Origin of the sequence: Prevotella sp. oral taxon 376, assembly GCF_003043945.1 — a bacterium.
GTDB lineage: Bacteria > Bacteroidota > Bacteroidia > Bacteroidales > Bacteroidaceae > Prevotella.
The window spans coordinates 864,022-921,692 of sequence record NZ_PYXG01000001.1; the positions used below are offsets into that span (position 1 = coordinate 864,022).

The 57,671-nt window shown below is 51.3% G+C and carries 53 protein-coding genes and 2 pseudogenes (2 of these 55 only partly in view); 21 read left to right on the forward strand and 34 right to left on the reverse strand.

The annotated features are described in order from the left end of the window. The 10 genes from C7120_RS03775 to C7120_RS03825 form a co-directional block, all read right to left on the reverse strand. Positions 1 to 990, reverse strand: the 5' portion of a protein-coding gene (locus C7120_RS03775) for a site-specific integrase (protein WP_176729573.1). It extends 333 nt beyond the left edge of the window; only the first 990 of its 1,323 coding nucleotides appear in the window; its start codon is at positions 988 to 990; its stop codon lies off the left edge, out of view. Between the two features lie 65 nt (positions 991 to 1,055). Continuing rightward, the gene (locus C7120_RS03780) at positions 1,056 to 2,285 is read right to left on the reverse strand and encodes a site-specific integrase (RefSeq protein ID WP_074452179.1); all 1,230 of its coding nucleotides are present in this window, start codon (positions 2,283 to 2,285) and stop codon (positions 1,056 to 1,058) included. 658 nt (positions 2,286 to 2,943) lie between these two features. After that, a complete protein-coding gene (locus tag C7120_RS03790) occupies positions 2,944 to 4,809 on the reverse strand; it encodes a 4-hydroxy-3-methylbut-2-en-1-yl diphosphate synthase (protein ID WP_107620406.1) in 1,866 nt (621 codons plus the stop codon). 36 nt (positions 4,810 to 4,845) lie between these two features. Next, complete coding sequence (gene purE, locus C7120_RS03795) at positions 4,846 to 5,355, reverse strand: 5-(carboxyamino)imidazole ribonucleotide mutase (RefSeq protein ID WP_107620407.1); 510 nt, start codon at positions 5,353 to 5,355, stop codon at positions 4,846 to 4,848. A gap of 10 nt (positions 5,356 to 5,365) precedes the next feature. Then, on the reverse strand, positions 5,366 to 5,977 hold the full coding sequence (locus C7120_RS03800; protein WP_107620408.1) for a phosphatase PAP2 family protein: 612 nt from the start codon (positions 5,975 to 5,977) through the stop codon (positions 5,366 to 5,368). After that, positions 5,974 to 7,479 carry an RNA polymerase factor sigma-54 gene (gene rpoN, locus C7120_RS03805; RefSeq protein WP_107620409.1) on the reverse strand — a complete coding sequence of 502 codons (1,506 nt, stop codon included), beginning with the start codon at positions 7,477 to 7,479 and terminating at the stop codon, positions 5,974 to 5,976. Before rpoN ends, C7120_RS03800 begins: the two co-directional genes overlap by 4 nt. Then, complete coding sequence (locus tag C7120_RS03810; protein ID WP_107620410.1) at positions 7,480 to 8,130, reverse strand: hypothetical protein; 651 nt, start codon at positions 8,128 to 8,130, stop codon at positions 7,480 to 7,482. Positions 8,131 to 8,266: 136 nt separating this feature from the next. Beyond that, positions 8,267 to 9,613, reverse strand: a complete 1,347-nt coding sequence (locus C7120_RS03815; protein WP_107620411.1) for an outer membrane beta-barrel protein — start codon at positions 9,611 to 9,613, stop codon at positions 8,267 to 8,269. Beyond that, complete coding sequence (locus tag C7120_RS03820; RefSeq protein WP_107620412.1) at positions 9,610 to 10,176, reverse strand: RNA polymerase sigma factor; 567 nt, start codon at positions 10,174 to 10,176, stop codon at positions 9,610 to 9,612. Before C7120_RS03820 ends, C7120_RS03815 begins: the two co-directional genes overlap by 4 nt. A 193-nt stretch (positions 10,177 to 10,369) precedes the next feature. Then, a complete protein-coding gene (locus C7120_RS03825) occupies positions 10,370 to 10,966 on the reverse strand; it encodes a DUF4840 domain-containing protein (RefSeq protein ID WP_107620413.1) in 597 nt (198 codons plus the stop codon). Positions 10,967 to 11,227: 261 nt separating this feature from the next. Here C7120_RS03825 and C7120_RS03830 point away from each other — a divergent pair, with 261 nt between their 5' ends. Next, positions 11,228 to 12,034, forward strand: coding sequence for a dienelactone hydrolase family protein (locus tag C7120_RS03830; RefSeq protein WP_107620414.1), 807 nt, complete (start codon positions 11,228 to 11,230; stop codon positions 12,032 to 12,034). Between the two features lie 35 nt (positions 12,035 to 12,069). On the opposite strand, the gene C7120_RS03835 is transcribed toward C7120_RS03830, so the two are convergent. After that, positions 12,070 to 12,864: an outer membrane beta-barrel protein gene (locus tag C7120_RS03835; RefSeq protein ID WP_233247013.1), complete on the reverse strand. Its 795-nt coding sequence runs from the start codon at positions 12,862 to 12,864 to the stop codon at positions 12,070 to 12,072. 92 nt (positions 12,865 to 12,956) lie between these two features. Next, positions 12,957 to 13,967: a LacI family DNA-binding transcriptional regulator gene (locus C7120_RS03840; protein ID WP_107620415.1), complete on the reverse strand. Its 1,011-nt coding sequence runs from the start codon at positions 13,965 to 13,967 to the stop codon at positions 12,957 to 12,959. A 148-nt stretch (positions 13,968 to 14,115) separates the two neighbouring features. Here C7120_RS03840 and rbsK point away from each other — a divergent pair, with 148 nt between their 5' ends. The 4 genes from rbsK to C7120_RS03860 all read left to right on the forward strand — a co-directional run bounded on the left by rbsK (position 14,116) and on the right by C7120_RS03860 (position 19,169). Beyond that, complete coding sequence (gene rbsK / locus C7120_RS03845; protein ID WP_107621376.1) at positions 14,116 to 15,033, forward strand: ribokinase; 918 nt, start codon at positions 14,116 to 14,118, stop codon at positions 15,031 to 15,033. Between the two features lie 27 nt (positions 15,034 to 15,060). Next, positions 15,061 to 16,074, forward strand: a complete 1,014-nt coding sequence (locus C7120_RS03850; RefSeq protein WP_107620416.1) for a GRP family sugar transporter — start codon at positions 15,061 to 15,063, stop codon at positions 16,072 to 16,074. 46 nt (positions 16,075 to 16,120) lie between these two features. Then, entirely contained in the window at positions 16,121 to 17,632 is a 1,512-nt protein-coding gene (locus tag C7120_RS03855; protein ID WP_107620417.1) for an ADP-ribosylglycohydrolase family protein, read from the forward strand. Positions 17,633 to 17,714: 82 nt separating this feature from the next. After that, positions 17,715 to 19,169 (forward strand): sialidase family protein, encoded by a 1,455-nt coding sequence (locus C7120_RS03860; protein WP_233247071.1) that lies wholly within the window; start codon positions 17,715 to 17,717, stop codon positions 19,167 to 19,169. A 54-nt stretch (positions 19,170 to 19,223) separates the two neighbouring features. On the opposite strand, the gene C7120_RS03865 is transcribed toward C7120_RS03860, so the two are convergent. Next, a complete protein-coding gene (locus C7120_RS03865) occupies positions 19,224 to 19,760 on the reverse strand; it encodes a nitroreductase family protein (protein WP_107620419.1) in 537 nt (178 codons plus the stop codon). Positions 19,761 to 19,865: 105 nt separating this feature from the next. Further along, positions 19,866 to 20,087: an aldo/keto reductase gene (locus C7120_RS03870; RefSeq protein WP_369916836.1), complete on the reverse strand. Its 222-nt coding sequence runs from the start codon at positions 20,085 to 20,087 to the stop codon at positions 19,866 to 19,868. 22 nt (positions 20,088 to 20,109) lie between these two features. Here C7120_RS03870 and C7120_RS03875 point away from each other — a divergent pair, with 22 nt between their 5' ends. The 10 genes from C7120_RS03875 (at position 20,110) to C7120_RS14330 (ending at position 27,778) form a co-directional block, all read left to right on the forward strand. Further along, on the forward strand, positions 20,110 to 20,385 hold the full coding sequence (locus C7120_RS03875; RefSeq protein ID WP_369916837.1) for a helix-turn-helix domain-containing protein: 276 nt from the start codon (positions 20,110 to 20,112) through the stop codon (positions 20,383 to 20,385). Between the two features lie 69 nt (positions 20,386 to 20,454). Next, positions 20,455 to 20,691 carry a YecH family metal-binding protein gene (locus C7120_RS03880; RefSeq protein WP_107620420.1) on the forward strand — a complete coding sequence of 79 codons (237 nt, stop codon included), beginning with the start codon at positions 20,455 to 20,457 and terminating at the stop codon, positions 20,689 to 20,691. Between the two features lie 13 nt (positions 20,692 to 20,704). Continuing rightward, a complete protein-coding gene (locus C7120_RS03885; protein WP_107620421.1) occupies positions 20,705 to 21,001 on the forward strand; it encodes a glutaredoxin-related protein in 297 nt (98 codons plus the stop codon). 516 nt (positions 21,002 to 21,517) lie between these two features. Next, positions 21,518 to 23,497 (forward strand): Sec-dependent nitrous-oxide reductase, encoded by a 1,980-nt coding sequence (nosZ, locus tag C7120_RS03890; protein ID WP_107620422.1) that lies wholly within the window; start codon positions 21,518 to 21,520, stop codon positions 23,495 to 23,497. A gap of 26 nt (positions 23,498 to 23,523) precedes the next feature. Continuing rightward, positions 23,524 to 24,129 carry a hypothetical protein gene (locus tag C7120_RS03895; protein WP_107620423.1) on the forward strand — a complete coding sequence of 202 codons (606 nt, stop codon included), beginning with the start codon at positions 23,524 to 23,526 and terminating at the stop codon, positions 24,127 to 24,129. A gap of 3 nt (positions 24,130 to 24,132) precedes the next feature. Next, the gene (locus tag C7120_RS03900; RefSeq protein WP_107620424.1) at positions 24,133 to 24,675 is read left to right on the forward strand and encodes a nitrous oxide reductase accessory protein NosL; all 543 of its coding nucleotides are present in this window, start codon (positions 24,133 to 24,135) and stop codon (positions 24,673 to 24,675) included. Between the two features lie 116 nt (positions 24,676 to 24,791). Then, a complete protein-coding gene (nosD, locus tag C7120_RS03905) occupies positions 24,792 to 25,988 on the forward strand; it encodes a nitrous oxide reductase family maturation protein NosD (protein ID WP_199220668.1) in 1,197 nt (398 codons plus the stop codon). Next, positions 25,985 to 26,701, forward strand: a complete 717-nt coding sequence (locus C7120_RS03910) for an ABC transporter ATP-binding protein (protein ID WP_107620426.1) — start codon at positions 25,985 to 25,987, stop codon at positions 26,699 to 26,701. Before nosD ends, C7120_RS03910 begins: the two co-directional genes overlap by 4 nt. Beyond that, the gene (locus C7120_RS03915) at positions 26,685 to 27,452 is read left to right on the forward strand and encodes an ABC transporter permease subunit (protein WP_107620427.1); all 768 of its coding nucleotides are present in this window, start codon (positions 26,685 to 26,687) and stop codon (positions 27,450 to 27,452) included. The genes C7120_RS03910 and C7120_RS03915 overlap by 17 nt, the downstream gene beginning before the upstream one ends. A gap of 212 nt (positions 27,453 to 27,664) precedes the next feature. Continuing rightward, positions 27,665 to 27,778, forward strand: a complete 114-nt coding sequence (locus C7120_RS14330) for a hypothetical protein (RefSeq protein WP_369916860.1) — start codon at positions 27,665 to 27,667, stop codon at positions 27,776 to 27,778. Here the strand turns inward: C7120_RS14330 and C7120_RS03925 are convergent. Genes C7120_RS03925 through C7120_RS03945 form a run of 5 tightly spaced genes read right to left on the reverse strand, consistent with a single transcriptional unit; the run spans position 27,740 to position 33,590 of the window. Then, a complete protein-coding gene (locus tag C7120_RS03925) occupies positions 27,740 to 28,834 on the reverse strand; it encodes an ABC transporter permease (protein WP_107620429.1) in 1,095 nt (364 codons plus the stop codon). The two genes, C7120_RS14330 and C7120_RS03925, sit on opposite strands and share 39 nt — an antisense overlap. A 2-nt stretch (positions 28,835 to 28,836) precedes the next feature. Continuing rightward, positions 28,837 to 29,898 (reverse strand): ABC transporter permease, encoded by a 1,062-nt coding sequence (locus C7120_RS03930; RefSeq protein WP_107620430.1) that lies wholly within the window; start codon positions 29,896 to 29,898, stop codon positions 28,837 to 28,839. Between the two features lie 3 nt (positions 29,899 to 29,901). Further along, entirely contained in the window at positions 29,902 to 31,377 is a 1,476-nt protein-coding gene (locus tag C7120_RS03935) for an ATP-binding cassette domain-containing protein (RefSeq protein WP_107620431.1), read from the reverse strand. Between the two features lie 36 nt (positions 31,378 to 31,413). Beyond that, positions 31,414 to 32,319 (reverse strand): HlyD family secretion protein, encoded by a 906-nt coding sequence (locus C7120_RS03940; protein WP_199220669.1) that lies wholly within the window; start codon positions 32,317 to 32,319, stop codon positions 31,414 to 31,416. Positions 32,320 to 32,351: 32 nt separating this feature from the next. Next, on the reverse strand, positions 32,352 to 33,590 hold the full coding sequence (locus C7120_RS03945) for a TolC family protein (protein WP_107620432.1): 1,239 nt from the start codon (positions 33,588 to 33,590) through the stop codon (positions 32,352 to 32,354). Positions 33,591 to 33,759: 169 nt separating this feature from the next. On the opposite strand from C7120_RS03945, the gene C7120_RS03950 reads away from it, so the two are divergent. Further along, positions 33,760 to 34,665, forward strand: coding sequence for an AraC family transcriptional regulator (locus tag C7120_RS03950; protein ID WP_107620433.1), 906 nt, complete (start codon positions 33,760 to 33,762; stop codon positions 34,663 to 34,665). A gap of 434 nt (positions 34,666 to 35,099) precedes the next feature. Here the strand turns inward: C7120_RS03950 and C7120_RS14335 are convergent. The 10 genes and pseudogenes from C7120_RS14335 to C7120_RS04000 all read right to left on the reverse strand — a co-directional run. Continuing rightward, positions 35,100 to 35,291: pseudogene (locus tag C7120_RS14335) on the reverse strand (long-chain fatty acid--CoA ligase); the annotation flags it as partial. Between the two features lie 222 nt (positions 35,292 to 35,513). Then, positions 35,514 to 36,413: pseudogene (locus C7120_RS03955) on the reverse strand (AMP-binding protein); the annotation flags it as partial. A 2-nt stretch (positions 36,414 to 36,415) separates the two neighbouring features. Next, positions 36,416 to 36,646: an acyl carrier protein gene (locus C7120_RS03960; protein WP_107620435.1), complete on the reverse strand. Its 231-nt coding sequence runs from the start codon at positions 36,644 to 36,646 to the stop codon at positions 36,416 to 36,418. Between the two features lie 226 nt (positions 36,647 to 36,872). Beyond that, positions 36,873 to 37,709, reverse strand: coding sequence for a hypothetical protein (locus C7120_RS03970; protein WP_107620437.1), 837 nt, complete (start codon positions 37,707 to 37,709; stop codon positions 36,873 to 36,875). A gap of 45 nt (positions 37,710 to 37,754) precedes the next feature. Further along, on the reverse strand, positions 37,755 to 38,195 hold the full coding sequence (locus C7120_RS03975) for a DUF6108 family protein (RefSeq protein WP_233247014.1): 441 nt from the start codon (positions 38,193 to 38,195) through the stop codon (positions 37,755 to 37,757). Then, a complete protein-coding gene (locus tag C7120_RS03980) occupies positions 38,185 to 38,643 on the reverse strand; it encodes a hypothetical protein (RefSeq protein WP_107620439.1) in 459 nt (152 codons plus the stop codon). Before C7120_RS03980 ends, C7120_RS03975 begins: the two co-directional genes overlap by 11 nt. After that, on the reverse strand, positions 38,640 to 39,143 hold the full coding sequence (locus C7120_RS03985) for an RNA polymerase sigma factor (protein WP_107620440.1): 504 nt from the start codon (positions 39,141 to 39,143) through the stop codon (positions 38,640 to 38,642). The genes C7120_RS03980 and C7120_RS03985 overlap by 4 nt, the downstream gene beginning before the upstream one ends. Before the next feature lie 94 nt (positions 39,144 to 39,237). Further along, the gene (gene amrS / locus C7120_RS03990; RefSeq protein WP_107620441.1) at positions 39,238 to 40,104 is read right to left on the reverse strand and encodes an AmmeMemoRadiSam system radical SAM enzyme; all 867 of its coding nucleotides are present in this window, start codon (positions 40,102 to 40,104) and stop codon (positions 39,238 to 39,240) included. 2 nt (positions 40,105 to 40,106) lie between these two features. Next, positions 40,107 to 41,501 (reverse strand): AmmeMemoRadiSam system protein B, encoded by a 1,395-nt coding sequence (gene amrB / locus C7120_RS03995; RefSeq protein ID WP_233247015.1) that lies wholly within the window; start codon positions 41,499 to 41,501, stop codon positions 40,107 to 40,109. Between the two features lie 284 nt (positions 41,502 to 41,785). After that, entirely contained in the window at positions 41,786 to 42,880 is a 1,095-nt protein-coding gene (locus tag C7120_RS04000; RefSeq protein ID WP_107620443.1) for an SGNH/GDSL hydrolase family protein, read from the reverse strand. A 236-nt stretch (positions 42,881 to 43,116) separates the two neighbouring features. Between C7120_RS04000 and C7120_RS04005 the strand changes: the two genes are divergently transcribed. After that, entirely contained in the window at positions 43,117 to 43,461 is a 345-nt protein-coding gene (locus tag C7120_RS04005; RefSeq protein WP_107620444.1) for a DUF1893 domain-containing protein, read from the forward strand. Between the two features lie 102 nt (positions 43,462 to 43,563). Here C7120_RS04005 and C7120_RS04010 read toward each other — a convergent pair whose 3' ends face one another. Beyond that, the gene (locus C7120_RS04010) at positions 43,564 to 45,282 is read right to left on the reverse strand and encodes a Na/Pi cotransporter family protein (protein WP_107621379.1); all 1,719 of its coding nucleotides are present in this window, start codon (positions 45,280 to 45,282) and stop codon (positions 43,564 to 43,566) included. Positions 45,283 to 45,547: 265 nt separating this feature from the next. On the opposite strand from C7120_RS04010, the gene C7120_RS04015 reads away from it, so the two are divergent. The 4 genes from C7120_RS04015 to C7120_RS04030 all read left to right on the forward strand — a co-directional run bounded on the left by C7120_RS04015 (position 45,548) and on the right by C7120_RS04030 (position 51,819). Further along, positions 45,548 to 47,206: a nucleoside kinase gene (locus C7120_RS04015; RefSeq protein ID WP_107620445.1), complete on the forward strand. Its 1,659-nt coding sequence runs from the start codon at positions 45,548 to 45,550 to the stop codon at positions 47,204 to 47,206. A gap of 229 nt (positions 47,207 to 47,435) precedes the next feature. Further along, positions 47,436 to 48,608, forward strand: coding sequence for a glycoside hydrolase family 27 protein (locus C7120_RS04020; RefSeq protein ID WP_233247072.1), 1,173 nt, complete (start codon positions 47,436 to 47,438; stop codon positions 48,606 to 48,608). 276 nt (positions 48,609 to 48,884) lie between these two features. Then, a complete protein-coding gene (locus C7120_RS04025) occupies positions 48,885 to 50,786 on the forward strand; it encodes a 2-oxoacid:acceptor oxidoreductase subunit alpha (RefSeq protein WP_107621381.1) in 1,902 nt (633 codons plus the stop codon). A 19-nt stretch (positions 50,787 to 50,805) separates the two neighbouring features. Next, on the forward strand, positions 50,806 to 51,819 hold the full coding sequence (locus C7120_RS04030) for a 2-oxoacid:ferredoxin oxidoreductase subunit beta (RefSeq protein ID WP_107620446.1): 1,014 nt from the start codon (positions 50,806 to 50,808) through the stop codon (positions 51,817 to 51,819). A 155-nt stretch (positions 51,820 to 51,974) separates the two neighbouring features. Here the strand turns inward: C7120_RS04030 and C7120_RS04035 are convergent, their stop codons facing one another. The 4 genes in view from C7120_RS04035 to C7120_RS04050 are tightly spaced (at most 14 nt apart) and all read right to left on the reverse strand, a layout consistent with a single transcriptional unit that may run on beyond the window. Further along, complete coding sequence (locus C7120_RS04035; RefSeq protein WP_107620447.1) at positions 51,975 to 53,204, reverse strand: DUF4876 domain-containing protein; 1,230 nt, start codon at positions 53,202 to 53,204, stop codon at positions 51,975 to 51,977. Between the two features lie 14 nt (positions 53,205 to 53,218). Further along, entirely contained in the window at positions 53,219 to 54,721 is a 1,503-nt protein-coding gene (locus C7120_RS04040) for a DUF6850 family outer membrane beta-barrel protein (RefSeq protein ID WP_107620448.1), read from the reverse strand. Beyond that, the gene (locus C7120_RS04045; protein ID WP_107620449.1) at positions 54,718 to 55,095 is read right to left on the reverse strand and encodes a hypothetical protein; all 378 of its coding nucleotides are present in this window, start codon (positions 55,093 to 55,095) and stop codon (positions 54,718 to 54,720) included. The genes C7120_RS04040 and C7120_RS04045 overlap by 4 nt, the downstream gene beginning before the upstream one ends. Then, a protein-coding gene (locus C7120_RS04050) for a TonB-dependent receptor domain-containing protein (protein WP_107620450.1) crosses the window boundary here: on the reverse strand, positions 55,092 to 57,671 show its 3' portion. It continues 144 nt past the right edge of the window; the window shows 2,580 of its 2,724 coding nt (coding positions 145-2,724); its start codon lies beyond the right edge, outside the window — the gene reads right to left on this strand; it ends in the stop codon at positions 55,092 to 55,094. The genes C7120_RS04045 and C7120_RS04050 overlap by 4 nt, the downstream gene beginning before the upstream one ends.

Below are 57,671 nucleotides of genomic sequence, written 5' to 3' on the forward strand. Positions count from 1 at the left end.
CATGACACTGCGGCTGCAATCACGGTGAAAGACAAGGTGATCCCCTTTTTCTTTCACCAGCAGATATTCTTCACTTCTTTCCTGCTCTTTCTGGCAATGACTGATGATGGCTTCCGCTATGGGATGTAACGGCACGATGAACTCAACCTTGGTCTTCTGACGTTCCTTTCTTATATACATCTGTTCGTCCGCTGTCGTTTGGATATGCTTGTTTTCTAAATTCTCCATGTCTGAGATAGCCAAGCCTGTGAAGCATGAAAAGACAAACATCAGTCTTGCCAGCTCCGCTTCCTTGTCGTTCATCTTCATTGCCATAAGTTTCATCACATCGCTCTTTTGCAGAAAGCGTATCTTCTTTTCCTCTTTCTCATACTTGGTATTCTCAAACGGATTGCAGCGGATAATCCTCTTGCTGACCGCACGGAACATCAGTCGGCTCAGCCAGCAGAGGTTGCTGTTGATGGTGGATGCTTTCAGTCCACGCTTTTTGAGAAAGAAACGGTATTCCTCGAACAAGTCCTCTGTAATTGTTCCGATGGATATGTCTTGTACTCCTTTGTTTTCTACAAATTCACGGAGATTTCTGTCAGAATAAAACAAATTCAGGTAAGTTCCCTCTGCCCTTGATCTGCCAACACTTTCCTTGACTGTTTGGAGTTCCGCCCAGCTCATGGCAAGGAGCGTGGTCGGATTGGTGGCAATACCCTGTAAGCGGTTCTTGATAAGCTCCACACTTACCACTCCATCCTTTACAAGAATGTCCCGATAGGTCTTTTCCACCAAATCCCTGAATTCTTTGATTCTTTGGTTTGTCTTCTTGTTGGTTGTCAAACCCTGCTTGGTGTTCCACTCGACAGGATGGCACTCTTCGCCTGTGGTAATGGCTGTGTTCTTTCCGTCGATGGTGATACGGCAGAGAATGGCGGTATTGCCGTCTGCCTTTGTTTTCTGTCTGTTAATATAGAACAGTATCTTGAATGTACTTCTCATAATGGTCTTGATTGAATTGTTCATGTTTTATTTAACGATAAAACAATGTTGAATGAAAGAAATGGTCAGATAGCCAACTGCATATCTTCAGTGAAAGAAAGGAAACGGTCAAATTCCTCAAAGAGTTTCCGCGGTGTTACCTTTGCATAACGCTCGGTCATGCTCACGTTGGAATGCCCCAGCATCTTGCTTACCGTTTCAATAGGCACACCCTGTTCAAGCGTGATGAGCGTGGCAAATGTGTGCCTTGCCGTATGTGTGGTAAAAGGAAACGAGATGCCAGCACGAAGCCGCAGGGCTTTCAAATAAGATTGGTAAGTGGCATATCCCATGAAAGGGAGCAATGTTTCCCTTTCATCGCTGTGGAGCTTCTCCATCAGCCTTATGGCTTCGGGCAGCAGTTTGACACGACAAGGCACACCTGTCTTCTGACGGTTGAACTTCAGCCAAAGGCAACCCTCATCATCACGCACAAGATGGGACTTGTTCAGTTCCATCAAATCGCAATATGCAGCACCTGTATAACAGGCAAAGAGGAAAATATCCCTTGCCGTTTCCATTTCCTCCTCCAATTCCTCAAAGCGGAGTACTTTTAACTTGTCCAATGCTTCCCTGTCCAATGCTTTGGGCAGTCTCTTATCGCCCTTGCTGATTTTGGCTTTGTCAAATAGAAGAACATCAACCAATCCCTCACGGTAAGCCAATCTGCATACCGTCTTCAAGTGCGTGGCTGCATTATAGAATGTGCTTTCTTGAAAACCGCACTCACCTAAGAAATACTGCCCAAACTCATAGATAAAGTTCTCTGTGAGCTGTGAGAAAGCCAAGTCTGCTACCTTGTACTTCCGTTGAATAAACTTCTGCAAATGAATTCGGGTAGAGTGATAGCCGTGTATGGCTCCTTCCTTGATGTCTATACCAACATGGCTTTCCTTCTCCTTGATAAGCATATCCAGCCTTTCGATGAGCATGCACCGTGTCTGTACGCTCCCTTGGAACAGCTCTTTCACATCGGCTGCATCAAATGGGCAACCTTTGGATAGCAGAGATTGATAAGCTGACTGAACAGACAACAGCAGATTTTCCAATTTACCGTTTATCTCCACCGCCTCACGACTCTTGCCATCCATTCTGCTCTCTCGTGGATTCCACAAGTCGGGGTTGCAGGAGAGTTTACAGCTGAACTGCGCAATGGAACGCCCAATGGTAATGCGTCCCATAATCGGGGCTTTTCCAGACTTGTCAAGACCGCTCTTTTTAAGGTAGAGCAACACCTTCATTTTCTCTGTTTTCATACGCTTCGATGTGTTGTGGCAAAATTACCAATTTCAAAGCGTTTCTCTCTTATGCAGAAAACTGCCGACCGCAGCAACAGCCACACGAGAGAAAATAATTCAGTTACCGAATATTACTCCATTGTTACCTATGGTAAAATCGGGTAACGCTCTGGTAACTGAACTTCTGCCTAAATCTGCATATTATAACTCTTTTTGAAAAGAGCACTTCTATGCAAATTATTTCGTTTCCTGCTCATTATCAGTCAGTTTACACCAACTTCGATATTTCTTCATTTTCGTTGATTAGTTGCCACAGAAAAGGCCGTTGGCAGCTTGACAAAATCGGCGAGATTGTCGGACGAAATCGCCGATTTTGTGCTTCAATTTCGCCGATTTCGTCAGCCTTATGACGGCTGTCGAGCGGACGGCCAGCGGTGGGCGGCCAGCTTCCGGGTGGTCAGTGGAAACACCTGAAGCCAATCATCCCTCTACTCGGAGCGCACGCACGCACTTCAGGTCGTCATCCAGCCGGGCCACGGAGCTTGTCTCCACGAGCGCGCTCGTAATGCCCCGCCGGTTCAATATCCGGGCAAGAGTCGTTTCGACAAGCGCCTTCCCCCGTTCTCCCGCTTTCCCGCATCGTCATGGCGGCACGCCGAAGCCACCTATTTCTCTTTCAGGTCCGTAGGCTTTCTTTCTCTTTCCGAATCAACGCCAATAGATGTTCCACAGCCTCTTCCTCGGGGATGTTGTGCTCTACGCATACCTGTTTGCGGTAGAGCGACACCCTTCCGGGGCCCGCGCCCACATATCCGTAGTCTGCGTCGGCCATCTCTCCCGGGCCGTTTACGATACAGCCCATGATGCCGATCTTGAGTCCCTTCATATCGCTGGTGGCAGCCTTGATCTTTGCGATGGTCTCGCGGAGGTCGTAGAGTGTGCGCCCGCATCCCGGGCAGGAGATGTATTCGGTCTTGGAAGTGCGCAAGCGGGCTGCCTGAAGGATGCCGAAGGCGGTCTCCTCGATGGTCTCGGGGCATAGCTTTCCGTCGTTCATCAGCCATATTCCGTCGGCCAGCCCGTCTGTCAGCAACGCCCCCAAGTCAGCCGCGGCGTCAAGCAGAAAGTCGCTCTTGTTGTCAGTCTGGTACATTTCCGAGAAGATGACGGGGTTTTTCAAGCCGGCGTTCATCATCTCGTGGACCAATGCCCGCTGCTCTCCCGTACGGTTGGCATGATTGCTCATGCAGACCACCACGACTTCGGGATTCGCCTCCAGACATGAGATATACTCCTCTGCGGGGGTACCGAACTGCAGGACGAGAAACTTTCTCTCGGCCTTGACCATGCCTACAAACGGCATGGCGTTTATGGGGAAAATGGGGTAGACGGCCCTGTCCTTCAGTTCCTCTCGGTGCTCGACATAGACATTGAAGTCGAGAATGTACTGTTTGTCGGCATCCCAATGGGACGGGAGTTGTCCTCCCAGATAAAGATAGTCGGACTTGGAGGTTGTCGCGAAGGGTTCCTCAAACGGTTTACGAATGGACGAGATGACGACGGGAACATGCTCGCCGCCTATGTTTCCGACGGCTGCCGTCGGCCTCCTCGTGGGGCAAGTCCAACAGAAAGCCTCGCTCGGCGTCCCGGGAATCAGCACATGGTGCGCCCTGCGGTTGAAGTGATTGACGAGATGACGGGCCACGGGAATCTCCTCCTCGGGTTCCTCCGAGAGCGATACACGCACCGTGTCGCCGATGCCGTCGGCCAGCAAGGCCCCTATCCCCACGGCACTCTTGATGCGGCCGTCCTCGCCCTCGCCGGCTTCCGTAACGCCGAGATGCAGCGGATAGCACATGTTTTCCTTCTCCATCTCTTCGACGAGAAGGCGCACCGAGCGCACCATTACCATGGTGTTCGACGACTTGATGCTGATGACCACATCGTGGAAGTCCTCTTTCTCGCAGATGCGCAGGAACTCCATGCAGCTCTCCACGATGCCCTCGGGCGTGTCGCCGTAGCGGTTGCGTATCCTGTCTGACAGCGAGCCGTGGTTCACGCCGATGCGAATGGCGGTGTGATGGGCCTTGCAGATGTCGAGAAAGGGCACGAACCGCTCCTCTATCTTCCGCAATTCGGCGGCATATTCCTCGTCGGTATAGTCTATCTTGATGAACTTCCGCGCCGGGTCTACATAGTTGCCGGGGTTGACGCGCACCTTTTCTATATGCCGGGCGGCGATGTCCGCCACATTGGGATTGAAGTGTACATCGGCCACGAGCGGCGTTTTATAGCCCTTAAGGCGGAGTCCGTCCCGGATGTTCTTCATGTTCTCGGCCTCGCGGCGGCCTTGCGTGGTGAGCCTCACCAGCTCTCCGCCAGCCTTGATGATGCGTTCTGCCTGATCTATGCAAGCCTGTGTGTCGTTGGTATCCGTTGTTGTCATCGACTGGATGCGGATGGGGTTCTCTCCGCCCATGTCGAGTGCTCCGACATGGACTATCGAGGACTTACGGCGTTGGTAATTAAACAAATCGATCATAGCTTCTCCCCTATCCTCTCCCAAGGAGAGGACGCTTTAGTTACACTTATATTCGTAGTCATGAATAGCGGCCAAGTCTTCATTGGCTTTCTCTATTTTCGCCCCCAGACCCGCCTTCCAGGCTTCCACTTTCCCGGCCACTTCGTCATCGCCAAGCGCTATCATCTCGGCCGCGAGGATGGCCGCGTTCTGTGCGGCGTTCACTCCCACGGTGGCGACAGGTATGCCCGGGGGCATCTGAATGATGCTGAGCATGGCATCGAGGCCATCGAGCATGCCTTTGATGGGTACGCCGATGACGGGCAGGGAAGTGCTTGCGGCGATGACGCCGGGCAATGCGGCGGCCATTCCGGCTGCCGCAATGATGACCTTGATGCCGCGTCCCTTGGCGCCTTTGGCAAACGCTTCTACGGCGTGTGGTGTGCGATGGGCCGACAGGGCGTTGACCTCAAAGGGTATCTGGTTGTCGTTGAGCCACTTGCAGGCTTTCTCCATGACGGGCAAGTCGCTGGTGCTGCCCATGATAATACTAACTAACGGTTTCATATTTGATGGTTTAAATAATCGTGAAAAACCCCAAGACGAGCCCCACGAGAAACCCCGTGAGAACCTGTGCAAGGCTATGCTGGCGGAGGATAATGCGGCTGGAGCCCACCATGCCGGCGATGATGAGTACCACGCAGAGCCACCAGTTGGGGTTGAAGGAGAAAAGAAAAGAGAAAGCCACGATGGCTCCCGCGACTCCTCCGATGGCTGCCGAGTGGGTGGAAATCTTCCACCATACATTGATGACGGCACACAGGATCTGTATCAAGAGTGCCGCAAGCAGTATCCGGGCCATAAAGCTCGGGATGTGGAGCATGGTCATCAGATAGTAACAACCAAAGTAGCAGAGTATGGAAATGACATAGGGTACCATGCGGCGCTCCCTTGTTCCCAGCTCGATCAGGTCCCATCCCTGATAGCGACGGTAAAGGTGGATAAAGATGGAGGGAAGCAGAATGGTGAAGATATATACCAGGCCCAGCACCATGAGCTTGTATTGCCATGGAAGCAGGCTCATATAACTGAAGATGAACAACGCCATGAGCCCCACTAAAGGGAGGTAGAACGGCGTAAACACCATGCTCAACACTCTTGCTGTCAATATGATATTCTTCTCTTTCATACTCTTCTTAACCGGGCTACGGGTATTCCCAGTTGCTGCCGGTATTTGGCAATCGTGCGACGGGCAATGGGGAATCCCTTGTCTTTCATCATCTCAGCCAGGGCATCGTCGCTCAGAGGACGGCCCTTGTCTTCCTTTTCCACGATTTCCTTCAGCGTGAGACGGAGCTTTCGGGTGGACGCTTCCTCGCCGTCGGCGGCTACATAGCCGTCGCTGAAGAAGAACTTGAGGGGGAAGGTGCCCCACTTGGTTTGTGCGTATTTGGCGTTCGCCACACGCGACACGGTTGATATATCGAGGCCCGTCTTATCAGCAATGTCTTTCAGGATCATGGGTTTGAGGTCGGCTTCATCTCCATCGAGAAAGAAGGTGCGCTGGTATTCTATGATGGCCTTCATGGTCAGGTAAAGCGTGTGTCGTCGTTGCTTGATGGCATCGATGAAGCCCTGGGCCTTGTCCACTTTCTCCTTGGCGTAGAGCAGGGCTTCCTTCTCTTGCCGGTTCATGCCCTGCTTGTTATTGCGATAGGTGTGCACCATGTCGGTGAATGATGGAGAAACCGTGAGTTCGGGAATATTGCCGTGGTTGAGAGAAAAGCTGATCGAATTCTCGTCTTCATCTGTTTCGACGATGAAATCGGGTGTTATCTGCTGCAAGTTGCGGCCTTCGGTCTCGCCAAGCGACGCTCCCGGCTTCGGATTTAGTTTGAGAATTTCGTTGCGGAGCGTTTCCTTTTGAAGGTCGGTGAGGTTCATTTCACTCTGAATCTTGTCCCAATGCTTCTTGAGAAACGCGTCGTAGTGGTTGTCGATGACTTCTCGCATGAGTTCCTTCAGGCGCCCTTCCGGCTTCCGGGCTATTTGCAGAAGCAGGCATTCCTGCAGCGACCGGGCACCGATTCCGGCAGGGTCGAAGCCCTGTAATACCTTCAGCAGCCGTTCAATTTCCTGTTCTGGCACATCGATGCTATGGTAGATGGCAAGTTCGTCAGTGATGGCATCGAGTGATTTTCGCAGGATGCCATCGTCGTCGAGAGAACCTATCAGGTATTCCATAATATCTCTCTGTGTCTCCGTAAGGTCCTCCATCCCCATCTGTTCCTTGAGTTTGTCGTAGAAGGAGGTAGTATCGCCATAGACGATTTCTTCATAGTCGGCGTTGTCTTGCATCTGATGCCCACTCGAAACAGGAGGAAGCTCGTCGTCGCTGCCCAGTCCTTCGAGGGCGGAATCCAAGGCCTCCTCGCGCTCTTCGCGTTCGGTCTTTTCCATGAAAGCCTCTTCCGTGTCGGCAGCGGGGTCTCCTTCCGAGGAAGGGGTGTCGTCGATCGGCTCCTTGTCGCCGACCTCAAGGGCCGGATTATCGTCCAGTTCGGTGAGCACGCTTTCCTCCAGTTCGTTGAGGGGCATCTCCACCATCTTCACGAAGAGCATTTGCTGCTGGGTCAGGCGCTGCTGTTGAGCAAGCTTCTGGGTTTGTTCCTGTATGAGTCTTTGTGGCATTTATTTCTTGAAATATTCCTTGAGTTGGGCCGCAAAGGCCGACAGCTTCTCGGGATTGTGGTTGCCATAGCGCTGCCATATCTCCTTGCAGGGAGCGAGCAGCGGGCTTATCATCATGTCGGATCGATTCAGATAAGGGTCGTAAATCTGATAGATTTCCATGATATCGCATATTTTTCGTCCGGGCACTTTGATGAGTTTGGCGAGTTCTTCAATTTCGGGAGTCTCGGGAACCATGGTGATGGGCGTGAGGCGGAAGTACTGGTCGAGAATCAGGATGAGCTTAGCAGGGGTGATATCGGAGCCTTCTTCGACGGGTTTGAAGTCTTTTTCCCACGACTCCTGTATCTCCACGCCGTCGTAGAAGTTGGATGCCAGTCCGAAGCCGTGCATCTGGCGCAGGAGCTTCACGCCGCGGGAAAGTTTCTTGGGGCTCTTGGCATAGGTGTTCCACAGCTTCTCGATGCGTGGCGTATCAAGCCTGCGCAGACGAAATACCTGCTTGTAAAGGAACTCCGGCTGTATGTGAAGTTCGAGCGCGAGGTCAATCAGAGGGCGTGAATAGAGCGCTTTCACACCTACGGGCTTCTTTAAATAAAGTTGCATGAGCAAGAGCCAGTATTCGTCCGACCAGTTTTTGGGTTTTGCCATAACACGATTCTTTTTGCAAAAATAGCATTTTTTGGCGTTATCGCAAAATAAATAAGGTGATAAAAATGTGAAATAGGGTTTATTCTCCAGAAATGGATCCAAGGTCCGATTTTTGCGAGCGGGCAAGTGGGAGGCTTCACTCGTTGATGTTGAGGCGCAGTCCCACATTGAGGTTGAACTTCAGCGGTTTGTCGGTGTAGTAGGTTTCCAGGTCGCTTCCGTTCTTGAAGTAATAGCTTGCACCCGGCTCCGCATAGATACTGAGGTGATTGGTCAGGTTATATTCAATCCCTGCCGCGGCATTGGCCGACATCTGCAGGCGATTCATCTTTACCTTCTCGGTGGTTGTTTCGACAGCCTTGCCCTGCATGGGAGCTTTCACTTCCGCCTTCCCGCTCACCATTTTCTGTGCCTCGACCCCTGCCGTGAGATACATATTGAGCCGCTTGGCGCGGTAAACGGTGTAGCTCGCGCTTATGGGAATTCCGATGAAGTGCATCTGGCGGTGCATGGATTCTTCCCTCGGAGGCGTGTAGCGATAGAAGTCGGAAGAAAGGTAAGTATAGGATACGCCCGTCTGGACGCTCCATCGCTGGCTGATGCCATAATGAATCTGGAAACCTATCTTCACGGGCAGGTGATGGTGGCTCTTCTCCTCACGAAAGTTGGTGGCCATCATCGAGATGTCGCGGAGGGGGGCATCATACTGTACGCCACGGAATGAAGGGGCGCTCGCCGAACTGGTTCCGGCGCCCGTTCCGGCGTAATAGATTCCCAGTCGTATTTCCGCATTACGGCCGCCGGCGGTATGGTATGCCTGCCGCTGGGGCGACAGAGCCTTGCGATTGTCCTGCGGCGAGCTTTGTGCGGGATGGTGAGTCTTAGGCCGCGCTTTCTCTTTTTCTTGCTCCTGATGATCGGCGGTAGGGGTCTCCTTGAGTGTTTTGGAGGTTTCGTCGGGGAGCGCGGTCTCATGGTTTTCAGGCTCGGTCTTGGTCTCTCCGGCCTTGGCAAGCAATAGGGTCTTGGAGTTTTCGTTGCCGTGTCGGAGAACGGCGGCTATCTTGTTGAATAGGGAAGACGGCTTTTCGTCTGACGAATTCGCCGATTTTGTCTGACGAATTCGCCGATTTTGTCTGACGAATTCGCCGATTTTGTCATTCGAAAGGTTATCTCCATTCTCGCTTCCTGCCAGTTCCCGTCCGGCTTCCTGTGGATTCTGTTGTTTCCAGGCGACGCGGGAAGTGTCGGGGGTGTCGGCCAACTTCGTTCCTATGAGCAGGATCACGGCAAGCAAGGCGGCAATACCGGCAGCGCGCCATGCCCATAACGGCACGGTGCGGGCGTTCGGTTTCTTTGCAGGCACAGGATTGAAGCCTCGCCGACGCATCTCCTTTTTGATGTCGTCGAGCAGGCCTTCGGGCGCCTTGCGCTGGTAGTCGCCCATCTGGTTGCGCATTTGTTTCATCCAGTCTTGTTTCATAGCGCGTCTGCTGAGGTTCGTTGTTCTTTGATCATTCGTGCGAGCAAGTTTTTCGCCCGATGGAATTGTGAGGCCGAGGAATCGGGCTTGATGCCAAGCTTGGAGGCTATCTCCTTGTGGCTGAGGCCTTCGATGGCGAAGAGATTGAATATCTCGCGGTAACCTGCCGGCAGTTGGCGGATGAACCGCGCGAGGTCGGTGCTGTCCATGTGGTCGGTATCGGGTTCCTCCTCGGGTATGTCGGGTGGGTCGGCCAGGAGTTTCTCAGGGGCCCGCAGGCGTTTTTTGCGGAGGAAGAGGAGCGACTCGTTGACCACGATTCTCGACATCCAGGCTTTCAGCGAGCCTTTGCCGCGATAGCTGAAACTGCCTATGCCCATGAATATCTTGATGAAACTTTCCTGAAGCACATCTTTCAGATCGTCGTCAGCGGTGATGTATCGTGTGCATACGCCCGTCAGATAGTCGGCATAGCGGTCGTACAACTCATCCATGGCCGAGGAGTCTCCCCGGTTGAATAACCGTATGATTTGTAGTTCGATATTGTTTCCTGCTATCTTCATCCTATACCAGCGGACAGTAACTTGTAAGTTCCCGTTCTGTTTTCTGACTGCAAAGATAGAAAACCTAATCCTGAAATGCTGTGGTTTTTATCATATTAACATTTTGTCCAGACAGGTTTTCTATCTTGCTTTTTACACTTGCAGCCAATCACTTGGATGCCGGTGTCGCTATTATCAGAAAAAAGTTACATAATCATTTGGTTCCGCTGAAAACGAGAGGCGTGGGGTTCTTTAGGTAATTAGTCTGCCCTTTGTCCACGGAGATGTTTCCAATCAGAAGCTGGATCTGGAGCTCTTTTTTCGAAGCATCATAGATTCCAACAGAAGCGGCACTGTTTATATAGAACAGAACCTGTACTTGGTGTGCTGCTCCGCCATAGTTGAGGGACAGCTCTATGGGAGCGGTGTTGGCGAGGAATACCACCGGCGAGACACGGGTGAAATAGAGGTTGCACTTGAGTTCTTTGTTCTCCGCGCTCTCCAAGGCGGTCTTGAGCGTGTTGTCTTCCACGAATTTGGCCAACAGGCTTGCGGGGAACTGCTTCACGGTTATCGTGGTGTCCATGTCGGCACTCCACTGGATGTCGAGGGAATCGGTTTTGTCGTTGGAGTTGTTCGGGTTTTGGCTGGGATAGATCAGCTTGCCGGTATAGTTGCCTTTTACGGCATTTAGGCAGGCAGCAATTTCTTCCTTGGTGAGCGTGTATCCATTGTCGTCCGTGTTACAGGAGGTCAGAAACATGGCTGCCATACAGCATAACATTACTGAAAAGAATTTTAATTTTTTCATTTTTCTTGTTTTTAAATTGATGAATGAATATCTATCATTATTTTATTTATTAAATGCAAAGATGAAGAAAATCTTGCATAGAATGGAAAAATATTATAAAAAAAGTTGATTTTTGTACCGGGCAGAGAATTATTTTGGCGTTTTGGCACCTTTCCTTTATCTTTGCATGTATCATGACCCGCGGCATGGACACGACTCTTTTCTCAATGAGAAGGCGCAGGTAGGTAGCAAGTCTGCCGAATATTAAAAATCATCAGAAACATGAAGCGAATCCTATTTTATATGATGTTGTTGCTGTGGCTCGCATTTCCTGTGGGCGCACAGACCAAGGGAAAGATTGAGGCGAAGCGCGGGGTTATCTCAGGAGGCTACAATTTCTTGCTCTTCACGCCCGACGAATATGAGGTCGACCGGCATCCGTTGCCACTCGTCGTCTTCCTTCATGGGGCAAGCCTTTGTGGGAATAACCTTGACCGGGTGCGCCGATACGGTACGCTTGATGCCATAGAGAAGGGTCGTGTCATCCCCACTTTTGTCGTAGCGCCGCAGAATCCGGGAGGAGCATGGAGCCCCAAGAAGCTTAACGACATCCTGGAATGGATGGAGGAACACTACGAGGTGGATCGCTCGCGCGTCTATGTGCTTGGCATGAGTCTGGGCGGATACGGCACGCTCGACTTCGCGGGCACCTATCCCGAGAAGATAGCAGCCGCCATGGCTCTCTGTGGGGGATGCAGTCTGGAGGATATGCAGGGGCTTGGCAGGCTGCCTCTCTGGATCATGCACGGCACCGCCGACCGTGCGGTATCCGTGGAACAGAGCAAACGGGTGGTCAAGGCCCTTCAGGATAAGGCCGCCGACAAGCTTCTGCGTTATGACTGGGTGCAAGGAGGGTCGCATGGATATCTTGCCCGAGTGTTCTATCTTCAGAAGACCTATGACTGGCTTTTCTCGCATTCGCTGAACGACAAGCCACGCATGGTAGATCGTTCTTTCGACATCGACAGGCAAGATATTCAGACTACTTATCAGGATTTGAGGAAAATGGATCTGTATGAAAAGGACTGATGCCTCCTGGAAATGCGGAACAGATGTTCTCGATGTCAGTTTCCGGACGCAAACAGTGAGTAGAGAAAGATCATGAGATTATTGCGCGTACTCTCTGAAATCCTCTTGATGGGGAAGTCTACTTTCAGTCCGATATTGAAAGCCGTGCGGATGTTATTGTTGACATGATGGCTCACTCGTCCGGCCATTGGTCCGTCTATGTATCTCACGATGTAGCGGTTATGTCCCCACAAGCCGAACCGGAGGTCGCCGTCAAGGCATAACGAGACGGAACTGAACAGGCGGATGTCGACACCGAGCTTAGGAGCGGCCGTCAGCGCGGGGCACTGCACCTCGTAGTCCATCTGGAAATAAACCCCGGGATAAGCCTGTTTTGCTATGTGGGTTTCTGATCCTTTCTTGTTTCCTAAGTTCAGGAAATTGGTCATGAGCGAGGCTCCCACATAAGGCTGAACTACCCATTTGGTGGGGAAGAAATAGAATTTTGCGCCGGCTAATATACCTGCCATGTTGACTTTCTTCATCCCGATGCCGTCTGAGGCATCGGTCATTATTCCGTCTTGCTCCCAGTAGATTCCACCCGTGAGGGCCAGTCGACGGGTCAGGAAGTAGTCGGCCGTGAGATGGAAGGTGTTGCCCTGGTCTTCATTCAGATAGAAATCCTGCCCGTTGGGAGAGTCGTCGGAGAGTGTTATGCCGCCAAATCCTGCCTGAATAGCCCATTGGCGGGTTTTCCCGTCTTGGTTTTGGGCAGGAAGGGAGGTTGCCAGAAGACACAAAAAACAGCATGAAAAGAGATATTTCATGTTTTTTGTCAGATTACTTTTCATTTTTTGTTGCGAAAATAATCATATTTTTCCAAGCATGCAAATAATCTCTTAATTTTTTAAGGAGAGGGCCATGATCCTTTCAGACGCTTATGTCATCTTCTGATCTTTACGGAATCCCGGACAGTAAGCGTCGGTGTCATGAGCATCTTGGAGTGGAGTACCCGGTGCTCGCGAATACAGGTAATGAGCAGCTTGATGGCCGCAATGCCCATGCTTTGGATAGGTTGCGCAACACGCGTGATGGCTGGCTTCATGAAGTCGAGGGCAAGGTTGTTGTCAAAGGTAATGACGGAAACATCGTCGGGGATGCTCAATCCCTGTTCTTCGAGGGCTTTGTAGGTGCCGAGAAAAATGGTGTTGCTGAGCGTGAAGATGGCTGTCGGCGGCGTGTCTCTCTGTAGGGAAAGCTTGGTTTCTATATATCCGTTTTGGATGGAGAACTCATTGCCGAGCACCTGCATGCGGGCCCCTTCTCCGAAGTCGTCCATGGCCTTGCGGCATCCCATGATTCTTTCCTGCGTGGTAACGGATACGGTAGGCCCCCCGATGACGAGTATTTCCTTATGTCCGCTTGTGAGGAGTAGCTTCATTGCCTGATAGGCACCTTCGAGATTGTTGGTGGAAATATAAGGTAGGAATGAGTTGCGGAAGTAACGGTCGACAAGGATGACGGGAGTATTCTTGCTGATTTCCTCGAGTCGCTTCGGGCTTTCGCCACAAGGAACGATGATGATTCCGTCTACATGGTAGTCGACCATGGCGTCAATGGCGTTACTTTCGAGCTGGGGATCTTCCTGAGTGTCGAAGAGCATCACCATAAAATCATTCTTTTTTGCTTCTATAGAGATGTTGCTAGCAATGCTCGCGAAGAACGGGTTACTCAAGTGAGGAACAGCAAGAGCGATGGTGTTGCCGGATTTCTTGCGCAATGTTTGTGCAAGAAGATTAGGTCTGTAATTGATTTCCCGGGCAGCATGCAAGACTTTCTCTATGGTGTCGAGACTGATTCTGAACTCTTCTCCTTTGCCGTTCAGCACTCGCGAAATAGTAGTTTTTGAAAAGCCCGTGATTCTTACGATATCTTCTAAGGTTTCTTTCTTCATGGTTTCAGGGGATTCGATTTACGGCCCAAAGATATAAAAAAAACGACTTTATGCCAAAAAATTAAGAAATATTTTGGAGTTTTCATGCTTATTCTTTATCTTCGCACAATCGATTGAGCAGAAATATTTAACCATTTGTACCATGATAATGAACGAGAAAAACAAAATTTTGGTTATAGGGAGTGCCAATACGGATATGGTCATATCGGCGGGGCACTTTCCTAAACCCGGTGAAACTCTGATTGGGTATGACTTTATGACGAATCATGGAGGAAAAGGTGCGAATCAGGCAGTGGCCGCTGCACGCCTCGGAGGAGATACAGCGTTCATATGTAAGTTAGGAGATGATAGTTTTGGACATTCCATAATGGAGATGCTGAGAAAAGAAGGTATCGATGTCTCATATTCATCTGTCTCTGATCAGGCCTCTTCCGGAGTAGCTCTGATCTGTACGATTCCAAGTGGGGAGAATAGTATTATCATAGATTCGGGAACTAATGGGCTCTTGTCGCCAGACGATGTGATGGCGGCCGAGCCTCTTTTTGCCGAAGCTGCTGTTATGCTTATGCAGTTGGAAACTCCGATTGATACCGTTATCAAGGCTGCCGAGCTTGGGAAAAAGCACGGAGCCTGCGTAATCCTGAATCCGGCTCCGGCTCCGACAGGTCCTCTTCCAGAGGCGTTGTTGAGGAATGTAGACTTGCTCATTCCAAATGAGACAGAGGCAGAATCTATTTCGGGTGTTAATATCCAGACTGACGAAGATGTTGCAAAGGCAATGGATGAGATTCAGAAACTGGGTGTAAAGAATGTTATCATTACCGTGGGGTGTAAGGGTGTCTATGCCCGCATCAATGGTAAGCTGGTAAAAGTTCCAGCCTTTAAGGTCAAGGCTGTGGACACTACGGCGGCCGGCGATACATTTTGCGGAGCTCTTTGTGTATCGCTCTGCAAAGGAAATAACTTAGAGGAAGCCATCCTTTTTGCCAATAAGGCATCTTCTATCTCTGTTACCCGTCGTGGTGCCCAGATGTCTATGCCATATCTGAATGAAGTGAATGTATAAGTGATAATAACCAAAAAATGAATTGATATGTTTATAGTAAACAGTTATACGCTGGCCATTGTGCTTTGCGTGGTTACGATGCTTTGTTGGGGTTCTTGGGGTAATACGCAGAAGCTGGCAGGAAAGACATGGCGTTATGAACTTTTTTATTGGGACTATGTGATTGGTATCCTGGTCTTCTCGTTGCTGATAGGCTTCACATTGGGCAGCTTTGGCGAGAAGGGTGTTCCTTTTCTTGAGAATATTAAGCAGGTTGCACCTGCTGCTTTCGGGTCTGCTATCATAGGAGGTATCGTATTCAATCTTTCCAACATCTTGCTATCGGCATCAATATCATTGGCAGGTCTTGCCGTTGCTTTTCCATTGGGTGTGGGGCTGGCACTGGTGTTGGGCGTATTCAATACCTATTTCTTTTCCGGATCTGATAATCAGGGTAATCCCGTGCTTATCTTCTGTGGGGTAGCTCTCATCGTGATAGCCCTTATCCTAAACGGTATTGCGTCGGGCAAGAAAGGTTCTGACGATACCAATAGGGCAAATAACAAGAAAGGCGTTATCCTCGCTGTTGTCTCTGGAATCTTGATGTCCACCTTCTACGCTTTCGTAGCCCGTGCTATGGATCTTGACAACTTTGAGTCTCCGGCAGCAGGTAAGGCTACTCCCTATGTCGTTTTCTTCATCTTTGCCTTGGGCATCTTCATGAGCAATTTTGTGTTTAATACCATCGTTATGAAGAAGCCTTTTGCGGGAGATCCCGTAAGCTATGACACTTATTTCAAAGGAAAGATGTCCACACATCTTGTTGGCGTGCTTGGTGGTTTTGTCTGGGGACTCGGTACTGTATTGAGCTATGTGGCATCAGGTAAGGCAGGTGCCTCAATCTCCTATGCTTTAGGGCAGGGCGCTCCGATGATTTCTGCTTTCTGGGGACTCTTTATCTGGAAAGAGTTCAAAGGCAGCAACAAGTCGGTCTATGCATTGCTAACTCTCATGTTTGTATTTTTTATCGTAGGCCTTGGAATGATTGTGGCCGCAAGATAATAACCTGAAGTAAATCAATCACCTAAAATAATTCAAATAAAAAAGAATGAAAAACTTAAAGTTTCCAATACTTCTAAGCATGGCCTTACTTCTCGCTTCGGCCGGCTTTGGTAAAAGTGTAACCATTTCCAAGGCAACCTTACTGGATAAAATTAAGGGAGGATGGGCTGGAAAAGTGATAGGTTGCACCTATGGAGGCCCCACGGAGTTTAAGTATAAGGATCGGATGATTCCTGATGATGTGGAAATCAAATGGCCAGACCATCAAATCAAGTGGTATTATGATCATTCTCCTGGATTGTATGATGATGTATATATGGATCTTACTTTCGTTGACATCTTTGAGAAGAAAGGGCTGGATGCTCCCATCAATGACTTTGCCAATGCTTTTGCCCATGCCGGTTATCCATTGTGGCATGCAAATCAAAGCGCGCGATACAACATTCTGGTAGACAAGCTAATGCCCCCTCAGTCTGGCTATTGGAAGCACAATCCCCATGCAGACGATATCGATTTCCAGATAGAAGCTGACTATGCGGGCTTGATGAGTCCAGGTATGATCAATACGGCAGTAAGCTATACCGATCAGATTGGCCACATCATGAGCTATGGTGATGGATGGTATGGAGGAGTATATGTGGCTGCCATGTTCTCGTTGGCCTTTGTTTCAAAGGATGTAAACTACATTGTGAATGAAGCTTTGAAGACGATTCCTGCACAATCTACCTTCTATCAGTGTATTGCCGACGTCATTAAGTGGTACAAACAGAATCCTACAGACTGGAAAAAGACCTGGCAATTGGTACAGGACAAGTACGGCAAGGAGATTGGATGCCCTGATGGCGTGATGAGCGACTTTAATATTGACGCCAAAATCAATAGCGCTTATTGTGTGATGGGATTGCTCTATGGTGAAGGCGACTACTCTAAGAGTCTGGAAATCTCGACTCGCTGTGGGCAAGACTCTGACTGCAATCCCTCTACGGTGGGAGGTATCTTGGGAACTATGATGGGCTATAGCCAAATACCTGAGTATTGGATGAAGCCCCTAAAGGAAGTAGAGGAGCGACCTTTCGCCTATACCGATATTTCTTTGAGCAAGGCTTACCAGATGAGTTACAACCAAGCGCTGAAGGTAATAGCCAAGAATAGCGGGAAGGTTACTCCCAAGGCTGTGTCTATAAAGACACAAACTCCCAAGACGGTGCGCTTTGAGCAATCGTTTGAGGGACTTGCGCTGGTTGGGAAAGTGGGCTTAAAGAACAAACCGCTTGACTCATTGGGCGAAGTAAAGTTCACGGGTTGCGGAGTCGTACTTCGTGGAAAACTAGAGGCGGATGATAAAGCTTATGTCGGATTGCTAGATGTCTACATCGACGGAAAGAAGATGAAGACTGTTCATTTGCCAGCTTCTAATCACAGCAGGTCTAATGATATCTACTGGAATTATGATTTGGAGCAGGGCGATCATGTGCTTACCGTGAAGCGGCTGAATCCCAAGGATAATGTCAAGACAACAGCTTGGAGCATAATCGTTTACAAGAAGGCGGAAAACTAAATACTTTGAATTTATGTCAAGACGAAAGATAGCCCTATCTCTCTTCTTCGTGTTAGGCATCCTTCCTGCTTTGGCAGGGGGGATGCTTTCGGCTTACAAGATGAGCAAGGGCGCCCTTTTAAATAAGGTAGAAGGAGGATGGGCCGGACGACAGACCATGGGGGTTGCCTATGGAGGCCCCACGGAGTTCAAGTACACCGATATATCCTTGCGTAAGGCTTACGGCACGAGCTACGACCAGGCCTTGCAAATCATCGGGCGGTTTGATGTCAACATGAGGCTCGACACCGTCAAGTTCTTGAATCCGCACGACAGCGTGAAGACCGACTCATGGAGCATGCTCGCGCATAAACATAAGAAAACGGGTACTGAAGTCTTCACCACGGCTCGTGATGCCGAAGTGCCTTATCGCATTCCGGCCATTGCGCAGACCAGGGCCGGCGACCTGATATATTTCACCGACTATCGTCCCTGTAAACAGGATATTGGTTTCGGGCGGGTAGATCAGCATTACCGCATCTCCCGAGATGGTGGAAAAACCTGGGGAGCAGAGCAGGTCCTTGTAGAGGGAACGGGCACAAAGGGCGCCATGGATTGTGCCTACGGCGACCCGGTGATTGCCGCCGACCGCGAGAGCGACGAACTCTATCTGAGCACGGGATGTGGCGACCGTCCTTATCCGGCAGCCACCACCACCCGCCAGAATCCTTTCCCGATGGTGGACTGGCGCAGCAAGGACGGAGGCAAGACATGGAGCAGGCCGCGGGAGATAACGGAAAAGATTTACCGGTTGCTCGACAAGGGTAGCCTGGGGCCTGCCCAGAGCCTTTTCTTCAGCAGCGGAAAGATGACTCAGAGCCGCATGGTGAAGAAAGACAGATACTACAGGCTCTATGTGGCCATTCTCGTCCGTGGACAAGGCAACTATCTACTCTATTCCGATGACTTTGGAAACGGCTGGAAAATCCTTGGCGGAAATCAGGTGCAGCCCTGCCTTGAGGGCGACGAGGCGAAGTGCGAAGAACTGCCCGACGGCTCTGTGCTGCTAAGTTCACGCAAGAACGGAGGACGCTTCTTCAATGTCTTCAACTATACGGATGTGAGGAAGGGCAGGGGCGTATGGCAGCAGTGTGCCGCCTCACAGGATGATAACCACGGATGTCGTGCGACGGACAATTCCACCAACGGCGAGATTCTGTCAGTGAAGGCTGTACGGCAGGAAGACCAGAAAGAGCTGACCCTGTTACTGCAGAGCGTGCCGCTGGGGCCGGGTCGCTCACATGTGGGCATCTGGTATAAGGCTCTCGAGAGCAAGGCCGACTATTCGTCGCCAGCCGTCATTGCGCGGAATTGGGAGGATTTCTTTCAGGTTACGGCGCTCAACTCTGCTTATAGCACCATGGTTCAGCTGCACGATGGCAGTATAGCCTTTGCCTGGGAAGAGGCCACTTACGGCCAGGCCTACACCCAAATGTTCCGCAGGCTCACCGTGGAGGAAATTACCTGTGGAAAATATAGATCATGCACATCCCGCTGAAATGGGCAATATGGAGACGGGGTATCGGCCTTGGGCGGCTGATACCCCGTGTGTTTAATAGCGCAGGACGCGCCCTTCCTTGATCTTCTTGGGTGCGGGATCTTTGGCGGGATAACCCAGGATGCAGCAGCCTATGCCCTGATAGTCTTCCAGTCCGAGTGCTTTCATGATCGCCTGTCCCTCCGGAAGCTCAAGCATTTCTTTGCAGCGGTTGATCCAGCAAGAGCCTGCGCCGACGGCAAAAGCCGCCGTCTGCATGGCCCCGATGACCAGTGAGCCGTCTTTCACGGGATTCAGGTCATACTTCGGACTGCCATCGTATCCCGGATCTACGGGGGCCACGATGAGGCAGACTGTGGGTGCGCCATAGAAAGGGTCGCCCTTCGTGTCCATGATGGCGGCGTTCAGGTCGGAGAGAAGCCGTATCTTCTCGGGCTCTTGAACCACGATGATTTTCGTTGATTGCTTGTTACTGCCGCTCGGGGCGTTGAGTGCGCACTCGAGTATGGTGTTCAGGTCTTCATCAGAGATTTGCCGCCCGGTATACGCACGGCAGCTCCTTCGGGTCTTCAGTGCTTCTATTGCCTCCATTTTCTATTGTTTTGCGTTCATATGTATTTTATCGGTTTCAAAGTTAGTCATTTTCCTTTAGATTCCGAAAAATTATCGCTACCAAAATAGAAAACCGCCAGCAGCTCATCTCCATCCCATGAACATCTTCACGGTTTCCGGATCGAGATGGTCGAAAAACGGGCTTTTCTTTAGGTCGAATGCCAGTATTTGCTCCATCTCGGCGTCGGTAAGGGTGGAGTCATAGATGTTGAAATTCTTTGTCATACGCTCCTTGTGCGTGGATTTCGGAATGATGATGACATCGCGCTGGGTGAGGTAGCGTAGCGCCACAGCTGCTGCGCTCACGCCGTGCGCCTTTCCGATCTCGGTGAGGACAGGGATTGGCGAAGAGCCCGTTTCGCCCCTCCGCGGGAATGCGGGGCAGAGCGTGGTCAACCTTGTCAACCGCTATACCGTTCCCATTCTTCGCGAATACCTGAACGGCGAGCGGCTCTCACTCATCCAGATAGCGGAAACAATGAATTTCGACTCGCCTTCTTACTTCAGCCGCTATTGCACAAAGCATCTCGGCATGTCGCCAATCAACTACCGGAAGGGCCTCCGGCCCGGCAAAGGAATAAATAAAGTTAAAAACCCGGGATAACTCATCGGAATTGCCGGTGTTAGGATAGGAATTGAGTAACTTTGCAGCGATAACCATAGAGAAAGGTGTATGATACACGGACATGAAGTGCTCCGGATGATGGAGGGTAACAGCTATGCTACACGAGAGGAACTCGTCGACGCAATTATCGCGAGATTCGGTGCGGGGGAACGCTTCTGCACCTGTTCCGCGGAGGACATGACGGCCGAGCAGCTCGTAGATTTCCTGGAGGCTCGGGGGAAGTTTATGCCTTCGCGGCAGGATGGATTCACCGTCGACACGACTAAGATTTGCGACCACCATTGATACGGCAATACATATGATTAAGATTTATGGCATGAGGAGTTGTCCGGATTGTGCCTTCATGGAAGCGCAGGTGAAGGGGGATGATCGCTACGAGGTCATCGACATCGGCGGGCACATACGCCATCTGAAGGAATTCCTGCGCCTGCGGGACAACCATCCTGTCTTCTCCGAGGTCAGGCAGATGGGCTACGCCGGCATCCCCTGCTTTGTGCTGGAGGACGGCACCATAACCCTGAACCCGGAAGAAGCCGGCCTGAAAGGACGGGATTCTGAAGGGGCTTCCTGTCGCCTCGACGGCACCGGTTGCTAATCGGCGGGAAAGGCGGAACGGATATCCGCCGATTCATTTGACCGCCTCCTAAAGAGTAAAACAGCCTGTTTTAGTTAGTGAAACAGCCTATTTTAGTCACTAAAACAGCCTGTTTTACTCAGCAGATTCATGTCTCTTGCTTTGCGATACCCGTGCTTTTGTCTTTCCGCCGGTAACCGGCAATTGTGCCAAAAGCAATCTCGCCTTTTTGAAAATACCGAAAAGTGCACTCTGGTCTTTTATTTTGTGAGACGATGGCGAGAGATTCCATCCCTCTGTTTGGTGTAAGCGCACACAGTTTTCCGTTAACTATGATTTAACTAAGTTTAACCTACTTTTCACGGGTTTGATACTTCAACTTTGCGATTTGATTGCTATATTTGCTACAAAATATAAATAAGAGAAAATTTCGGAATGAGCTGGTTTTGTGTTTTGTAGGCCCTTCCTTCCTGTCGATTGTGGTTTATGATTCCTGCAAACATACAGATTATATTAACAGTTTAAAATGCGAATGGTATGAAAAAGTATTTAGTATTGGCGACGGCAGCAGCCCTCTTTCTGGGTTTTTCCTTGCAGTCGTGCCGTCCGGGCAAGTCAGGGCCGGCAGTTGACGCGGATGCTGCTCAGAAAGTTTATGTTGCTCCAGGATCGTATGATGAATTCTATGATTTCGTATCTGGCGGTTTCAGCGGACAGGTGGCTGTCTATGGCATCCCGTCGGGTCGGTTGTTGAAAGTGATTCCCGTTTTCTCTCAGAATGGTGAGAACGGTTATGGCTATGACGAAGAAACCAAGCCCCTGCTTGAAACCTCTTTCGGATTTGTGCCTTGGGATGACTCCCACCACATGCAGCTCTCTCTTACGGATGCCATGTATGATGGTAAGTGGGCATTCATCAACGCTAACAATACCCCGCGCGTGGCCCGTATCGACCTGAAGACCTTCAGAACCTCAGAGATCATCGAGCTGCCTAACTCCGCGGGTAACCACGCCTCTCCTTTCCTGACCTCTAATTCAGAGTATCTGGTTGCCGGTACCCGCTTCGGCGTTCCTGCCGACTATGAGAATGGCGATGTGCCTATCTCGGAATACAAGGATAAGTTTCGCGGGCATATCAGTTATGTGAAGATTGACAAGGAGAGCGGAAACATGAGCCTGGACTTCCAGCTTGCGCTGCCTCCGTTCAACTATGATCTGAGCCACAGCGGCAAAGGCGCGTCTTCTGACTGGTCTTTCTTCACCTGTTATAACTCTGAGGAAGCCCATACCTTACTCGAAATCAACTCCGCGAAGAACGACAAGGACTATATCCTGGCCGTTAACTGGAAGAAAGCTGCCGAGCATGTTGCCAAAGGCGACTGCAAGATCCAGACAGCTAAGTATGCGCACAATTTGCTCGATGAGAAGTCTGGCATCGCTAAGTCGGAGATTCTTGACAAGGTGAAGGTCATCGAGACTCGTGAGGTGAGCGACTTCTTGTATTTCATCCCATGCCCCAAGTCGCCTCACGGATGTGATGTTGATCCTACGGGTGAGTATATTGTGGGTAACGGCAAGCTGTCTACCAATCTCCCGGTATTCAGTTTCAGCAAGATTCAGAAGGCCATTGAGGACAAGGCTTTCGATGGTAAGGTCGACGGTATCAATGTCATCAAGTATGAGGCTGCGCTTCACGGAGAGGTCCAGGCACCGGGTATCGGTTCGCTCCACACGGAGTTTGACGCAGACGGCAATGCCTACACCAGCTTCTTCGTAAGCTCGGAGATCGTCAAATGGAAGATAAAGAGCCTCGAAATACTTGACCGCATCCCCACTTATTATTCAATCGGACACCTCTCCGTGTTCGGTGGAGACACCCGGAAGCCTTATGGAAAGTATATGATAGCATACAATAAGATTACCAAGGACCGCTTCTTGCCCACTGGCCCGGAGCTCTGTCAGGCGGCGCAGCTCTATGATATCACGGGGGATAAGATGAAACTGATCCTGGAATTCCCGACTATCGGCGAACCGCACTATGCCGTAGCTTGCGAGGCAAAGCTGCTGACTCCGAATATACTGAAGTTCACTCAATTGGCAGACAATACGAATCCTTATAAGATAAGCAGCATGAAAGAAGCCCGTGTAGAGCGCAAAGGCAATCGGGTGGATGTATATATTGGCGCGATTCGTTCTCGTCTTGTTCCTGATAACATAGAAGGAATCAAGATGGGCGATGAGGTTTATGTTCATGTAACCAATCTTGAGCAAGAGTGGGATATTCCTCATGGCTTTGCCATTAAGGGGAACAATAACGCCGAGGTGCTGGTTATGCCGGGTGAGACAAACACCCTGAAGTGGGTTCCTAATCGTGTGGGCATCATCCCGTTCTATTGTACAGACTTCTGCTCAGCCCTCCATCAGGAGATGCAGGGATACTTCCGTGTGTCGCCGGCAGGAAGTGCCACGCCTTTGAAATTCTCTATTGATGACAAGGATGTTAAGGATTTGAAATAGAATTTTTAAAATGAGGAAAGAATAAAATGAACAAATTATCGAAATGTGGAATGTGGCTGATGATCGCGGCAGGCGTGCTCACGTTCATCACGGCTTTCGTTTCTCTTTGGGTTATCGACCTGGATGCTCCTCAGTACCCAGAAGGACTGAAGCTGGTTATTGGCGGTTTTGCCGGTCTTACCGGCAACCTGGATTCGGTGAACGACCTGAATCACTATGTAGGTATGGCTAAACTGAACCCGGAAGACTTCTGGGAGTTCAAGGCATTGCCATGGATTCTGATGGCTTATGGAGTACTTTTCCTGATTACTGGCTTCCTCAGAAGTAAGAAGATGACAATCGTAGACCTGTTTCTGTTTGCTATCTTCGGTGTCCTTGGCTTTGTCGATTTCTATCGATGGGAGTATAATTATGGACATAATCTTTCTTCCGACGCGCCTATCAAGATTCCGGGCGGCGATTTCCAGCCCCCATTGATCGGCTACAAGAAGCTTGCGAACTTTGAGGTATTCTCTCAGCCGGGTGTCGGCGGATGGTTACTGATTGTTGCGGGAATTCTGGTTTTTGTCGTCGTCTGCTATGAGTTTGGTATCTTCAGGAGATTCTCAGGCAAGACCAATAAAGCTGTTTGATAGATGAGGCGACCTACGAATAACTATATAAAATCAGCGCCAGCCTTCTTGTTGGTGCTGATTTTCTGTGTATTCTTCCTTTCATGCGGCGTAGATGACAGGCCACAACCGATAAAGCTTGGGACGGATGACTGCATAGCGTGCCAGATGACCATCGTGAAGGGACAGTTTGCCTGTGAGTTTATCACGGACAAAGGCAAGTGCCTTAAGTTCGACGATCTCTCGTGCCTATTCAATTATATGGCGAGGAACGAAATCGCGGAGGAGACTATCCTTAAGATTTATGTGGGAGACTATCAGCACCCGGAGAATCTCATTGACCTGAAAACCGCCACTTTAGTACTCGGTGTAGGCATTCAAAGCCCGATGGGTGGCGGAGTGGCTGCTTTTTCAGATCGTGCGGCAGGCATCAAATTCGCGGAAGCGACCAAGTCGACGGTGCTCGCCTCGTGGACTTTCCTGAGAAAATCAGGCCGCCTGGAAGATAATGGCGGTCATGACATGAAGGAAATGCAGGGCGCGAATGCCGTAGAGAAGAGGCAGTAGTCCGAAACTTTGTGCAATAGGAACACGGGATAGGAAGCGTGCCTTTGTGTTAACGGTATTCTTGAATCAGAGTTATGTATAAAACCAGATTATTCGTTTTATTACTTATATCGGGAATGACATCGATGGTCATGGCGGCTACGCTGAAGGTTGGCAAAGGTCAGGCTTATGCCACCATTGCCGGTGCCTTGAGTAAAGCCAGGGCGGGTGATGTCGTTCTCGTTACCAAAGGCATCTACAAGGAGCGCTTTGTCATCCGTAAGCCAATCGTCTTGAGAGGCGAAGGAGCTCCTGTCGTGGATGGCGAACAGAAGGGGACAGTAATTGATGTGAGAAGTGATCATGTCGTCGTAGAGGGGTTTCAGATTATTAATTCGGCCCGCTCTTCCTTGCGCGACTATTGCGGCATCCATGTCGAAGATGTGAGCCATGTTGTGATCCATGGCAATAAGATGAGGTCCAACCAATTTAGCATCATGTTCCAAAACTGTAGGGACAGTAAGGTTGTTGGGAATGATGTGGAAAGTGATATCTATGAAATGCAGGTAATGGGCAATGCCGTCCATTGCTGGAAATGCGAACGGATGTATATCTATGATAATAGGGTGGGGCACAATCGTGATGGCATCTATCTCGAATTCGTATATAATTCAGACATCGGACACAACTTCGTCGCAGCTTGTGAGCGTTATGGCCTTCATTTTATGTTCTCGCATTACAATAAATATCATGACAATCATTTCGTGGGTAGCAAGGCGGGAGTAGCCGTGATGTATACCCACGATGTCGAGATGTATAACAATATATTCGAGCAAAGTCGTGGAGGAGCCTCTTATGGACTTCTCCTGAAGGAAATACAACGAGGCTATATCCATAATAATCAGTTCCGCGACAATACCGTTGGCATCCTTATGGACGGCGGTGTGGAGCTCAATTTGCAGCATAATCTCTTCCATAAAAACGGTTGGGGGATGCGCGTGGTGGCAAGTTCCACGAACGATACCATCACTCACAATAACTTTATCGGGAACACCTTTGATGTATCGACAAATGGTTCTTTCAATGGTAATGTCTTTGACAATAACTATTGGGACAAGAACAGCGGCTATGACTTAGACAAAGATGGAATCGGCGATGTACCCTACCATATGCTCAGCCTGTTCTCCATGCTTGCCGAGAAGAATCAGACTTTGCTTCTGTTCTTCCGTAGCTTTTTGATGACATTGATGGAACAAAGTGAGAAACTGCTTCCGTCAATCACGCCGGACAGTTATGTCGACAACGAGCCGAGCCTCAAACCTTTCAATGTATGATTTCTATTCAGAATCTAAATAAGTATTACGGGCGTTTGCATGTACTGCAAGATGTGAATCTCGAACTTAACGACGGAGAGTGTATAGCTTTCATCGGTCCTAATGGATGTGGCAAGACCACGCTCATGAAATGTATACTCGGCCTCGTTACCCCTACATCGGGACATGTGGTTGTCAATGGACAGGATGTGCAGGATAATCCTCAGAGCCGTTCCGAAATCGGTTTTATGCCTCAGAAAAGCAGTTTTCCTGAAAACATGACAGTAGGACAGACCATCGAAACCCTATGCACCGTGCGAGGATATAAAGGCAGATTAGATGAGGAACTCTATCACAGGTTTGCAATTCCTTCGATTGCCGGCAAGCGTATGAATACCCTTTCAGGAGGTACGGGCCAGAAGGTGAATGCCTCCGTGGCATTTCTGTTCGATCCCATGATACTTATTCTCGACGAACCTGCTGCTTCGTTAGACCCCTTGGCGGCAGAGATATTAAAGGAAAAGATACGCAAGGAAAAGCAAAAAGGCAAACTTATCTTCATCACATCCCATATTCTTAGCGAACTTGAGGACCTCGCCACGCACATCGTCTTCATGGAGGAAGGAAGGATTATACTGTATAAGTCGGTCGAGGAACTCCAAAAAGAGACAGGAGAAAGCACTGTTACCCAATCCATTATGAGAATTCTGAATGACAATGAAATCAATTGTTAAGATCCTATTCCTTGATAACATTAAGAGCAAAGTCGTCATTATCTACTTCGTGATGCTGGCACTTATGGCATGGACATCACTCCTTCTTGAGGACAGCGAGAGCAAGGGAACTCTCACGATGCTCAATATCGTCCTTTTTGTGATCCCGCTGATGTCATTGCTCTACAGCACGATATATCTTTATAATTCACGGGACTTCGTGGTATTGCTGCTCAGCCAGCCGCTCAAGCGCGGTCAGATATGGCACTCGCTCTATGGTGGAGTAGCAGGAAGCCTTACCATCGCGTTCCTCTTGGGGGCAGGGATACCGGTTGTGTTGTATACAAAGCCAGGTACGGCGTTCATAATGATTATGACAGGCGTCGCCATCACGCTCATTTTCGTGGCACTGGCTTTCCTCACTACGGTTCTCTCTTCAGACAAGGCTCGTGGCATCGGGGCAGCTATCCTGCTGTGGTTATTCCTCACGATGATCTACGATGCGGTGATGATGTATGTCATCATGGTATTCTCAGACTATCCCATAGAAAAACCTACGGCTGCCTTGCTCATGCTTAATCCGTTGGACCTGGCCCGCTTCCAGGTAATTCTGAAGACGGAGGCATCGGCTATGATGGGATACTCTGGTGCGGTATTCAAAGATCTTTTGGGAAAAACAACGGGTATTATGGTTTCATCCCTGCTACTCATTGCATGGGTGGCAGTGCCTTATTTGCTGTCCTTGAGGCTGTTTAAGCGAAAGGATTTATAGATATTCTCGCGTTTCGGATCAACCACAAGGAGATGGGTGAAAGGCCTGCTTAGCGTTCTTTGCAATGCCGTTAACATGGGTAATTCTTGCAATTGTTGTCCGCTATTGTTAGTTCAAGGAATAAATCGTAATTTCAAAAACAGGAGAATGTAAGGTTTCCAACCACTCCTGCCTTCGAAAACCGGCCCATCAAAGAGTATAAAGATGTAGTTATCAGTGAGCCCATGATGGGTGTCAATACCCCGAAAGACTTGTTTGCGAATGGCGAGAACTTTATAGGAGGGCTTTCATCGTCGGTTCTTCTTGTAACTGGCTACAGCCCATAGGTCCATCAGGAGCGCAATGAGGGCGAGTGCCTCGACTTCGTGGGCGATACTTTGAAGGTTGCCTCCTCTGACAAATACCGTCCGGATCCCGTCGATGAAGTAATGTATAGGGTTGATGACGGTGGTCATTTGCGCCCACTCGGGCATGGATCGCACAGGAGTAAAGAGACCGCTCATCAGCAGGAATATCATCACGAAGAACCACAGTACGAACATAGCTTGCTGCATGGTGTCGTTATAGTTGGAGATGACGAGGCCGAACCCACTAATGACGAAGGCCAGCAGCAGGGCCAGCAGATAAATCAGGACCAGACTTCCAGCACTCGTGATGCCATAGACGAGCCATGAAAGTAGGAAGCAGATGGTCATCACGATGACCACGATGAGCCAGTAGGGGATGAGCTTCGCAAGGATAAACGAAAGCTTGCTTACCGGCGTTACATTAATGGCCTCTATGGTTCCGGCTTCCTTTTCAGTCACGATGTTGAGGGCCGGAAGAGTTCCGCAGATGAGCATGACGAGGATGGCCATGAGGGCAGGTATCATGAAAAGCTTGTAGTTGAGGTGCTTATTATAGAGATAGAGCACGCTCACCGCATCTTCCGACTTGATAAAGGCGGGAATAGCAAGGTGTTGCGCCACGATTTGCGACATGTATCTGCTGCCCATCATGCCCTTGGTGCCGTTCACGGCATTGACTGCAATGAGAATCTGCGCATTGCGTCCGTTTTGTCTGTCGCGACTGAAGCCCGCGGGAATCTCCACGATAAGGTCGGCTTCCGACCGTTCCACATCTTTCAAGGCGGCCTTGTAGTTGGGCTTTTGGCCGTGGAAGATGAAGTAGCGACTGGCCTCGATGCGATGTACTAACTGCTGTGAGAAGGGCGAACGGTCGTTGTCCACCACATCCACGACGATGTTTTTCACCTCCATGTTCATTACCCACGGCATCACGCACATAATGACGACGGGGAATATGACGATGAATTTCGGCAAAAATGGATTGCGCCGGATCTGCAGAAATTCCTTCCGAATGAGATGTTTGATGGTCGACATAGTTACTCGAGTCTTGTGTTAAACTTCTTGAGGGCCACGAGCAGGAAGATGGCTGTCATGCCTGCGAGCACGAGAACCTCCTGTATCGCGTTCTCCACGGAAACTCCCATGATCATCAGTTTGCGCATGGCGGCAATGTAATAAGTGGGCGGCATGATGGCCGAGAGGCATTGTAGTATCTTCGGCATGCTCTCCACGGGAAACATCATGCCGCTGAGCAAAGCGCTGGGCATTAGCAATATCACGGCCGAAACGATGAGAGCTGCGAGCTGGGTCTTGGCCATCGTGCTGATGAGTAGTCCCAGCGAGAGGGCCAGCAGGATATAAAGCGAGGATATGAGAATGATGGCCAGCAAGCTTCCTGCCAGTGGGACATTGAGCACGAAGTGCGACATGAGCAGGATGCAGATGAGCACAGTGAAGGCCAGGAGCAAGTAGGGAACGGCCTTTGCGATGATAATCAGGAGTGGTCTTACGGGCGACACAAGCAGTATCTCCATCGTTCCGCGCTCCTTCTCCTTGACGATACTGATGCTCGTCATCATGGCGCAGATGAGCATCAGCAGCATCCCCATGATGCCGGGCACGAAATTGTAGCTGCTCTTCATTTGCGGATTATAGAGCAACTGCATGGTTATCGGGTTGTGCAAGGGGGCGTTTTGAAGGACGAGTGAGGCATAGTTGGCATACTGCTGGGCCATGTTGGGGTCGGCTCCGTCGGTAATCAGTTGTATGCTTCCCTGTCTACTGTCAAATTCGTTGCTGAAAACAATAGCCATATCTGCTTTCTGGCTTCGGATGAGTTGCTCTGCCTCGGCAGGCGTATGTACATGGCGGATTATGCTGAAATACTCCGATTGGCTGAGCTGTAGCACTTTCTGTTGGGTCAGATAGCTCATTTTCGAGGTAACGACGACGGTCCGCACATTCCTCACATCGGTACTGATAGCAAAGCCGAAGAGCAGCATCAGCACGATGGGCATGGCGAAGAGTATCAGCATCGTGCGCTTGTCGCGCAGGATGTGGCGGCCTTCCTTGATGACGAATGCGATAAATTCCTTCATGGGTCAGTCTGATTTACGGGTTGCCTGGCGGGCTAAATGGGTGAATACGGCATTCATGTCGGGCAGGTCGAACTGTCTCTTGAGCTCCTCGGGGCTGCCCATGGCGCTTATCTTCCCATCCACCATGATAGAGATTCGATCGCAGTATTCCGCCTCGTCCATATAGTGGGTGGTTACGAAAACCGTGATGCCCCGATCAGCGGCATCGTAGATGAGTTGCCAGAACTGCTTCCGCGTGGCGGGGTCCACGCCTCCCGTGGGCTCATCGAGGAATACGATGCCGGGCTCGTGGAAGATGCTTACCGAGAAGGCAAGCTTCTGCTTCCATCCCAAGGGGAGCGACTTGACGATGCTGTCGTGCTGTCCGTCCATGCCTAAATAGGTCAGCATCGAATCGGTCTTCATCCTGATATCCTGATCGCTCATACCGTAGATTCCCCCGAAAAGGCGTATGTTCTCGGCTACGGTCAAGTCTTCATAGAGCGAGAATCTCTGGCTCATGTAGCCGATGTGCCTCTTTATCTGCTCATGCTCCCGCGAGATGTCGAAGCCCATGACGCTACCCTTGCCGCTGGTAGGCCGGTTCAGTCCCGTAAGCATGTGCATGGCGGTAGTCTTACCGGCCCCGTTTGCGCCGAGGAAGCCGAAGATCTCGCCCCTCTTTACCGTAAACGAGATGTCGTCCACGGCATGGAAGCTCCCGAAAGCCTTTACGAGATGGGAGACCTCGATGACTGTTTTCGCTTCTTGCTTCATGGAATTGGAGGGCACCTCGTCCCTTATAGGGGGCTCGGGATTGAATATTTCCTTGAAGTGGGTAAGTATTTCGTCGGGAACTCCGATGCCCGCAACGGACCCTCTGTTAAGGAATGCCACGTGTTCGCACATCCTCACCTCGTCCAGATAAGGTGTTGCGGCAACGATCGTGATGCCCTTTTCTTTAAGTCCCATGAGCATATCCCATAGCTCCTTGCGGCTGACGGGGTCGACTCCGGTGGTGGGCTCGTCGAGGAAAAGCACGCTCGGTTGGTGCACGAGGGCGCACGAGAGGGCAAGCTTTTGCTTCATGCCGCCCGACAGCGCGCCGGCCCTGCGGTTCCTGAAAGGCTCTATCTGCGAGTAGATGGGCCTGATGAGGTTGTAGCCCTCGTCGACGGTAGTGCCGAACAAGGTGGCGAAAAACTCAAGGTTTTCCTGTACCGAGAGATCCTGATAGAGCGAAAACTTGCCCGGCATATATCCCACCCGACTGCGTATCTGCGACATCTGTCGCATCACATCGTAGCCGTCGACCGTAGCTATGCCCGCATCCGGCAGGATAAGCGTTGCCAGGATGCGGAAAAGCGTGGTCTTGCCCGCTCCGTCGGGACCGATAAGCCCAAAGACTTCTCCTTCGTCTATGGAGAGCGAGACATCTTTCAGAGCCTGTATCCTTCCATAGTTTTTCGATAAGTTCGTTATCTCTATGGCATGTACCATGTTCACACCTTCATCTTTGATCTTTACTCCTTGCTCTTAGTATTCTAGCCTCACCGAGCCATACATGCCAATTTTGATGTAGCCATCGTTCTTTACAGCCACCTTCATGGCATACACCAAGTCGGCCCGCTCGTCGTCGGTGAGGATGGTTTTGGGTGTAAACTCGCTCTTCGCGGATATCCATGTTACCGTGCCCTGATAGTCCTTGAGGTGGTCGTTGCCGTAGTCGGCGAGCACTTTTACCCTCTGCCCGAGCTTGACTTGCTTTAGCTGTGCGGTCGTGATGTAGGCGCGAAGATACATGTGGTCGATATCCGCCATCTTGAAGAGCGGTTTTCCTATAGTGGCAAACTCCCCCTCCTCGGCATATTTCTCAAGCACGAGGCCTGTAATGGGCGCATAGAGATGGCACTTCCGGAGCTGGTCGGCTATCTGGAGGCTTTGTATGTCCGCCGTTCCCATTTGCGCGTTGAGGCTTTTGGTGGAAGTGTTGAGGGTCGAGGTCTGGGCCTCAAGCTGCTTCTGTAGCACCCGCAGCTGGCTGCTCGCGTCGTCGAGCAGCTTGTGGTTAGCCGCCCCGTCCTTTACGAGTTGCGCATAGCGGTTCACATCTTCTTGGGCTTTTTGGATTTGCTGGGTGGTGGCCGCTATCTGCTTCTGCGTCTCCGGCTTTTGGCTTTCATAGACGAATTTCGTCGCGCCGATCTGCCGCGCCTTCAGGTAGAGCTGCACGGTGTCTACAAGCCCCACTTGAGTTCCGCCCTTCACCCTGTCTCCCTCGGTGATGTCAAACTGCAGCAGCTTGCCCGTTTGCTCGGCCGAGACGGTGATTTCGGTAGCCTCGAAGATTCCGGAAGCAAAGTTTTCTTCCTCCTTGTTGCCGCAAGAGGCGGGAATGATCGCCGCGGCTAAAACGACGATGGTACTCTTCAAAGTCTTCATATTTCTGTTGTTTTTATTTTGGAGTCTCACTTTCATTCTCCCTTGATGGTATTCAGGGCATAGAGTTCCCTTAGCAATTCAATCTCGTGGAGCGCTTTCTGCTGGCGCGCCTGGGCGACGGCGTTGATGTCGCGGAGCATCTCGTTGACGCTCTCCGTGCCCAGCCTTACCTTGCTCTCGCTCTTTGAGCGGATGTTTTCCCGTAGTCTGACGATTTCTTCATCTTGCTCGATCTGTCTCCGCAGGATGTCGATGTTTCCGCTGCCATTTTCTTCCTGAAGCGAGTTATTGAAGAGGAAGGTCTCCCGCTGGCTGTCTATCTGTCGGCTTTGGGCCTCCAGCAGTCGGATGTCATTCCTGCGCGTGTAGAGCGAGCCGATGTTCCAGTTTAGAGTCAGACCGCCCGCCAGTAGGCTATTTTTCATCATGTCGGTTACCTTCGTGTGATAAGTGCCCATCCCGAAAACTTTCAAGGTGGGCATAAGCCTCGTGTTCAACAGCCTCCGCTGTGCCTCGATAAGCCTGCCTTGGGCGGTATAGTATTGAAGTTCTGGTCGTGTATTCTCCCGTTGGGCGTCCTTGACAGGAGGAATGGCAAGCAGGGTTTTTTCCCCAAGCTGCCGCCCGACAAAGATGCCGAGCATTTTCAGATAGGCTGTCCTCGAGGCTTGCTGGGCATCGAAGGCCTGCCGTGCCTTGACCTCTTCCACCCTTACGGCGTCCCAATCGCTTTGGTTGGCCACTCCTCCTCGCATCATGCTCTCGATGCCTTTGCGGGCTATGTCGAGGTCGCTTTGCAGCAACAGGGTCTGCTTGAGCCGCTCGTCGAGCATGAGCACGCCAAAGTAAAGCTGTTCGACACGCTGGTTGAGCTCGTAGAGCGACACCCTGAGTTGTTGGTTCCGCACATTCGCTTCTGCACTTGCCACCTCCTTCCGCGACTTGATTTGTCCGCCATCGTAGAGGTTCTGGCTGATGACCACCGAGCCGGAGGCCATCCAGTTCTTCATATTCAATCCCATCTGCCGCATCGCAGGGCTTGCGTCAAGTACATTGGTAAATGCCATTGCGTTGGCCGACACGCTGATTTGCGGCAGCCAGGCTTTCTGCGCATTCTCGAGGGTGTAGTCGCGCGACAGCTCGATGAGGTCATACTGCTTCACGGCGGGATAGTTGTCGTGAGCCATCTGCTTGCATTCCTCGAGCGTGAGAGACTGTGCCTGTGCCAGCATCGGCAGCATACATATTATAATATAGATACTCTTTCTCATTGTATTGGGGTTTATTCTGTGTTGCAAATCTGTCTGCAAAGATACGCTCTAATTCCTTATATGCCGTTATCTACAAGTAGAAGAAGATGCTCTTTTTGTATATTATATGTCGAAAAAGGGTGCAATTTTTGGGATTTTTGTTATCTTTGCGTCATATTAGTATAGGAAAATGAAGACAAAAAAACCAGAGACGCTCACCTTCGAGCGCATGACCGAATTGTTCTACAACGACTCTGCCGGTCAGTCCGAGAAAGTGTTGTTGGGCAAGGAAATGTCGATTATCTTCGATGTCGGAGTGGGTGTGCGGCGTGTGTTGCAAGAAGGCATGCTGCTGCAGATGCTCGACTATCGCTGCGGATTCATCAGACGGGGTTGGGTGCGGGCGAAAATCAATCTCGTGGAATATACCATCGGTATTGGGACCCTGGCCTTTCTTACCCCCGGGAGCATCGTGGAGCCTCTTGAATACAGTGCTGACTTCGCCTTAGAGGGCATGGCCGTGTCGGCCGAGTTGGTGCATCTGTCTCTCAACAACCATCTGCCGAGAATCTTCAACGGACACAAGACCGACGGGCGGATGCGGGTGTCCGAGGAGACCTGCGACATAGTCGACCGTATGTTGCGCCTGCTTTTCGATGTCTCCCACAAGGCCCGCCACGACAATCAGGTGGTACTGAACCTCGTTGCGGCCTATCTTAACTTCTTCGACCAGCAATTTGCCGAAGGCACGGAGATGTCGGTCGGCCGCAATGCCAACGAGCGGTTCCTCTTCGAACGGTTTATCTATCTGGTCAACAACTATAGCGGCCGGGAGCATCACCTCGACTTCTATGCCGGTAAAATGTGCATTACAGTGCGCTATCTGAGCACGATGATTCGCAAGGCGAGTGGTGTTACCGCGAAGGAATGGCTCGACCGGGCCCTGGTTACACAAGCCAAGGTGATGCTTAGCTACAGCAGTAGGAATGTGGCGCAGATAGCCGACGAGCTCAATTTTCCGAACGCCAGCTTCTTCTGCAAATACTTTAAACGCCTGGCCGGATGCACCCCGCAGCAATACAGGGCTGCGAGATAGCCCCTCACGCATATTCTTCTTCCTTCCCATAGGTTATCGATGCAGTTTCCCGATGTTGCCCGGGGAGCAATTACCAGCTGTTAGTAATGATGTTACTAACAGCTGGTAATGATGTTACTAACAGCTGGTAATTTTCTGGTAAGTTACTTTGAGGACGGTGGGGGCTGCTTCCTGCTCATCGAGTGGCAGGCTGGAAACCGTACAGAATATGGGCGACGGGCGTAAGGCTCTCAACCCTTTTCTTCTTTCGTGGCAGAGGACTCCGGAGTGTTACGAGGTTTAGGTGTTTCCTTTTCATATTCCGGAGTTGATGCTGAAGAAGGCCATAGTGAGCAAGGTGGTTATGGGCGACCTGGCATGGAATGACAAAGGCACTGATATAAATGCGTGGGAAAAGTCTCTGGAAACAGCATCTCGTTTTCAAGTCGGCCATCCTACCGATAAGATTTCCGGTCGAGCTTTCCGTTGAAGGTGCGTCTGACGGAGGGCACTTGTTCATAGTATACGGGCACTTTGTACGCTTCCAGTCGGCTGCCGATGTGTTTTGCCACGGCTTTTTTATCAAGTTCGCATCCCTCCTTCATCACCGAGAGGAGCTTAGGCACCGTGCCGAGCACAGGATGCGGGGAGGCAATGCAAATGCAGTCAGCGATGTCGGGCAGGTCGGAAGCTGCGTCCTCCACCTCAGAGGGATCCACTTTATAGCCGGCGCTATTGATGACATCGTCTTCTCGGCCCAGCAGGCGGAGCATGCCCTCGTCGTCGATTTGGCCGCGGTCGGCTGTGTAGAGTATCCCGTCGCGCAGCACCTGTCGGGTGAGTTTGTCGTTCCCTGCATACCCGCTCATCAGCGTCTTTCCTTCACAGGCTATCCTTCCTTGTCGGGTAATATGGAAATTAGAGTTTTTCATGGGGTGTCCGAGACATTTCTCGAGGCATCGGCCATCGTTGAAGTTATAGGTGGCGATGATGCCCGTTTCGGTTGACGCATAGGTGTTATAGAGCCGTGTGCGGGGCAGGAGGCGGCAGAGTTGCCGCATATCGCTATGCGTCATGGGAGCCGCACCTGTCTCGATGAAGTCTATCTTGTCGGCATATAGCGCAAGCCGTTTACCGCTGAAGGCAAGTAGGATGCGAATGTTGGCGGGCACGAGGAAGGTGGCGAGCCGGCCTTCCGGATAGTCGAGGGCATGGAAGAAAGCGTTCAGGTCTTTCATGCCTTTGAGGATAAGGAGTGTGCCCCCCTGCATGATGACAGGATAGAGTTTAGAGAGACTTCCGATGTGGTTCATCGGTCCGCAGACTACGAATGTCGTTTCGTGGCAGAATCCCTGTGCCTCGGTGAGGTTTTCGCCGTTGGCAATGATGGCCGACTGGCTGATCATGACCCCTTTGGAGCGTCCCGTGGTACCCGTGGTATAAAGCACATCGGCTACTGCTGACGGAAAGTCTGCCTCAGCGAGTTCGGCTCCTACCGCCTGCATCGTAGCCTCCGGCGTGCCGGCCTCCATTGGAACGGCAATTGCACCAGCTCTGTGAAGGGCAAGATAGGTAATCAGGAAATCGGCTCCCTGTGTGTTTCTGAATACCACCGCACGGCCTTTACGGTCATCGAACTCCATGGCTTTCCGTACGACGGACTCGTAGAGGCGGGCATAGCTCAGGCTCTGTCCGTCGGGGTCTACGATAGCCGTCTTCTCGGGATAGAGCCGGGCGTTACGCTTCAGATAGTCTTCGAGGGTGGTCATGGTTATTTTTCGGCGAGCTTCTTATCTACGAGGACAGCCAGACTATCGATAGAGCGAAGATTCTTAGGGGTCGCGTCTTGTGATTCGAGTTCGATGCCATACTCATTGGAAAGCACCATCAGGACGGTGGTAACTCCCAGTGAGTCGAGCTCGCTGAAGAGAAAGTCGGAGTCCAGGTCTACGAGTGGTAGGGCTTCGGCAAGCAGTTCGCGTATTCTTTCTTTCTTGTCCATAGTTCTCGAAATGATTGCGTGCAAAGATAATGGTTTTTCTTTAATCCGCCAATGGTTTCCTCCAGTTTTTGTTTCGACTGCTGAAACCTTGCCTGCAGACGATTCACGCAAAAACAGGAAACCGCTTTCCGCAAAACGGAAAGCGGTTAATGTTTCCCTTGGAGATGATATCCGGGATGGGTGCGGGGAGCGGGAGCCACGGCAGGCGACTGCTCTCAACCGCGGCTTATAGGGAGAATCCGATGCCGATACCAAACGGATGGCAGGAGAGACCGTCCTTGAACAACTTCGTGAGGGCATAGTGCGCATAGAGCGTAAACCCTCCGAAACCGATATATCCTTCGAGGTTGAGTCCCAGAGTGTTCATGTTCAGATCATCGCTCACTGTATGCTTATCGTGGCGGATGCGGTATTTCGACTTCTCGGAGCCCCTTATCTCTCCCGACAGGCCTAATGCGGCATAACCCTCGTTGCGGCCGAATTTGCGCTTCCACTCTACCATCACGGGAAGTCTGGCATACGCATATTTCAGGAAGCTGGTCCTCACATTCTCGGCATCGTTGGCTCGCGGGATTGTCTGCCCATCCACATTGTCGAGCACATAGCCCGTGTTGAAGTGGTTGTGGATATATCCCGCCTGCAAGGCAGATACCAGCCCGAAGGTGTTGCCACGGCTGAGTGAGATGCCCATCTTGAAAGTGGATACTCCCCATTCCGACGAACGCGTGTCGCGACTGTGAGCGCCGCTCCCGCCGTTGATGAGGTTTGTGCCGATAAACACACCGGGAAGGTGTGAATAGAAGGTGTTCCCTTTCTTCTTTCTGATGGGTACGAAAGGCGACGAGACGAACACTTGCTCCACCTCCTGTCCGTCCACGAAGCTTGTCTCACGAGTCTTTACCAGTTGGTTTCCTACGGAATCATAGATCTGTACATGGGTTTCCATACCACTCTCGCTCACTACGATCCGCTTGTTTCCCATGCGCAGGGTGGTGTCGTTGGCTTCGCCGGCCCATGCCGAAATTGCTGGCAGAAGGGCTAAGGAGAGTATCAGCTTTTTCATTTTTCTGTTGTTTTAAGTTGTTTTCGGTTTTACTGTCCGTTTTGTTTATCGCTTGCCATAGCAGAGCTTCAGGATGTCGTCGGATTCCAGGGTGCCTTCAATGTAGATGAGAGCACCGCTTTGGTCGGTCTCGTTGGCGAAGAGTATATACCGGTTGATGCCTTTTTGCGACGACGGCATCTGATAATAGCCGCTCGTGATGCGGCCCTCAGCTACCACTTCCCGTATCTTCCGGGCCTTCTTGCGGTCGGCTTTCAGGTATTCGGAGACCTCGCCCGACAGTCTTTTATAGGTCAGCGCCTTGTACACCCGCAACCTGTAACCCTTGAGCTCGGCATCGTTGAGCACCACCAGCTTGCACCCCTTGGACCTGCCGAAGCGCTCGAAGGCCTGGCCTATCTGAAGATCCTTCTGGGCAAACGACGGCATCGTCCACCACAGGAATAATGTCGCGATGGTCATGACAGTCTTCATTCTATTCCTCACTTTTGTTTCCTCCCATTTGTAAGAGTGCCCCAAAGTCCTCCTCCTTGTCGCTTCCTACGAGAGTGAGGGCGGCCAGAGCTTCTTGTTCTATGATTTCCTGATTGGTGGTCTTTTTGCCTTCGATGATGGCGTAGTCGGCGTTCCTGCCCTGAAAGTGTACTACCGCCCCTATGAGAAGGACTGCCGCGGCGGCCACGGAAACTGCTGCCGCAAGTCGTCGACGCAGCCTGCGAGATGTCTTTGTGCGGGCATCCTGCCCTGCCGGCTTGTTTCCCTGGTTTTCTCGCTCAACCGCTTCCCACCTGAAGAGTGCCCTCAAAGGCTTCCACTCGGCAGGAACTACGGTATCATCCCTGCCCAGCAACTCTCTCAGTTGACGCTCCTCGGCAGTCGTGGTCGTGCCGTCGAGATAACGGTCTATCAGTTTCTGGACATCTTCTTTTCTCATCTTTGCTTCCTTTCTTTCGTGATTCTGATGAATTCTGCCTGTATACGCTTTCTGGCACGGGAAAGATTTTGCCGTAAGGCATCGGCCGAACATCCGCAGATTTGCATGATTTCTCCGCTTTCGAGACCCTCGATTTCCTTCATTCGAAATATCTGCCGTTGCAGTGGAGGCAGCCTGTCTACAATCGAGGTGATGATTTCCAATTCGTCCCTGACCTCTGTCCCCTCCTCGCTGGCTACCCTCTCCTGTCGCTGGCGCGGTTGTTCGAGCTCGTGCTGCCGGTGTCGCCAATGGTCGAGGGCGATGCCGCGAAGCGTCTTCAACGCCAAGGCCTCTACATTCGGATGGTCGTCCAGACGGTCGCGTATCGTCCAGAGCCGGAGAAAAGTCTCCTGCACGAGGTCCTCGGCATCGGCATCCCCGCTTCTGAAACTCATGGCTTTCCGAAGCAGCTGCTCTCGCAGGCTCACGACCTGATGGCTAAATCGTTCTACATTCATCGTTGTTCATAGGGTAAACGGCCAAGAGACGGAAATGTGACATCCGTTTCCCGCTTTTTTGAAAGCTCTGTGCAGGAAAGGTTCCCATCGCCGCCTACAGGTTTCCCAGGTACACCTTTCGGATGCTTTCACCGCGGGCGATGTCGCGGGCGTCAAACAGCGTCTTCCCGGGTGTTGGCAGGGTGTTGCGCATCTTGTACTGCGGAAAGAAGCGACTGAAGTGGAGTGGGCAGTCTCCAAGCTTGTTTTCGACGAGCCACCGGCACATTCCGCGTACTAATTCCATGTCGTCGTTGACCCCAGGAATCAGCAGATTGGTAATCTCAAGATGGACCCCTGCTCCATGAAGGCTAAGCAGCGTGTCGAGGACAGGTTGCAGCCGGGCCCCGCACACCTTTCGGTAGATGTCATCGGAAAAGGCTTTCAGATCGATGTTTGCCGCGTCGATATAGGGAATGAGTTTGTCTAAAGGATCGGGGTTGATGAATCCCGCCGAGACAAGGATGTTCCATAAGCCTTTCTCGTGGGCCAATGTGGCGGTGTCATAGGTGTACTCATACCATGTAAGCGGTTCGGTATAGGTATAGGCAATGCCGGGAGTATGGTGCTTGAGAGCAAGGTCGACGGCCTGTTCGGGCGTCAGTTCGTAACAGTCCGTCTTGCCTGGGTGGGCTTGTGAGATATCGTGGTTCTGGCAGTTCAGGCATTGGAGGTTGCACCCCGTGCAGGCCAGCGAGAGACATTTCGTGCCCGGATGGAATTCAGCGAGCGGCTTCTTTTCCACCGGGTCGACGGCGACAGCGCACGGATGGGCATACACCTCCGAAACGAGCGTGCCTTCGAGATTGCGCCGACTGCCGCACCGGCCCCGCTCTCCCTCGGCCAGCAGACAACCGTGAGGACAGAGCGTGCAGCGTAAGCGGCCATCGCCGTATTTATGATAATAAAGACATTCCTTCATCGTCAGAACACGATGGCCTCGTAGACATAGAGTTCCGCGGTCTTCCAGCCCTCCCAGCCCAGCCCGGCCTTGTCGTGGCTGCAGTGGCTTACGAATTCCTCTTTGGTCCAGTTCACTTCCTCTGCCACTTGCGGGAGATAGGTTCCCGAGCGGTGGCCTTTACGGATATAGATGCCATGCTTGCCCAGCGTGAACTCGTTGAGGTCGTAGATGCGCCGCATCGGGGTGAGCACGGAGATTTCGATATCCAGTTTCGGAAGCTCCTGCCGGCTGACTTTCGGGAACCTTGGGTCTTCGAATGCGGCGGCCTTAGCCATCTTTTCAACGATCTTGAAGAGAGGGTAATCTTCGCCGAAATGCCCGATGCAGCCACGCAGTCGGCCGTGTTCGTGGAGTGAGACGAAGGCCCCGCACCGCTGACGGAGCGTCTCGCTCAGGCTGTCGGGTTGGTATCGCCTACCTGTGAAGATCGTGAGGATGCTTTCGCGGGCTATCTTTTTGAGTTCGGCCTTATCTGCGTCGGTGAGCCGGAAGCTCTTCTCACGGCTGAAGGCGAAGGAGTGGTAGCCCACGACCCCATGTTTTCCGCCATATGGAGAGTCGCCTGAATTGCGATATTCCAGGTGCCGGATGCGGATGTCCTCGTCGCCTTCGGTCATCATCAGGAGCGTCGTGATGGCGGCTTCGCCACAGGCACTGGTGGCGAGGGAGTCGATGCCCATCCGCTCGTTGGCCGCAAGTCGGCTGATGAAAGCTTGTGTCTTGCCCGTGAGGATGGCCTCGGCAGTAAGTCCGTCCACCCTCTTTGCGTCCTGATAAGACGGGTAGTGGGAGAAATCACTGCTGATGACAAATAGGTTTTTGGCATTCAGATAAGGTTTCAGAGCCTTGGCTATCTGCTGTAGCCGCTCGTAGTTTTGGGTGGCGACGATAATAGGTACGATTGGCGGTACCTGTTTCAAGTGATACTGGAGAAAAGGTAGTTGTACCTCCAGGCAGTGCTCCTGCCGATGGGCCCGTTCATCGAAGCAGAAAGTCTGGCTGTCCTCTATGAGGTGGGCGCACAGTGCCGTGTCCACCTTCAGGTTTCCTAAAGGCGTGGCATAATAGTCGTAGCCGCTTGCCACGGAGGCTTTGTCGAGATAGATATGGTGGCTCGGGCCCAGTAGGAAGATGTGTTCATAGTCGGCATCGGGGGCTATCTGCGCGAAGGCTGATGCTGCTACGCCTGCAGAAAAGACATAGCCCGCGTGAGGCACAATGACGGCCTGTATCGTACGAGAACCTTTCACGGCCGCATACTTACCGAAGTAAGCCTGTAAATCCTTGCGGAGTTGTGCGGCATTAACTTCATAGAACTGTCCTGCGACAGCTGCTTTCCTGATTTTTGCATCCATTTTTCCAACCGTTAAAATGAGTAGCACGACGAGCACGGAAAGCCTCGTCTGCCGATACCCAATTACTTTTTCTATCGTTGAGAATACCTTCATTGCATGAAATGAACATTCAAGGCAAAGATAGAAAAAAATCCGCAATACAACAATAGTTGGCAAAAAGGTTTGTCAACGAGTTCCTTTTAGAGTGCAGTCTGTCGACACTGCCAGGGTTTGAGAAGACCTGCCGAGTGCGGCGAAAACAATCTTTTCCCCTGCATGGAGGGGTCTCCGTTCTCTTCGGAGCCCTATTTCACAACCTTGTCTTCCAGTTTCCATCCCATGATATGGGATATCTGCGGGATGAGCTTCATGGCTATCTTCTGTTGTCCTTGCGTGTTCGGATGCCAATCGGCACCGAGGTCAGCGGGGTTGTTGATGACTTCCAGCATCGGTTCGGCTATGTAGACATGCTTGTCGGGCGCCATCCTGCGAGCCAAATCCTTGAAGGCAGTCTGTAGATAAGCACCTGCCGAATAGGGCAGGATGCACAGTATGGGGATATCCCCATAGGCCTTTCGCAGGTTTTGGATGAACTTCTGATAGTTGCCGCAATACTGGTCTACAGTGGGGGTGTTGTTTTTTGAGAAGTCGTTGGTGCCCAACTGGATGCACACCAATTGCGGCTTGTAGGCCTGGAAATCATAGCGGAGGGTGTCGAAGTCGTCGAAGATGTGCCCTTGCCGTTCAAGCATGGTATACTGTGAGGTCTGCTTCTTGTCGCCGTAATTGCGCACCATGCCCATCCCGGAGTGGGCAATGGCAGCATAGTCGGCATCGAAGTATCGGGCTATCAGGCAGGCATAGGAGTGGTTGAAGTCTTCGGTCTCGTAAGTGAATCTCACTTTTGGTCCGGCAGCCTCCGTGCCGTAGCCGCAGGTATAGCTGTCGCCGTAGAACTCTATGAAGCGTTTCCGGGGAGCCACCTTTTCTAACTTGCCGCCTTTGACGAGGTAGAAGCCATGGACGGTGGTACATCCACCGCTGCCTTCGGTTACCCTCTGCAAACACAGGCGGTGGGGCTGGTCGGTCAGATTGTCGGCCAGCACGATGAGGTGTGGTTTCTGTCCCTCGATGGTGATGCGACGAATCAGCAGTCCGTCGATATAGAGGTTATGATAGGTCTTCTTCGTATCGCTCACCTCGATGGCAATGCTGCCGCCCGTGAAGTCGGTTTGCAGATAGGTGCCTGTCCAGTCGTATCTCACGCTGCCGTCGCCCAAGACGAGCGTCCGACCCGTATAGGATACGCCTTGTTGCAGCCGTCTGGAATAGTCAATCTGGGCGGTGGACATCTGAAAGGTCGCCATGAGCATGATTAGGAATGCAAGTATTCTTTTCATATGGTTGTTTTTTGGTTTTTAGATGATGGTGCAAAATTAGTGTTTTTTCATGAGATATTCAAATCCGAAATTGATTTTCATGAAAATAAAAGCGCGGGGGAGCTACTGCTCGGACCGTATGGGAAATCAGGTGAAACCAACTCTTGCATGACGAACCTATAAATTTAGTAAAATCTTTACACGCAGTTACAAAATAAATTCCTATATTTGCGAAAAAAGGATGGAGGACACGAATTATGATGGATGTACTGAAAGACACCTTGCACGACGAGGATTATTCCTTGGTGGTGTTGCATGAAGGGAACATCTCGACTTTCAAGGGACGCGGAGTCCGTACCTTATATAATATATTAGATGATGAGCCGGAGTTGCTGCACGGTGCCAAACTTGCCGACAAAGCTATCGGAAGGACGGCTGCCAAGGCAATGGTAGAAGGCGGAGTAGTGGAGGTTTATGCCGACTTGATTAGCGAGCAGGCCTACGATATGCTCCACGATGCCGGCGTCAAGGTTACCTATGAGAAACGGGTGGATCATCCCACTTTTCTCCGCATCTGGGAGAAGATGGGCGAGGTAGTCTGAAAAAGGGAAAGAGGAACCAAGGTCAAAACACATGCCCCCTTGGTTCCTCTTTCTCGTTTTATGTCTCTTAGTTCAGATTCCGGGCCTGAATGTGAAGGCATTTTAAGCCCCTACTTGCTTGATGCCCAGGCGAGCTTCGACGACATTAACCACATAGTCGCCCAGTTTTTCACACTCTTGCACGATATCCATGTATATGGTGCCCACAGCGTAGGTGTAGAGATGGTTGTCGACATCATTGATATTCTGGTTGCGCAACTGGTTGCGATAGTTGTTGATTTCGTTCTCGATATTGAACGAACGGTTCGGATCGTAGCCTGTTTTCTGACCTTTCATCATCAGGTTCATCTGGGTTAGAGCCTCGTCGGTCAGTTCCATCATTTGGTGGAGTCGTTCATACTGCTGTTCGGTGAAGTCCTCTTTCTCATTCATTTTGCGGTTGAGGGTCCGGGCGATGTTGTAGCAGCTGTCGCCGATAGACTCGATCTCGCTGATCTCCCGCAGCATGGCACGAATCTTACCCTTGGTGTCGTCGCTCAGGTGAGCGTCGGAAACCTGGTCGAGATATTTGGCAATCTCTATCTCCATGTTGTCGGAGATGGTCTCATATTTCTCTATTCTCGTGAATATCTTCACAAAATTTTCCGGCTTCTTCTCATTTAAAAGCTCGAGAACCATGCCGAACATGCGCTGGATACGCTCCGAGAAACTCTGTATTTCTTTCTGAGCCTCGTAGACGCTGAGCTCCGGCGTCTTCATGAGGCCACCCTGAATGAAGCGCAGACGGAATTCTTCCTCGTCCTGATTTGCCTTTGGCCTGATGATCCAGCACACCAGTTTCTCAAGTTGGGGGATAAACCAGATGAGGATGGCGGTATTCACCACATTGAAGCAGGTATGGAAAGCGGCCAGCACGATGGGCAGTCTGACGGCCATCTCGGTGGCCGAGAGCGAGACCGGGCTTTCTGGGTCATATCCCGCGAGGTTGCAGACGAAGTTGAGGAATGGATAGAACAGACACATGACCCATATCACGCCGAAGACATTGAAGACCAGATGGGCGAGGGCGGCGCGCCTTGCCTGCGTGTTGGCTCCTAACGCCGCGAGGTTCGCGGTGGCAGTTGTACCGATGTTCTCACCCATTACGAGCGCGACGCCCATATATATCGGGAGCACTCCGGTGGAGCAGAGCAGGATGGTGATGGCCATGACGGCTGCCGAACTTTGTACGATGCAAGTGATGACGGTGCCGATGGCGAGGAAAATCAGGATGGTCCAATGGCTGTTCACATTGAACGAAGAGAAGAACTCGATGGCGCCAGGGTTATGAGCTAAGTCCAGATCCTTGCCAGCCGTGCTCAGCAAGACGAGGGAGAAGAAGAGGAAGGCGATGCCGAAGAGAAAGTCTCCGATATAGCGCCGTTTCTTGCTATAAATGAGCATGATGCCGACGAAGAAAGCCGGAAAGACCACCATCGTGAGGTCCACATTATATCCCAGCGACATAATCCAGGCCGTGAGCGTGGTACCGATGTTGGCACCCATGATGACCGAGATGGCCTGAGCCAGGGTGAGCAGGCCGGCATTGACGAACGAGACAGTCATGACGGTGGTGGCCGAAGACGACTGCACGGCGCAGGTGATGAAGGTTCCGGTAAGCATGCCGGTAAACCGGTTGGTGGTCATGGCGCCCAGAATGTGGCGCAGCTGCGAGCCTGCCATCTTCTGGAGTGCTTCGCTCATTACTTTCATGCCATAGATAAGCAGTGCAAGAGAACCGAAGATCTTGCTGAAAATAAGGATGTATTCGCCTGTTGTCATAGGATAATGTTTTCTCTTTCCGTTAGGGAGACGGCTTCGCCAAGCATCGTCTTTCTTTCCGGACGTTTTATTTCTGTTGCAAAGATAATAAAAAAAAGTTCCCATGTGGCTTCTTCCATGAATTTATTTTAGAAAAAAATGGTCGTAGCGGGAAGTGTTCTGTGCTTTATGGGAAGGGAAGAAGTTTAATTTAGCTTAATTGTTATTCTTCTGTCGATAAATATGATTATCTTTACCGACAAATCTAAAAACTACGGAATAGAATATGGAACGACTCACTATCAGGTGTAAGAACAACAATCAGATGATTGAGGTCGAACGGGGGAGCAGGCTCGATGAAGTCTACAGGAAACTGGGGCTGCAGATGCGCTACGGGCCTATTGCTGCCAAAGTGAACAACTCGACGGAAGGCATGCACTACTCTCTCTACCACTGCAAGGATGTGGAGTTTCTCGACATGTATAATGCTTCGGCCTCACGGGTTTATACCCGCACATTGTTTCTGGTATGCTGCAAGGCCATACACGACCTCTACCCGGGTTCTAAGGTGCTGATAGACATCCCGGTTTCGAAGGGATATTATGTGAGCGTGAAGTGTTGTCCGGAACTTACCGGAGAGGATGTAGCCCGCATCAAGGCACGCATGCGGCAGATTATCGAGGCCAAGATGCCCATTCGCCGCTTTGAAGTGCCTACGGAAGATGCTGTCGACATGTTCCGCCGCAAGGGCGACGAGGCCAAGGTAAAGTTGTTGGAGAGCAGCGGAAGGCTCTACACCGTCTATTATCAGCTCGACGATTTCGTGGACTATTTCTATGGCACGCTGCTCACGGATACCGGCGGCCTCTATCTCTTCGACCTCGAGAAGTATATCGACGGGATGCTTCTCCGCATTCCGGCAGTGGAAGACCCCTCGAGGCTAAGTCCGAAGCCGCGTCAGGAAAAAATGTTCAGCATCTTTAAGGAGCATCACAATCTGCAGCATCTCCTCGGCCTCCGTACTGTGGGCGACTTCAACGAAGCCGTCAAGAACGGTCATGCCACCGAGATGATCAATGTCAGCGAGGCCCTCCAGGAGAAGCTGATTTCGCGTATCGCCGACGAGATCAAGGCGCGTCAGACCATTCAGCTTGTGTTGCTGGCGGGGCCGTCTTCTTCGGGAAAGACCACTACCTGCAAGCGGTTGAGCATCCAATTGCTAGCCAATGGGATAAGGCCCCTCCAGATATCTCTTGACGATTACTTCATCAATCGGGAGCTTACGCCCAAGGATGAGAACGGAGAATACGACTATGAGAGCCTCTATGCCCTCAACATCCCGCTCATCAACGAGCAGTTTAAGGCCCTTTTTCGGGGAGAGGAAGTTGTCCTTCCGAAGTATAATTTCCAGTCGGGCAGGAGCGAGAAGGGCGACAAACGACTGAAGATGGATGACAATAATGTGCTCGTGGTGGAGGGAATTCACGCCCTGAACCCCGAGCTTACGGCGCAGATTCCCGAGGAACAGAAGTATAGAGTGTATGTCTCGGCACTGACAACCATCCTCCTCGACGACCATAACTATATCCCTACGACCGACAACCGACTCCTTCGGCGCATTGTCCGAGATAATAAGTATCGCGGCGTTACGGCTCAGGAAACCATCCGCCGCTGGCCCTCGGTGCGGGCGGGAGAGGAAAAATGGATATTCCCTTATCAGGAGAATGCCGACGCGATGTTCAACAGTGCGATGCTCTATGAACTTTCCGTGCTCAAGCAGCAGGCCGAACCGCTGCTCGAACAGGTGCCTGAGAACTGTGAGGAGTTCGGTGAAGCTCATCGCTTGCTCAAGTTCCTGCGCTACTTCCGGGATATCCCGTATCGCCAGCTTCCGCCTACGAGCCTGCTCCGGGAATTCCTTGGAGGCAGCTCTTTCAAGTATTGAAAAACCGGGGCAGCAACCTGCCTTTCCGGCGCCGGTGGCAGCCCGCAAAGTAAAAGGCCGTTAGAAGCCCGCCTTTTAGCCGTTAGGAGGAGAGCTTTTAGCCGTTAGAAGGCAGGCTTTTAGCCGCCTTTTGCAAACCGATTCATAACTTACGGATAATCAAGGAATTAAGAATATGAAAATTTCAAATGATGTAGAACTCCGCCTTTGGATGGGAAAGGCTGTGGCAATGGTTTCCTTTTGTTTGCTTTCTCTCGGCTCACAGGCTCAGGAAAAGCTTGCTCCGCCCATGGGGTGGATGTCTTGGAATCTCTTTGGTGAGCACATCAACGAGCAGTTGCTGCGTGAGATGGCCGATGCCATGGTGGCAGGGGGCTACCGTGACGCAGGTTACGAGTATGTGTTCATAGACGACTGTTGGCAGGGCGGGCGCGACAACCGCAACAACTTGATACCCGATCCGGAGAAGTTTCCGGGCGGTATCAAGGAACTTGCCGACTATGTACATGCCAGAGGCTTGAAGCTGGGCATCTACTCCGATGCCGCGCAGCTCACTTGTGCCGGCCGCACGGCGAGCTACGGCTTTGAGGAGCAAGACGCACGGACCTTTGCCTCCTGGGGGATAGACTACCTGAAATATGACTATTGCAATGCTCCCTCAGACAGTGCGGAGGCGCATCGCCGCTATAAGATCATGGGCGACGCGCTGGCCAAGAGTGGTCGCCGGATAGCCCTTGGCGTGTGTGAGTGGGGGCAGCTTCATCCCGAGTTGTGGGCCGCGGAGGCTGGCGGAATGGTTTGGCGCACCACTTACGATGTCCGGGATATGTGGGTCGACAAGGTCCATCAGGGCGGTATGGGCATTCTTGACATCGTAAATGTTACCGCCCCCTTGTATTCCTACGCCCGTCCGGGGCATTGGAACGACATGGACATGCTCGTCGTGGGCTTGGAGGGCAGGGGCGGTCCGTCGAGCGACCTGGGAGGAAAAGGTTGCAGCTATACGGAGTATCAGTCGCAAATGAGCCTCTGGTGCATGGAAGCGTCGCCGCTGGCCATGACCCACGATTTGCGTAGCGAGAACGAAGAGACGCGCCGTATCCTGCTCAACAAAGAGATGATAGCCATCAATCAGGATGCCCTCGGCAAGGCCGCGGAACGCAAGGTGCTCACGGAAACCTATCAGGTCTTTGTGCGACCGCTCTCTGGAGGCCGGTGGGCGGTGGCCATTCTGAACACGGGCGAGAAGCCGCGGGTAATCGGGATAGATTTCCCCTCGCTGGGTATAGGCGGCCGCCGCTCCGTGCGTGATGTGTGGGCACATCGGCAGATAGCAAGGAAGACCACCCTTTGGAAAGGCAAGGTGGAGGCTCACGAGACAAAAGTATTTGTAATAGAGTAGGATGTGTCCTCACTTTTGAGACAAGAGCCTGTTGGTGGAGGGTGGACCGGGATATCGCTGTGTGTAAGAAATTCCGTGTTACAAGGAGACTTATGTGCATGTCCGGAGAGGGGAAAATCAGCCATGTTATTTCCCTAAAAAGGGAAAATAGGGCGTAAAACCTTCCTTCAGAGAGAAAGAAGATAGGAAAAAACTTTTATTTTTCACTTTTTATTTTGCCGTATCAATAAAAATTATCATCTTTGCAATTGCGAACTTGAACAAATGAAAAATATAATGGCAGAAGATTTAGAGGTCAAGGAACTGGACCAAGTTGTTGTCCGGTTCTCTGGAGATTCCGGCGATGGAATGCAGCTTGCCGGAAACATTTTCTCAACTGTGTCTGCAACTGTAGGTAATGGTATCTCGACTTTTCCGGACTATCCGGCCGACATCCGGGCGCCGCAAGGCTCGCTGACAGGTGTTTCGGGCTTTCAGGTTCACATCGGGTCGGGCAAGGTCTATACGCCGGGCGACCAGTGTGATGTGCTCGTCGCAATGAACGCGGCGGCCCTGAAGACCCAGTATAAGTATGCTAAACCACAGGCAACTGTTATCATCGACACCGATAGCTTCGGTCCTAACGACCTGAAGAAGGCGGAGTTCTGCACCACGGACTATCTCTGTGAGCTGGGAATCGACTCCGACCGCGTGGTAGCCTGTCCCATCACCACTATGGTGAAGGCATGTCTGAAAGAATCGGGCATGGATAATCGCGCCATTCTGAAGTGCCGCAACATGTTTGCGCTGGGATTGGTCTGCTGGCTGTTCAACCGCGACTTGTCGCTCGTGGAGAACTTCCTGAAGGACAAGTTTGCGAAAAAACCGGAGATAGCGGAGAATAATATCAAGGTGGTGAATGCCGGTTTTGACTACGGGCACAATGTGCACGCCGGTGTCCCTGCCACTTATCGTATCGACTCTAAAGTCAAGAATCCTGGCCGATATATGGATATCACCGGCAACAAGGCCACGGCCTACGGGCTGATGGCCGCCGCCGAGAAGTCGGGGCTGAAGCTTTATCTGGGTTCTTATCCCATCACTCCGGCCACGGATATCCTCCATGAGCTGGCCAAGCACAAATCGCTGGGCGTAATGACGGTGCAGTGCGAAGACGAGATCTCGGCTTGCGCGAGTGCCGTGGGAGCCTCGTTTGCCGGTGCGCTGGCCGCTACCAGCACCTCCGGGCCCGGCATCGCGCTGAAGTCGGAGGCTATCAACCTTGCCGTGATGGACGAGCTTCCACTCGTGATCATCGATGTGCAGCGAGGTGGCCCATCGACGGGACTGCCCACGAAGAGTGAACAGACCGACCTCCTTCAAGTGCTCTACGGGCGTAACGGAGAAAGCCCGATGCCCGTGGTCGCCGCTATGAGTCCCACCGATTGCTTCGATGCGGCCTTCCAGGCAGCCAGGATAGCCCTCGAGCACATGACTCCCGTGGTGCTGCTTACCGATGCTTTCATCGCCAACGGTTCTGCGGCATGGAAGTTGCCGGACATGGAAGAGTTGCCCGAGATAAAGCCTCATTATGTAACGGAGGACCAGAAGTATAAGTATACGCCGTATCGCCGAGATCCGGAGACCTTTGCCCGCTATTGGGCGGTTCCCGGTCAGGAGGGCTATACGCACATTCTCGGTGGTCTGGAGAAGGACGGCGAGACCGGCGCAATCTCTACCGAACCCGAAAATCACGACATGATGGACCACCTGCGCTTTGAGAAAGTAGCGAAGATAAAGGTTTCTGATGTCGAAGTCCTTGGCGATGCCGACGACGCGGAACTACTCATCGTGGGTTTCGGGTCTACCTATGGACACCTCTATACTGCCATGAACGAGCTTCGGAAGAAGGGGCACAAGGTGGCGCTTGCCCAGTTCAAGTATATAAATCCACTGCCCAAGAACACCGCCGATGTGCTTCTGAAGTATAAGAAGGTGGTCGTGGCCGAGCAGAATCTTGGTCAGTTTGCGGCCTTGTTGCGCATCCGTGTCAACAATTTTGCTCCTTATCAATATAATCAGGTAAAGGGACAGCCCTTCGTCGTGAGGGAGTTGGTGAATGGATTTGAACGGATTATCCTCTCGAATGGCTTGCCTAACCACACCAAAACCTTTGAAGAAAACATCATTGAGATTTAAATCAGAAAGGAAAAAGGAAATGAGCGAATATACAGCACAAGATTTCAAGAAAGGCCAGCCACGGTGGTGCCCGGGATGCGGAGATCATTTTTTCCTGGCAAGTCTGCACAAGGCGATGGCCGAACTGGGCGTCGCGCCTTACGAGACGGCGGTCATCAGCGGCATCGGATGTTCCAGTCGTCTGCCTTACTATGTGAATACCTATGCCATGCAGACCATTCACGGTCGTGCGGCGGCCATAGCCACGGGAACCAAGGTGGTTAACCCTGCCCTCACGGTGTGGCAGATAAGCGGCGACGGCGATGCCCTTGCCATCGGCGGCAATCACTTCATCCATGCCATGCGCAGGAATATCAACCTCAACATAATTCTCCTGAACAACCGCATCTACGGCCTTACGAAAGGGCAGTACAGTCCCACTTCTCCCCGTGGATTCGTTTCCAAGTCGAGTCCTTACGGCACGGTGGAGGATCCCTTCCGCCCCGCGGAGCTTTGCTTCGGCGCCCGCGGTAGGTTCTTTGCCCGTTCCGTGGCCAACGACGGCCCGCATACCATTGGGATTCTGAAGAGAGCCCATGAGCATAAAGGAGCCTCGGTGTGCGAGATTATGCAGAATTGCGTCATCTTCAACAATGGTGCTTACGACGCTATCTACACCAAGGATGGCCGCAGCAAGAATGCCATCTATGTAGAGGATGGGAAGCCCCTGGTGTTCGGCGAGAACCATGAGTACGGGCTGATGCAGGAGGGATTCGGTCTGAAGGTGGTTAAGATTGGCGAGAACGGCATCACGCTGTCCGATATTTTGGTGCACGACAGCCATTGTCAGGACAACACTCTGCAACTGAAGCTGGCCATGATGGACAACGAGCACGGATTCCCCGTGGCTCTCGGAGTGATCCGTGATGTTGAGGCTCCTACCTACGACGAGGCCGTCAATGTCCAGATAGAGGAAGTGAAGGCAAAAAAGCCTTATCATAACTTTGCCGAACTTCTTGAGACCAACGACATCTGGGAGGTAAAAGAGGGGTAAGTTCTCTTTCTGGAAACCACAATTCATGCTCATCCTACGGGTTTCTTTTGTGAATACCCGTAGGATGTTGTTTTATGGAGCGTGGTTCAGGAAGTGTGTGCAGAAAGTTTGTACATCTTTCAGCAATCGCCAGGGGAAAGGATAGTCGTATTTCTTTATTTCACCGATGGCGGCAAGTCGCAATCGAAATCGTGAGTGGAGTTATTGGTATCTATCAGCCATCCGCTGGCATCTCGCTTTCGGCGTATTACCTTATCGTATCGGTTAATGTCCATATTCACCGTTCCGCAATGTGCCCACCCCATGTCTATGGAGGGGTCTACGATAATCCACCTGAAGAGAGACTTTATGCTCAGGTTCACTGCATCTATAATCCATGAGTTTGGAATCTGATAGGCAGCCCACTGCATCTCGATTCCCATGTTTCGATAATTGCACAAATAGAAATAGTCCTTGAGGAAAGTCTTCTTATCAGCATTCATCTTCACGATGGCATAAGTTTTGAATCCACGATTGTGGAAGTTGAATACTGTATGTGTATAGCAGTACCATTTGTCGAGGTTAGGCACTTCCAGGTTGTCGATGTCGCTCCATGTGGCTCCAGAGTTGTCGTCGAAGAACTCGAAATCAGCATGCGAGAGATCGACGGCATTGCTGCATGCCTCTTTATGATTTTTGGCATCTATGGCAATGAGCAGCGACTTGTGGGGTGCCACGGCATGGGTATGACCGTCGCCCGGAATCATGTAAATGGCGTCTACGGTCATAGCCTTGTCCATGATATCGGGTTCGTAATTGAACTTTTGTACCGTGGTAAAGGTCGACTCTACTATGGCAATGCTGTCGGCATAAAGGGTTTTTGCCGAGTTGTTGGTAATGATGATGTACTGGTCGTCTATGTATTGCTCGCCCTCAGGACTCATGGATCCAGTGAAGAAAAACTCGTCTATTACAAACCCCCGCTTCGAGTTGTAGAGGTTCATGGTAAGGATGATGTTGCCGGGGCGGGTTTTCGTCAGGATAATATTACTACTCGATGCGTGCAGAGAAGAAGTACTTGTATGTCCGGCAATCGTATTGGTGGTTTCTCCCTCTGCCACCAAGTTGTACTCTCCTTCGGGAAGAGTGGCGGTAAAGATATAGGATGCTTTTCCGGCATCATATGAAAAATCTTCCACCGTATAGTTTCTTAGGGTTCTGATGTTGGTGAATACTACCCTTGCCTTATCCAGCATCAAGGGCTTTTCGCTAAGAGGCATCTGCAAGGTAACCTTGCAGATGATATCTGTCTCTTTTCCCGCAGGCTCTTCACTGTTACATGCTGCAAGCAGAAAGATGAGGAGTAGTAGAATCAAGTTTGGTCTTGGGCGATATTTAGTGTTCATATCCGTCGGGTTGTTTAGAAGGTTGTGCCCAGAGTGAGGTCGAGTAGGGTTTGGTGTCGGTCGGCAGAAGTGAAGAGTTTTCCTCCCCCGGCTTGTATGAAAAGACTGCGTAGAGCTTTGTCAATCAGGTAGTCTGCTCGAGCCGTAAGCTGTAGATGTGTCTGGTCAGCCTTGAGAAAAGCATAGTTTTCTCTAGCCATTTCTCTGAATTCTTCAGGCATGTTGGCATAGGGAAGGTCGATAGAAGAGGTTATGCCTTTTTTGTATAAGACATCCATCCGTGTCGTCAGGCTCCATCGCTTGCCGACTCTGGTACCGAGAATACCGCTGAGCTTTCCATATGCATGGCGTGTACGGAGGTTGCGCCCGGGGTAGGCATAATTCATTTTCAGGCATTCCATACCGCCTTGTCCCGACATTTGCCAATAGCTCAAGCCCTTTTTCCCATACAGAGCTTGTAAAAAGATATTGGCATAATGCTCCTTATACATGGCAAGCGTGTGGATAACGGGATAGCCGGCATTTTCTGCCCCGCCGGCAACATGTTCCTTGCCTATACGGCGGTAGCCGTTGAAAACCATCCTGAAAGCTGTAAATTGTGCGCTGGTTTGCCGCCATCCGGCCTCCAGTTTACCACTTTCTATGGTTTGGGTGGTCAGGGGTAAGTGGTTCAGGCTTACGATAGTCTGCCTATATTTTTCGCGTTTCAGGTCCAGGTTGGTAAACCATCCTGTTTCGCTTATTGGTATCAGGTTCAACAAAATTTGGTGGGCGTGCCCTTTGTAGTTTAGGTTACGGTTATCGCCGGAGAACCTTTGATAGCAGCTGGCAAGGCCTGTCATGAGATATTCGGGCACGACGCCGGCTTCTTTATAGAAATCCACGGAACAGCTCTGCTTGTAGATATTGAGCAGGGTGGCGGCTCCCAGCTGATAGTTTCCGATTCTGTAGCTTGCGCCAAGCTTGGCGTTGAGATCGGAAACGATGCTTCGCATACGGGGGTCTATGTCTCTGTATTCTTGCGAGGCACGATAATGAATGCCGGCTCCGAGTTTCCATCTGCCTGCTCTTTGGGCATATCCGCCATAGAAAGAGTATCTCTCGGTGCGCGTATCGCCGCCCAAGGTATCCGCCAAGACATAGGGGCGTAGTCGCTGATAGTCGGATATGCTGTTCCAGAGGATATTCCTGTTCAGACCATTGAGATAACTCGCGCCGCCCCATGTGCTCCATGCCTTTCCCGTGTTGACAAAGGTGGTAACCTCCACTTGTGGATGAAAAATGCCATTACCCTGCTGCTGGAGAAAGGCGCGGTTCATTTTCTGGTAGGTCATTTGTGCTTTCAGTTCCGTGAACGACTGCATGTAGGCTTCTCCATAGAGAGCGGGATTCTGCCATTCTGCCTGTCGGAGTTCATTGGTAAGGCCCAGTCTGAGAAACGAGAGCGTGTCAGGTTGCGTTGCGCTTGCCGTCAGTGTGGACCCCGTGAGGAGCAATAGGTATATGCCTTTCTTCATCTCAGTGTTATTTTTAGTTTTACATGGTTGCCGCTTTTATGGCTGAAGTCGGCATAGTCGGTATAGCAGATGAAGTTTTTAATAGATGTCTCCTCGTCCTCATCCATGTATTTTATTCTGCCTTCTATGGTGATTTGGTAGGCTCCTCGTAGCAATTGGAAGTGATAGATGCCACCCTGATCCTGTGCTGAGGTATATTCTTGCAGGGTGTTTATATTCCTCAGTTTGGCCGTTCCTTGAATTTCCAGGATATTCAGGTCGGCCAGGTCCATCTCTATCGTTGCCTCTGTAAAGAGCTCTTCGTGGTCTTCCCCGCATCCGGAAAGGAGCAACAGCAGGAACGCCAATAATGCTATAGGGAGTCTTTTTTTCATAGGTTCACATTGATTTCCATTCCGAAATAAGGATCCACATGCCGTCTGACGAGGGCTTCTCCTACCATATAATCAGGTGTATAGTCGAGTATACGGTTACAGTAGAGGGCTATGTTGAGCCTGTCTTTTATCAGTTTCTTTGTTACCTTTAGGTTCAGGTTCATGCTCATGGGCACTCTGTATTTCTCATAGAGCGACTCCGTATAGTTGCGGATGAGCCATCTCAGCAGGATATCGTTCTTGTCTGCCTCCGTGTAAGGCAGTATTTCGCCTTTCTCATTCATGTATTCCGAGGGAACATTACTCAGAGGAAGTCTTTGGCGGAGGTTGTACCACAAGAACTGAGCCGACAAGGAGAAGCCCAGTTTGAAGCGTGGGATATCGGTGTCGAAGGTGAAATTGGTGTTGGCAGTCTCATATTGGTTCCCATCGTTGTCGTGGTAGATGCCCACGCGCTGTATTGCCTTGTTGTCAATGATTGTCGACGGCTTCACCATCTCGGCTTGCGAGTTACGATAGACGGTTCTAAACCATGCCCCTGTAATGGTGAGGCGTGTGTACAATTGTTGCATGCGCACGGTGGATAAGGTGAATTCCAAGCCCGTTTTTCGTGTCTGCGATCCGTTGCCATATCGTGAATAGCCCAGCAGTTCGGTGAGTGTTTCGTAGGGTAAGCCATCGAGAGAGGGCGGGCCTGTAAGTTCTTGTGGCTTTATTCCCGATACATCATACTTCTTATATATATAAGGATGGTAGTTTGTTTCCGACCTGAAGCCTGTGGTCATGTTCTCCTTGAAGTAGGTCAAGTTAAGCCTGTTACCCCTGATGTTGACATCCAGTCCCACCTCCCATTTCAGATTACGGGCCGGTTTCAGGTTGGGATTGGCAGGCTCGATGACATAAGTCATAAGGTTCATGCGTCGCAGTTCCGGCCTGTTGTGGTAATAATACATCTGCACGAGGTCTTGGTAGATAAGGTCCGGGTACGTCTGCTCCACCGTGGGGAACTTGGTATGCCAGCCGATGCCGGCCGTCAGCTTTACGAACGACTCCTTTCCAGATACCATGAAGGCTGGGAGGCGCCAGCCGATGTTGCCCCTTGGATCCCAATAAGTGTGATGGCTCATGGCTCCTTGGTTCTTAAGACGAAGTAGTTGCGTGCCTCTGATACCGAGGAGGAGTTCTATCTTACTGCCCCCGAGTGGTATTTTCAGGTTTTCCTCGGCATAGAAAGCGAGTTGATCGGTTGCCGGAATATCCGACAATTTGCGGGGTCGCACCGTGCTGCCGGGATTTAACGGCCGCGTAACATCATATACTTGCCCCTGTCCGTAGTTCTTGTCAAAGCTCCAGTCCGTGCCTATTTTCAGGCTGTTATATAGAATATTGGACGGTGCGGAGAAAGTGGCGAAGGCTTTCAGGAAAATGTTTAAAGGCTTGCCATCGGCCTTCTGCCACCCCATATACCTGAACGGCAGGAATATGGCATCGCTCTCGCCCTCTTCCTGGATAAGGGGCTGTGGAGAGTCTCGCTGCAGTTGTATCACCCGAGTCCGGCTGAGCACATCATGTTCGTAGCTTCCGGATGCCATGGCATACAAGGAGCGAAACAGCGTTTTCTTCTTGCTTTCGAGGTGGAATGTAGCTGCAAGGGCATAGCGGTTGAATGTCGAGCTGTATTTGTCTTCGGTGTGGAAGTTCACATCAGGGTCTTCCTTGTCGTTGTCGAACGAGCCTCCGTAGTCTCCCTGCAAGGAAAGCGAGGCCGCATAGGAGGGAGAGGCCCACCGGCAGTTGTATCTTGCGGATGCGGTAATCCGCTTATAGTTTTCCAATCGGTTGCGCGGATCATCCTTGGCGTCGAGGTAGTCGAGGCTTAGATTCAGGCTCTGCCTCTCCCATTCCATGCCTTTTCCGATGTAGAAAAGCTTGCTGCTCATGTCGGCCTTTAACCGCGCCGACCAGTCGTGTCCGCCCTGCTTCCGACTGATTTTCACCAATCCGCTCGTAAGGTCTCCGTATTCCACCGACGGGATGCCTCTCACGATTTCCACATGGTCTATGTCGTCCGTGGAAATCGTCCGCAAATCGACGCCCGCATTCATGAATTTCCGGGCTGTGGTCTTTGAGTCGAGTGCTCCTCCCAGATACTGCATGTTGGCATTCGTGCTTATGGGGGCGCCGTCGATCAGGAAGTGAGTGCCCAGCGAAGAGGTGTCATACTGCGGCGAGCTGTTGGGATTCGCCTCACGCAACCTTATCTTATTGGGTGTGGTAAGGGCCGGATCCTTGGCTCTTCCGCCGGGCAGAAGCTCCAGCAAGTCGGCAAAGCTTGACGGTTGCAGGTGTTCCATGGCTTTCCTCCCGATACGTGAGGTGCTGGTAAGCCCGTTGGTTTCTTCAGCCGTTACCACCACTTCCCCGATAGTTTTGGTAGCAGGCTTCATCTTGTAGACGGCTCCGTCTCGTGGGCGGAAGATGAGCGAATCATATCCGAGGTAAGTTATCTTGAGGACTTTTGCCTGCGTTTCTTTCAGATAGAATCGCCCGTTCACATCACTGATGGCTACAACCTT

Coding starts and splice junctions, on each gene's coding strand:
- C7120_RS04000 (WP_107620443.1), bottom strand. CDS start 42,880: ATGAAAAGAATACTTGCATTCCTAATCATGCTCATGGCGACCTTTCAG.
- C7120_RS03885 (WP_107620421.1), top strand. CDS start 20,705: ATGATTAAGATTTATGGCATGAGGAGTTGTCCGGATTGTGCCTTCATG.
- C7120_RS03940 (WP_199220669.1), bottom strand. CDS start 32,319: ATGAAGACTTTGAAGAGTACCATCGTCGTTTTAGCCGCGGCGATCATT.
- C7120_RS03900 (WP_107620424.1), top strand. CDS start 24,133: ATGAGGCGACCTACGAATAACTATATAAAATCAGCGCCAGCCTTCTTG.
- C7120_RS04010 (WP_107621379.1), bottom strand. CDS start 45,282: ATGACAACAGGCGAATACATCCTTATTTTCAGCAAGATCTTCGGTTCT.
- C7120_RS03855 (WP_107620417.1), top strand. CDS start 16,121: ATGAAAAACTTAAAGTTTCCAATACTTCTAAGCATGGCCTTACTTCTC.
- C7120_RS03840 (WP_107620415.1), bottom strand. CDS start 13,967: ATGAAGAAAGAAACCTTAGAAGATATCGTAAGAATCACGGGCTTTTCA.
- C7120_RS03910 (WP_107620426.1), top strand. CDS start 25,985: ATGATTTCTATTCAGAATCTAAATAAGTATTACGGGCGTTTGCATGTA.
- C7120_RS03830 (WP_107620414.1), top strand. CDS start 11,228: ATGAAGCGAATCCTATTTTATATGATGTTGTTGCTGTGGCTCGCATTT.
- C7120_RS03925 (WP_107620429.1), bottom strand. CDS start 28,834: ATGTCGACCATCAAACATCTCATTCGGAAGGAATTTCTGCAGATCCGG.
- amrB (WP_233247015.1), bottom strand. CDS start 41,501: ATGGATGCAAAAATCAGGAAAGCAGCTGTCGCAGGACAGTTCTATGAA.
- C7120_RS03780 (WP_074452179.1), bottom strand. CDS start 2,285: ATGAAAACAGAGAAAATGAAGGTGTTGCTCTACCTTAAAAAGAGCGGT.
- C7120_RS03865 (WP_107620419.1), bottom strand. CDS start 19,760: ATGGAGGCAATAGAAGCACTGAAGACCCGAAGGAGCTGCCGTGCGTAT.
- C7120_RS03790 (WP_107620406.1), bottom strand. CDS start 4,809: ATGATCGATTTGTTTAATTACCAACGCCGTAAGTCCTCGATAGTCCAT.
- C7120_RS03895 (WP_107620423.1), top strand. CDS start 23,524: ATGAACAAATTATCGAAATGTGGAATGTGGCTGATGATCGCGGCAGGC.
- rbsK (WP_107621376.1), top strand. CDS start 14,116: ATGAACGAGAAAAACAAAATTTTGGTTATAGGGAGTGCCAATACGGAT.
- C7120_RS03930 (WP_107620430.1), bottom strand. CDS start 29,898: ATGAAGGAATTTATCGCATTCGTCATCAAGGAAGGCCGCCACATCCTG.
- C7120_RS03835 (WP_233247013.1), bottom strand. CDS start 12,864: ATGAAAAGTAATCTGACAAAAAACATGAAATATCTCTTTTCATGCTGT.
- C7120_RS03915 (WP_107620427.1), top strand. CDS start 26,685: ATGAAATCAATTGTTAAGATCCTATTCCTTGATAACATTAAGAGCAAA.
- C7120_RS03800 (WP_107620408.1), bottom strand. CDS start 5,977: ATGAAAGAGAAGAATATCATATTGACAGCAAGAGTGTTGAGCATGGTG.
- C7120_RS04025 (WP_107621381.1), top strand. CDS start 48,885: ATGGCAGAAGATTTAGAGGTCAAGGAACTGGACCAAGTTGTTGTCCGG.
- C7120_RS03985 (WP_107620440.1), bottom strand. CDS start 39,143: ATGAATGTAGAACGATTTAGCCATCAGGTCGTGAGCCTGCGAGAGCAG.
- C7120_RS04045 (WP_107620449.1), bottom strand. CDS start 55,095: ATGAAAAAAAGACTCCCTATAGCATTATTGGCGTTCCTGCTGTTGCTC.
- C7120_RS03970 (WP_107620437.1), bottom strand. CDS start 37,709: ATGAAAAAGCTGATACTCTCCTTAGCCCTTCTGCCAGCAATTTCGGCA.
- C7120_RS03950 (WP_107620433.1), top strand. CDS start 33,760: ATGAAGACAAAAAAACCAGAGACGCTCACCTTCGAGCGCATGACCGAA.
- C7120_RS03960 (WP_107620435.1), bottom strand. CDS start 36,646: ATGGACAAGAAAGAAAGAATACGCGAACTGCTTGCCGAAGCCCTACCA.
- C7120_RS03815 (WP_107620411.1), bottom strand. CDS start 9,613: ATGAAACAAGACTGGATGAAACAAATGCGCAACCAGATGGGCGACTAC.
- C7120_RS03980 (WP_107620439.1), bottom strand. CDS start 38,643: ATGAGAAAAGAAGATGTCCAGAAACTGATAGACCGTTATCTCGACGGC.
- C7120_RS03945 (WP_107620432.1), bottom strand. CDS start 33,590: ATGAGAAAGAGTATCTATATTATAATATGTATGCTGCCGATGCTGGCA.
- nosZ (WP_107620422.1), top strand. CDS start 21,518: ATGAAAAAGTATTTAGTATTGGCGACGGCAGCAGCCCTCTTTCTGGGT.
- C7120_RS04040 (WP_107620448.1), bottom strand. CDS start 54,721: ATGAAGAAAGGCATATACCTATTGCTCCTCACGGGGTCCACACTGACG.
- purE (WP_107620407.1), bottom strand. CDS start 5,355: ATGAAACCGTTAGTTAGTATTATCATGGGCAGCACCAGCGACTTGCCC.
- C7120_RS04015 (WP_107620445.1), top strand. CDS start 45,548: ATGGAACGACTCACTATCAGGTGTAAGAACAACAATCAGATGATTGAG.
- C7120_RS03850 (WP_107620416.1), top strand. CDS start 15,061: ATGTTTATAGTAAACAGTTATACGCTGGCCATTGTGCTTTGCGTGGTT.
- nosD (WP_199220668.1), top strand. CDS start 24,792: ATGACATCGATGGTCATGGCGGCTACGCTGAAGGTTGGCAAAGGTCAG.
- C7120_RS04020 (WP_233247072.1), top strand. CDS start 47,436: ATGGTTTCCTTTTGTTTGCTTTCTCTCGGCTCACAGGCTCAGGAAAAG.
- C7120_RS03825 (WP_107620413.1), bottom strand. CDS start 10,966: ATGAAAAAATTAAAATTCTTTTCAGTAATGTTATGCTGTATGGCAGCC.
- C7120_RS03810 (WP_107620410.1), bottom strand. CDS start 8,130: ATGGCAAAACCCAAAAACTGGTCGGACGAATACTGGCTCTTGCTCATG.
- amrS (WP_107620441.1), bottom strand. CDS start 40,104: ATGAAGGAATGTCTTTATTATCATAAATACGGCGATGGCCGCTTACGC.
- C7120_RS04035 (WP_107620447.1), bottom strand. CDS start 53,204: ATGAACACTAAATATCGCCCAAGACCAAACTTGATTCTACTACTCCTC.
- rpoN (WP_107620409.1), bottom strand. CDS start 7,479: ATGCCACAAAGACTCATACAGGAACAAACCCAGAAGCTTGCTCAACAG.
- C7120_RS04030 (WP_107620446.1), top strand. CDS start 50,806: ATGAGCGAATATACAGCACAAGATTTCAAGAAAGGCCAGCCACGGTGG.
- C7120_RS04005 (WP_107620444.1), top strand. CDS start 43,117: ATGATGGATGTACTGAAAGACACCTTGCACGACGAGGATTATTCCTTG.
- C7120_RS03820 (WP_107620412.1), bottom strand. CDS start 10,176: ATGAAGATAGCAGGAAACAATATCGAACTACAAATCATACGGTTATTC.
- C7120_RS03860 (WP_233247071.1), top strand. CDS start 17,715: ATGCTTTCGGCTTACAAGATGAGCAAGGGCGCCCTTTTAAATAAGGTA.
- C7120_RS03880 (WP_107620420.1), top strand. CDS start 20,455: ATGATACACGGACATGAAGTGCTCCGGATGATGGAGGGTAACAGCTAT.
- C7120_RS03935 (WP_107620431.1), bottom strand. CDS start 31,377: ATGGTACATGCCATAGAGATAACGAACTTATCGAAAAACTATGGAAGG.